The sequence below is a fragment of the Cellulomonas taurus genome (assembly GCF_012931845.1).
In the GTDB taxonomy this organism is placed as follows: Bacteria; Actinomycetota; Actinomycetes; order Actinomycetales; family Cellulomonadaceae; genus Cellulomonas; species Cellulomonas taurus.
The window spans coordinates 3,199,403-3,255,660 of sequence record NZ_CP051884.1; the positions used below are offsets into that span (position 1 = coordinate 3,199,403).

General features: G+C 71.3%; 53 protein-coding genes, 2 tRNA genes and 1 other RNA gene (2 of these 56 running past the window's edge). 25 read left to right on the forward strand and 31 right to left on the reverse strand.

Annotation, left to right across the window (positions count from 1 at the left end):
* A protein-coding gene (locus HGK68_RS14845) for a DNA polymerase III subunit gamma and tau (RefSeq protein ID WP_169166659.1) crosses the window boundary here: on the reverse strand, positions 1-1,471 show its beginning. The gene continues 1,928 nt to the left of window position 1, outside the view; 1,471 of the gene's 3,399 nt are visible here — the first part of the coding sequence; it begins with the start codon at positions 1,469-1,471; the stop codon falls past the left edge of the window.
* Between the two features lie 475 nt (positions 1,472-1,946).
* Here HGK68_RS14845 and HGK68_RS14850 point away from each other — a divergent pair, with 475 nt between their 5' ends.
* Genes HGK68_RS14850 through HGK68_RS14860 form a run of 3 tightly spaced genes read left to right on the forward strand, consistent with a single transcriptional unit; the run spans position 1,947 to position 4,548 of the window.
* Positions 1,947-2,846 carry a MetQ/NlpA family ABC transporter substrate-binding protein gene (locus HGK68_RS14850; protein ID WP_169166660.1) on the forward strand — a complete coding sequence of 300 codons (900 nt, stop codon included), beginning with the start codon at positions 1,947-1,949 and terminating at the stop codon, positions 2,844-2,846.
* Positions 2,847-2,851: 5 nt separating this feature from the next.
* A complete protein-coding gene (locus tag HGK68_RS14855) occupies positions 2,852-3,898 on the forward strand; it encodes a methionine ABC transporter ATP-binding protein (RefSeq protein ID WP_169166661.1) in 1,047 nt (348 codons plus the stop codon).
* A complete protein-coding gene (locus tag HGK68_RS14860; RefSeq protein ID WP_169166662.1) occupies positions 3,895-4,548 on the forward strand; it encodes a methionine ABC transporter permease in 654 nt (217 codons plus the stop codon). The genes HGK68_RS14855 and HGK68_RS14860 overlap by 4 nt, the downstream gene beginning before the upstream one ends.
* Before the next feature lie 165 nt (positions 4,549-4,713).
* On the opposite strand, the gene HGK68_RS14865 is transcribed toward HGK68_RS14860, so the two are convergent.
* The 6 genes from HGK68_RS14865 to ffs form a co-directional block, all read right to left on the reverse strand.
* Entirely contained in the window at positions 4,714-6,117 is a 1,404-nt protein-coding gene (locus HGK68_RS14865; RefSeq protein ID WP_169166663.1) for an FAD-binding oxidoreductase, read from the reverse strand.
* Positions 6,114-7,325, reverse strand: coding sequence for an alpha-hydroxy acid oxidase (locus HGK68_RS14870; RefSeq protein ID WP_169166664.1), 1,212 nt, complete (start codon positions 7,323-7,325; stop codon positions 6,114-6,116). The genes HGK68_RS14865 and HGK68_RS14870 overlap by 4 nt, the downstream gene beginning before the upstream one ends.
* 62 nt (positions 7,326-7,387) lie before the next feature.
* Positions 7,388-8,326, reverse strand: a complete 939-nt coding sequence (locus tag HGK68_RS14875; protein WP_169166665.1) for a serine/threonine-protein kinase — start codon at positions 8,324-8,326, stop codon at positions 7,388-7,390.
* Between the two features lie 64 nt (positions 8,327-8,390).
* A complete protein-coding gene (locus HGK68_RS14880; protein ID WP_169166666.1) occupies positions 8,391-9,767 on the reverse strand; it encodes an FtsX-like permease family protein in 1,377 nt (458 codons plus the stop codon).
* Complete coding sequence (locus tag HGK68_RS14885) at positions 9,764-10,516, reverse strand: ABC transporter ATP-binding protein (protein WP_169166667.1); 753 nt, start codon at positions 10,514-10,516, stop codon at positions 9,764-9,766. The genes HGK68_RS14880 and HGK68_RS14885 overlap by 4 nt, the downstream gene beginning before the upstream one ends.
* A gap of 104 nt (positions 10,517-10,620) precedes the next feature.
* Positions 10,621-10,717: signal recognition particle sRNA small type (gene ffs / locus HGK68_RS14890), an RNA gene on the reverse strand.
* Between the two features lie 148 nt (positions 10,718-10,865).
* Between ffs and HGK68_RS14895 the strand changes: the two genes are divergently transcribed.
* The 3 genes from HGK68_RS14895 (at position 10,866) to HGK68_RS14905 (ending at position 12,108) form a co-directional block, all read left to right on the forward strand.
* Positions 10,866-10,953, forward strand: a tRNA-Ser gene (locus HGK68_RS14895).
* Between the two features lie 157 nt (positions 10,954-11,110).
* Positions 11,111-11,410: a type II toxin-antitoxin system VapB family antitoxin gene (locus HGK68_RS14900; RefSeq protein ID WP_169166668.1), complete on the forward strand. Its 300-nt coding sequence runs from the start codon at positions 11,111-11,113 to the stop codon at positions 11,408-11,410.
* A complete protein-coding gene (locus tag HGK68_RS14905) occupies positions 11,410-12,108 on the forward strand; it encodes a LytR C-terminal domain-containing protein (RefSeq protein ID WP_169166669.1) in 699 nt (232 codons plus the stop codon). Before HGK68_RS14900 ends, HGK68_RS14905 begins: the two co-directional genes overlap by 1 nt.
* A gap of 27 nt (positions 12,109-12,135) precedes the next feature.
* On the opposite strand, the gene HGK68_RS14910 is transcribed toward HGK68_RS14905, so the two are convergent.
* Positions 12,136-13,446, reverse strand: a complete 1,311-nt coding sequence (locus tag HGK68_RS14910; protein WP_246260420.1) for a uracil-xanthine permease family protein — start codon at positions 13,444-13,446, stop codon at positions 12,136-12,138.
* Between the two features lie 189 nt (positions 13,447-13,635).
* Between HGK68_RS14910 and HGK68_RS14915 the strand changes: the two genes are divergently transcribed.
* Positions 13,636-14,862, forward strand: coding sequence for a glycosyltransferase 87 family protein (locus HGK68_RS14915; protein ID WP_169166670.1), 1,227 nt, complete (start codon positions 13,636-13,638; stop codon positions 14,860-14,862).
* Here the strand turns inward: HGK68_RS14915 and HGK68_RS14920 are convergent.
* Entirely contained in the window at positions 14,837-15,490 is a 654-nt protein-coding gene (locus HGK68_RS14920) for a magnetosome magnetite crystal formation protein family (RefSeq protein WP_169166671.1), read from the reverse strand. The genes HGK68_RS14915 and HGK68_RS14920 overlap by 26 nt on opposite strands.
* A 48-nt stretch (positions 15,491-15,538) precedes the next feature.
* Positions 15,539-16,483 (reverse strand): LLM class F420-dependent oxidoreductase, encoded by a 945-nt coding sequence (locus HGK68_RS14925; RefSeq protein ID WP_169166672.1) that lies wholly within the window; start codon positions 16,481-16,483, stop codon positions 15,539-15,541.
* A gap of 40 nt (positions 16,484-16,523) precedes the next feature.
* On the opposite strand from HGK68_RS14925, the gene HGK68_RS14930 reads away from it, so the two are divergent.
* Genes HGK68_RS14930 through HGK68_RS14940 form a run of 3 tightly spaced genes read left to right on the forward strand, consistent with a single transcriptional unit; the run spans position 16,524 to position 17,879 of the window.
* The gene (locus HGK68_RS14930) at positions 16,524-16,703 is read left to right on the forward strand and encodes a hypothetical protein (protein WP_169166673.1); all 180 of its coding nucleotides are present in this window, start codon (positions 16,524-16,526) and stop codon (positions 16,701-16,703) included.
* 31 nt (positions 16,704-16,734) lie between these two features.
* Positions 16,735-17,394, forward strand: coding sequence for a DUF1684 domain-containing protein (locus HGK68_RS14935; protein WP_169166674.1), 660 nt, complete (start codon positions 16,735-16,737; stop codon positions 17,392-17,394).
* Between the two features lie 35 nt (positions 17,395-17,429).
* Positions 17,430-17,879 (forward strand): GNAT family N-acetyltransferase, encoded by a 450-nt coding sequence (locus tag HGK68_RS14940; RefSeq protein ID WP_169166675.1) that lies wholly within the window; start codon positions 17,430-17,432, stop codon positions 17,877-17,879.
* Between the two features lie 88 nt (positions 17,880-17,967).
* On the opposite strand, the gene HGK68_RS14945 is transcribed toward HGK68_RS14940, so the two are convergent.
* The 3 genes from HGK68_RS14945 to HGK68_RS14955 all read right to left on the reverse strand — a co-directional run bounded on the left by HGK68_RS14945 (position 17,968) and on the right by HGK68_RS14955 (position 21,402).
* The gene (locus HGK68_RS14945; RefSeq protein ID WP_169166676.1) at positions 17,968-18,894 is read right to left on the reverse strand and encodes an Fpg/Nei family DNA glycosylase; all 927 of its coding nucleotides are present in this window, start codon (positions 18,892-18,894) and stop codon (positions 17,968-17,970) included.
* 105 nt (positions 18,895-18,999) lie between these two features.
* Positions 19,000-21,126: a hypothetical protein gene (locus HGK68_RS14950; protein ID WP_169166677.1), complete on the reverse strand. Its 2,127-nt coding sequence runs from the start codon at positions 21,124-21,126 to the stop codon at positions 19,000-19,002.
* A gap of 186 nt (positions 21,127-21,312) precedes the next feature.
* Positions 21,313-21,402: transfer RNA gene (locus HGK68_RS14955), tRNA-Ser, on the reverse strand.
* Positions 21,403-21,505: 103 nt separating this feature from the next.
* Between HGK68_RS14955 and HGK68_RS14960 the strand changes: the two genes are divergently transcribed.
* Positions 21,506-22,387: a Sir2 family NAD-dependent protein deacetylase gene (locus tag HGK68_RS14960; RefSeq protein WP_246260422.1), complete on the forward strand. Its 882-nt coding sequence runs from the start codon at positions 21,506-21,508 to the stop codon at positions 22,385-22,387.
* A 13-nt stretch (positions 22,388-22,400) separates the two neighbouring features.
* Here the strand turns inward: HGK68_RS14960 and HGK68_RS14965 are convergent, their stop codons facing one another.
* Positions 22,401-22,832 (reverse strand): nucleoside deaminase, encoded by a 432-nt coding sequence (locus tag HGK68_RS14965; RefSeq protein WP_169167160.1) that lies wholly within the window; start codon positions 22,830-22,832, stop codon positions 22,401-22,403.
* Between the two features lie 227 nt (positions 22,833-23,059).
* Between HGK68_RS14965 and upp the strand changes: the two genes are divergently transcribed.
* From upp to HGK68_RS14980, 3 genes are all read left to right on the forward strand, one after another.
* On the forward strand, positions 23,060-23,695 hold the full coding sequence (gene upp / locus HGK68_RS14970) for a uracil phosphoribosyltransferase (RefSeq protein ID WP_169166678.1): 636 nt from the start codon (positions 23,060-23,062) through the stop codon (positions 23,693-23,695).
* A 286-nt stretch (positions 23,696-23,981) separates the two neighbouring features.
* The gene (locus tag HGK68_RS14975; protein WP_169166679.1) at positions 23,982-24,293 is read left to right on the forward strand and encodes a hypothetical protein; all 312 of its coding nucleotides are present in this window, start codon (positions 23,982-23,984) and stop codon (positions 24,291-24,293) included.
* 46 nt (positions 24,294-24,339) lie between these two features.
* Positions 24,340-25,008 (forward strand): SDR family oxidoreductase, encoded by a 669-nt coding sequence (locus tag HGK68_RS14980; RefSeq protein ID WP_169166680.1) that lies wholly within the window; start codon positions 24,340-24,342, stop codon positions 25,006-25,008.
* An 83-nt stretch (positions 25,009-25,091) separates the two neighbouring features.
* On the opposite strand, the gene HGK68_RS14985 is transcribed toward HGK68_RS14980, so the two are convergent.
* Both HGK68_RS14985 and HGK68_RS14990 read right to left on the reverse strand, forming a co-directional pair.
* A complete protein-coding gene (locus HGK68_RS14985) occupies positions 25,092-25,391 on the reverse strand; it encodes a DUF1540 domain-containing protein (protein ID WP_169166681.1) in 300 nt (99 codons plus the stop codon).
* Positions 25,392-25,481: 90 nt separating this feature from the next.
* Complete coding sequence (locus HGK68_RS14990) at positions 25,482-26,750, reverse strand: YihY/virulence factor BrkB family protein (protein WP_169166682.1); 1,269 nt, start codon at positions 26,748-26,750, stop codon at positions 25,482-25,484.
* An 82-nt stretch (positions 26,751-26,832) separates the two neighbouring features.
* Here HGK68_RS14990 and HGK68_RS14995 point away from each other — a divergent pair, with 82 nt between their 5' ends.
* The gene (locus HGK68_RS14995) at positions 26,833-27,672 is read left to right on the forward strand and encodes a TolB family protein (protein ID WP_169166683.1); all 840 of its coding nucleotides are present in this window, start codon (positions 26,833-26,835) and stop codon (positions 27,670-27,672) included.
* A gap of 9 nt (positions 27,673-27,681) precedes the next feature.
* Here the strand turns inward: HGK68_RS14995 and HGK68_RS15000 are convergent.
* The 4 genes from HGK68_RS15000 to HGK68_RS15015 all read right to left on the reverse strand — a co-directional run bounded on the left by HGK68_RS15000 (position 27,682) and on the right by HGK68_RS15015 (position 31,712).
* A protein-coding gene (locus tag HGK68_RS15000) for an IS5 family transposase (RefSeq protein WP_206155763.1) occupies positions 27,682-28,624 on the reverse strand; the annotation gives its coding sequence in 2 pieces (ribosomal slippage) (positions 27,682-28,236 and positions 28,238-28,624; 942 coding nt in all).
* A gap of 41 nt (positions 28,625-28,665) precedes the next feature.
* The gene (locus tag HGK68_RS15005) at positions 28,666-29,013 is read right to left on the reverse strand and encodes a nuclear transport factor 2 family protein (RefSeq protein ID WP_169166684.1); all 348 of its coding nucleotides are present in this window, start codon (positions 29,011-29,013) and stop codon (positions 28,666-28,668) included.
* Between the two features lie 298 nt (positions 29,014-29,311).
* Positions 29,312-30,928 (reverse strand): methyl-accepting chemotaxis protein, encoded by a 1,617-nt coding sequence (locus HGK68_RS15010; protein ID WP_169166685.1) that lies wholly within the window; start codon positions 30,926-30,928, stop codon positions 29,312-29,314.
* A gap of 160 nt (positions 30,929-31,088) precedes the next feature.
* Entirely contained in the window at positions 31,089-31,712 is a 624-nt protein-coding gene (locus HGK68_RS15015; protein WP_169166686.1) for a GntR family transcriptional regulator, read from the reverse strand.
* 141 nt (positions 31,713-31,853) lie between these two features.
* Between HGK68_RS15015 and HGK68_RS15020 the strand changes: the two genes are divergently transcribed.
* Together HGK68_RS15020 and HGK68_RS15025 are read left to right on the forward strand one after the other, a co-directional pair.
* Positions 31,854-33,143, forward strand: a complete 1,290-nt coding sequence (locus tag HGK68_RS15020; protein ID WP_169166687.1) for an MFS transporter — start codon at positions 31,854-31,856, stop codon at positions 33,141-33,143.
* Positions 33,140-34,585 carry a carboxylesterase family protein gene (locus HGK68_RS15025; RefSeq protein ID WP_169166688.1) on the forward strand — a complete coding sequence of 482 codons (1,446 nt, stop codon included), beginning with the start codon at positions 33,140-33,142 and terminating at the stop codon, positions 34,583-34,585. Before HGK68_RS15020 ends, HGK68_RS15025 begins: the two co-directional genes overlap by 4 nt.
* A 70-nt stretch (positions 34,586-34,655) precedes the next feature.
* Here the strand turns inward: HGK68_RS15025 and nrdF are convergent, their stop codons facing one another.
* The 7 genes from nrdF to HGK68_RS15060 all read right to left on the reverse strand — a co-directional run bounded on the left by nrdF (position 34,656) and on the right by HGK68_RS15060 (position 42,144).
* On the reverse strand, positions 34,656-35,630 hold the full coding sequence (gene nrdF, locus HGK68_RS15030; RefSeq protein WP_169166689.1) for a class 1b ribonucleoside-diphosphate reductase subunit beta: 975 nt from the start codon (positions 35,628-35,630) through the stop codon (positions 34,656-34,658).
* A 56-nt stretch (positions 35,631-35,686) separates the two neighbouring features.
* Positions 35,687-37,768 carry a class 1b ribonucleoside-diphosphate reductase subunit alpha gene (gene nrdE / locus HGK68_RS15035; RefSeq protein WP_246260770.1) on the reverse strand — a complete coding sequence of 694 codons (2,082 nt, stop codon included), beginning with the start codon at positions 37,766-37,768 and terminating at the stop codon, positions 35,687-35,689.
* A gap of 62 nt (positions 37,769-37,830) precedes the next feature.
* Complete coding sequence (gene nrdI, locus HGK68_RS15040) at positions 37,831-38,244, reverse strand: class Ib ribonucleoside-diphosphate reductase assembly flavoprotein NrdI (RefSeq protein ID WP_169166691.1); 414 nt, start codon at positions 38,242-38,244, stop codon at positions 37,831-37,833.
* Between the two features lie 91 nt (positions 38,245-38,335).
* Entirely contained in the window at positions 38,336-38,581 is a 246-nt protein-coding gene (nrdH, locus tag HGK68_RS15045; protein ID WP_169166692.1) for a glutaredoxin-like protein NrdH, read from the reverse strand.
* A 441-nt stretch (positions 38,582-39,022) separates the two neighbouring features.
* On the reverse strand, positions 39,023-39,727 hold the full coding sequence (locus tag HGK68_RS15050; RefSeq protein ID WP_206155764.1) for an ATP-binding cassette domain-containing protein: 705 nt from the start codon (positions 39,725-39,727) through the stop codon (positions 39,023-39,025).
* Positions 39,724-41,781 (reverse strand): bacteriocin-associated integral membrane family protein, encoded by a 2,058-nt coding sequence (locus HGK68_RS15055; protein WP_169166693.1) that lies wholly within the window; start codon positions 41,779-41,781, stop codon positions 39,724-39,726. The genes HGK68_RS15050 and HGK68_RS15055 overlap by 4 nt, the downstream gene beginning before the upstream one ends.
* A 66-nt stretch (positions 41,782-41,847) precedes the next feature.
* Complete coding sequence (locus HGK68_RS15060; protein ID WP_169166694.1) at positions 41,848-42,144, reverse strand: lactococcin 972 family bacteriocin; 297 nt, start codon at positions 42,142-42,144, stop codon at positions 41,848-41,850.
* 278 nt (positions 42,145-42,422) lie between these two features.
* Between HGK68_RS15060 and HGK68_RS15065 the strand changes: the two genes are divergently transcribed.
* The 5 genes from HGK68_RS15065 to HGK68_RS15085 all read left to right on the forward strand — a co-directional run bounded on the left by HGK68_RS15065 (position 42,423) and on the right by HGK68_RS15085 (position 47,798).
* Positions 42,423-43,142, forward strand: coding sequence for a GntR family transcriptional regulator (locus HGK68_RS15065; protein WP_169166695.1), 720 nt, complete (start codon positions 42,423-42,425; stop codon positions 43,140-43,142).
* Entirely contained in the window at positions 43,139-44,905 is a 1,767-nt protein-coding gene (gene atzF / locus HGK68_RS15070) for an allophanate hydrolase (RefSeq protein WP_169166696.1), read from the forward strand. The genes HGK68_RS15065 and atzF overlap by 4 nt, the downstream gene beginning before the upstream one ends.
* 115 nt (positions 44,906-45,020) lie before the next feature.
* Entirely contained in the window at positions 45,021-45,998 is a 978-nt protein-coding gene (locus HGK68_RS15075; protein WP_206155765.1) for an ABC transporter substrate-binding protein, read from the forward strand.
* 68 nt (positions 45,999-46,066) lie between these two features.
* The gene (locus HGK68_RS15080) at positions 46,067-46,903 is read left to right on the forward strand and encodes an ABC transporter permease (RefSeq protein WP_169166698.1); all 837 of its coding nucleotides are present in this window, start codon (positions 46,067-46,069) and stop codon (positions 46,901-46,903) included.
* Between the two features lie 85 nt (positions 46,904-46,988).
* On the forward strand, positions 46,989-47,798 hold the full coding sequence (locus HGK68_RS15085; protein WP_169166699.1) for an ABC transporter ATP-binding protein: 810 nt from the start codon (positions 46,989-46,991) through the stop codon (positions 47,796-47,798).
* 31 nt (positions 47,799-47,829) lie between these two features.
* Here HGK68_RS15085 and HGK68_RS15090 read toward each other — a convergent pair whose 3' ends face one another.
* The 4 genes from HGK68_RS15090 to dnaK all read right to left on the reverse strand — a co-directional run bounded on the left by HGK68_RS15090 (position 47,830) and on the right by dnaK (position 51,883).
* Positions 47,830-48,264: a heat shock protein transcriptional repressor HspR gene (locus tag HGK68_RS15090; protein ID WP_169166700.1), complete on the reverse strand. Its 435-nt coding sequence runs from the start codon at positions 48,262-48,264 to the stop codon at positions 47,830-47,832.
* Between the two features lie 61 nt (positions 48,265-48,325).
* Complete coding sequence (locus HGK68_RS15095; RefSeq protein WP_169166701.1) at positions 48,326-49,333, reverse strand: DnaJ C-terminal domain-containing protein; 1,008 nt, start codon at positions 49,331-49,333, stop codon at positions 48,326-48,328.
* A 91-nt stretch (positions 49,334-49,424) separates the two neighbouring features.
* The gene (grpE, locus tag HGK68_RS15100; protein ID WP_169166702.1) at positions 49,425-50,027 is read right to left on the reverse strand and encodes a nucleotide exchange factor GrpE; all 603 of its coding nucleotides are present in this window, start codon (positions 50,025-50,027) and stop codon (positions 49,425-49,427) included.
* Entirely contained in the window at positions 50,024-51,883 is a 1,860-nt protein-coding gene (gene dnaK, locus HGK68_RS15105) for a molecular chaperone DnaK (protein ID WP_169166703.1), read from the reverse strand. Before dnaK ends, grpE begins: the two co-directional genes overlap by 4 nt.
* A gap of 414 nt (positions 51,884-52,297) precedes the next feature.
* On the opposite strand from dnaK, the gene HGK68_RS15110 reads away from it, so the two are divergent.
* The 3 genes in view from HGK68_RS15110 to HGK68_RS15120 are tightly spaced (at most 16 nt apart) and all read left to right on the forward strand, a layout consistent with a single transcriptional unit that may run on beyond the window.
* A complete protein-coding gene (locus HGK68_RS15110; protein ID WP_169166704.1) occupies positions 52,298-53,428 on the forward strand; it encodes a sensor histidine kinase in 1,131 nt (376 codons plus the stop codon).
* On the forward strand, positions 53,415-54,038 hold the full coding sequence (locus HGK68_RS15115) for a response regulator transcription factor (protein ID WP_169166705.1): 624 nt from the start codon (positions 53,415-53,417) through the stop codon (positions 54,036-54,038). Before HGK68_RS15110 ends, HGK68_RS15115 begins: the two co-directional genes overlap by 14 nt.
* A gap of 16 nt (positions 54,039-54,054) precedes the next feature.
* Positions 54,055-56,258: the 5' portion of a class III lanthionine synthetase LanKC N-terminal domain-containing protein gene (locus HGK68_RS15120; RefSeq protein ID WP_169166706.1), read on the forward strand. Its footprint extends 265 nt past the window's final position; only the first 2,204 of its 2,469 coding nucleotides appear in the window; its start codon is at positions 54,055-54,057; its stop codon lies off the right edge, out of view.

Below are 56,258 nucleotides of genomic sequence, written 5' to 3' on the forward strand. Positions count from 1 at the left end.
CCGGGCTCGCGGCCAGCCCCGCACTGTGGGGGGCCGTGGCGGTGCCGGCATCGTCGGCCGAGGCCGCGGGGCTGTCCTGCGGGCGGGCCGGGGCCGTCGTCGCAGGCTCCGGTGCGCGCACCGGCGTGCCCGCGTCCCCACGACCGGCGGCCGCCATCGCTGCGCGGGCCAGTGCGGCACCGCTCGCCGCCGTCTCCGGCGAGGCCCCGGCACCACCGTCGACGGGGGCGGTCACCACGGCCACCCGCTCCACGGGGGTCACCGGTGTCACCGGATTGGTCGCCACCGGCTGCGCGGGAGCACCACCACCGGTCACCCCGGTCCGCTCCAACCGGTCCACCCGCGCACCCAGTCCGGCCGCGGAGTCGTCCATCGCGGGCAGCAACAGGCGGGCCATCAGGAGTTCGAGGTGCAGCCGGGGCGAGGTCGCGCCGGACATCTCGGTGAGGGCGGCGTTCGCCAGGTCGGCGGAGCGGGACAGCTCGGAGGCACCGAGGTGCTGGGCCTGGGTCCGCATCCGGGTCAGCTGGTCGCCGGGGATGTCCCGCAGCACCGCGTCGGCCGCCTCGCCGGAGGCCTGCAACACGATCAGGTCGCGCAGGCGTTCCAGCAGGTCCTCGACGAACCGACGCGGCTCGTGACCGGTGGAGATGACCCGCTCGACCACCCGGAACGCACTCGCGCCGTCGCGGGCGGCGATGGCGTCGACCAGGTCGTCGAGCAGCGAGGCATGGGTGTACCCGAGCAGCGCGACGGCATCCTCGTAGACCAGTCCCTGTGGGCCGGAACCGGCGATCAGCTGGTCCAGCACCGACAGCGAGTCACGCACCGACCCGCCGCCGGCCCGGACGACCAGCGGCAGCACGCCCGACCCGGTGGCGATGCCCTCGGTGGCACAGATCTGGCCGAGGTAGTCGGTCATGATCTCCGGCGGCACCAGCCGGAACGGGTAGTGGTGGGTGCGGGACCGGATGGTGCCGATCACCTTGTCCGGCTCGGTGGTCGCGAAGATGAACTTCACGTGCTCCGGCGGCTCCTCGACGATCTTCAGCAGCGCGTTGAAGCCCTGCGGCGACACCATGTGCGCCTCGTCCAGGATGAACACCTTGTAGCGGTCGCGCGCCGGGGCGAAGGTGGCGCGTTCGCGCAGGTCACGAGCGTCGTCGACACCACCGTGGCTGGCGGCGTCGATCTCCACCACGTCCAGGCTGCCCGGGCCGCCGCGGGCCAGCTCGACGCAGGACGGGCAGACGCCGCACGGGGTGTCGGTCGGACCCTCGGCGCAGTTCAGGCAGCGGGCCAGGATGCGGGCACTGGTCGTCTTGCCGCAGCCGCGCGGTCCGGAGAACAGATAGGCGTGATTGATCTGCCCGCTGCGCAGGGCCTGGCGCAACGGCCCGGTGACGTGGTCCTGCCCGACGACCTCGGCGAAGGTCTCGGGCCGATAGCGGCGGTACAGGGCGGTCGTCACGCCGTGAACTGTAGTTGGCCCGACCGACACAGATCAGAGCGGTGGCGGAACCCGGTCGGGTACGAGACGGTAGCCACCCAGGGGGTGAGACAGTCATGACCGAGGGTCGAGATCGCTGTTATGGTCCAGGCCGTCCGCCCCCGCCTGGGACAGGAGTCGAGCACGTGAGCAGCTACATCGCCCCCCACAGCCGCACCACGGCTGGGTCGATGTGTGTCTGCATGTGCCGGAAGGGCGCCTGTCAGCGAATGTGCTGACGCTGCCACGCAGCACCCGGGCCCCGGTCCGACCGATCCCCGCCCCGCCGCCGACCTGCGGCCGGGCAGCCGCCCTGACCTGAACAGGGCAGCGGATCGCCGTCGCCGATCAGGGCCACTCGCCGGACCGCCGACCCGCGCCGTCCGACGACGCTCCACCCCGACCTCACCGGCGACCTCCGTGCCCAGCACCGCCGGTTCCCCTCAGGAAGGCCACCATGAAGCGCACCCTGACCGCCGCCCTCACCGCCGTCACCCTCGCGGTGCTGGCGGCCTGCTCCTCCGGTTCGCCGGAGGCAGTGCCGACCGAGGCGTCCACCGACGACCCGGTCACCGTGACCATCGGTGTCACCGACATCGACAAGGACTACTGGGACACCTTCACCGAGCTGGCGGCCGAGGAGGGCATCACCGTCGAGCTGAAGAACTTCACCGACTACCAGCAGCCCAACCCGGCGCTGAGCAACGGCCAGCTCGACCTGAACCAGTTCCAGCACCTGCTGTTCCTGGCGAACTACAACGTGAACTCCGACGACGACCTGGTCGCCATCGGCGGCACCGTGATCTACCAGCTCGGTCTCTACACCGAGAAGGGCTACGCCACCCCGGACGACATCCCGGACGGTGCCCAGATCGCGATCCCGAACGACGCCACCAACCAGGCACGTGCGCTGCTGGTGCTCCAGTCGGCCGGTCTGATCAGCCTCAAGGGCGGCGGCAACGCGCTGTCCACCCCGGCCGAGATCGACACCGACGCCTCCCGGGTGCAGGTCGTCCCGGTCGACGCGAACCAGACCTCGGTGCAGCTGCGCAGCCTGGACGCCGCGGTGATCAACAACAACTTCGCCGCCGACGCCAAGATCGACCCGACCTCGGCGATCTACTCCGACCTGGAGGACACCGACACCGCACGGCCGTACGTCAACGTCTTCGCCGCCCGGGCCGATGACGCGGACAACCCGCTGTTCGCGAAGCTGGTCGAGATCTACCACCGCCCCGAGGTGATCGACCAGGTGCTGGAGTCCAACAAGGGCACCGCGGTGGAGCAGGACCTGACCACCGAGGAGCTCTCGACCAGCCTGACCGAGCTGCAGGACCTGGTCCGGGACGCGGGCTGAGCGCCATGACGACCATGGTCTCCCTGCAGGACGTGACGAAGGTCTTCGCCGCGTCCTCCACCAAGGGTGACCCGGTGCACGCCGTCGACGGCGTCTCGCTCGACATCGAGCGGGGCGACGTCTTCGGCGTGATCGGGTGGTCCGGCGCCGGCAAGAGCACGCTGGTCCGCCTGATCAACGCCCTGGAACGTCCCACCTCCGGCCGGGTGGTCGTGGACGGTGTGGACCTGACCGAACTCTCCGAGCGTGGGCTGCGACCGGCCCGTGCCGGGATCGGTTTCATCTTCCAGCAGTTCAACCTGCTCCGGTCCCGGACCGTGGCCGGGAACGTCGGCTACCCGCTCAAGGTGGCCGGCTGGTCGCGGGAGAAGCGCGCCGCCCGGGTCGCCGAGCTGCTGGACTTCGTCGGCCTGTCCGACAAGGCTCGCCAGTACCCGGACCAGCTGTCCGGCGGGCAGAAGCAGCGCGTCGGCATCGCCCGGGCGCTGGCGACCAACCCCGCCCTGCTGCTCGCCGACGAGGCGACCAGCGCCCTCGACCCGGAGACCACCAAGGACGTCCTGGACCTGCTGCGCCGGGTCAACCAGGAGCTCGGCGTCACCATCGTGGTGATCACGCACGAGATGTCGGTGGTCTCCTACCTGTGCAACCGGGTCGCCGTGATGGAGCGGGGCAAGGTCGTCGAGGAGGGGTCGGTCTACGACGTCTTCGCCCGCCCCGCCCAGCCCATCACCCGTCGGTTCATCGGCTCGGCGCTGCACGACCGGCCCCGGCCCGACGTGGTGGAACGCCTGCGCGCCCGGCACCCGGGACGACTGGTCACGGTGGCGATCCGCGAGTCCGACCACGATCCCGGCATCTCGCTCACCGAACGGCTGCGGGCACACGACGTGGACGGCGCCGTGGTCTACGGCGGCATCACCGAGGTCGTCTCCCGGCCGCTCGGCTCGCTCACCTTCGCCCTCACCGGCGACGACCAGCGGATCGACGCCCTGCTCGCCGATCTGCGCGGCCACACCGAGGTCGTCGAACACCGGGAGGTGACCGCATGAGGGACGACCTGTGGCCGGTGCTGTGGACGGCGATCGGCGAGACCCTGCAGATGGCGATCGCCGCGCTGGTCATCGGCGGCATCGCCGGACTGCTGCTCGGCATCGCGCTGTACGTGACCCGGCCGGGCAACCTGCTGTCCAACCGCCCGGTGTTCTACGTGCTGAACGTCCTGGTGAACATCGTCCGGCCGATCCCGTTCATCATCTTCATCACCGCGATCCAGCCGTTGACCCTGGCGATCACCGGGACGTCGATCGGCATCGGCGCGGCGATCCCCGCGCTGGCGATCATGACCACCTTCGGCACCAGCCGGATCGTGGAGCAGAACCTGGTGGCGATGGACCCCGGTGTGATCGAGGCGGCCCGGGCGATGGGTGCCGGACCGCTGCGGATCATCGCCGGGGTGATCGTGCCGGAGACCCTAGGGCCGCTGATCCTCGGGTACACCTTCCTGTTCGTCGCGATCATCGACATGACCGCGATGGCCGGTGCGATCGGTGCCGGTGGACTCGGCGACTTCGCGCTGGTCTACGGCTACCAGCGCTACGCCCCGGAGGTCACCTGGACCGCGGTGGCCGTGATCGTGCTGCTGGTCCAGGTCGCGCAGTTCGCCGGCAACTGGCTGGCCCGCCGCGTCCTGCGCCGCTGACCCGCGGCCCCCAGGTCGGCAGCCCGCGCCCCAGGTCGGCAGTCCGCGCCCCAGGTCGGCAGCCCGCGCCCGAGGTCGGCAGCCCGCGCCCCAGGTCGGCAGTCCGCGCCCCAGGTCGGCAGTCCGCCGGACCGGAATTGGCCCGGACTGCCGACCTCGGCGCGGTCAGAGCTTCTTGCCCGGATTCAGGATGCCCAGCGGGTCGAGGACGTCCTTGATCCCGCGCTGGAGGTCCAGGACGCGGGGGCTGAGCTCACCGGGGAGGGCGCCGCGCTTCTCGACGCCGATCCCGTGCTCCCCGGTGACCGTGCCGCCGAGTTCGACCGCCAGGCCGAGGATCCGGGTGTGCGCGTCGTGGGCGGCGGCCACCTGGGCCGGGTCGGCGGGGTCGAAGGCGATCACCGGGTGCAGGTTGCCGTCCCCGACGTGACCGCCGGTGCCGATCGGCTGCCCGGTCTGCGCGGCGATCTCCGCGATCCGGTCCAGCAGCTCCGGCAGCCGGGTGCGGGGCACCGCCACGTCCTCGTTCACCGAGCCCCCGCGGATCGCGCGCATCGCCGGGTTCAGCGCCCGGCGAGCGGCCATCAGCTGGTGCAGCCGCTCCGGGTCGTGGGCGACGTCCACCGCGAGCGCCCCGTGCTGCTCGGCGATCCGGCGGTAGGCCTCCACGTCCGCCGACCCGGCGTCGCCGGGCACATCCGTGATCGCGATCAGCATCGCCTGCGCCCCCACCGGCAGCCCGGCGTCCGGGTCGTGGGCGGCCAGCGCTGCCAGCACCACCCCGTCCACGAACTCCAGTGTCGACGGCCGGTGCGGGCTGGCGATCACGGTGTTCGCCGCTTCCAGCGCGGCGGTGATCGAGTCGAAGGTCGCCGCCACACCACGGTCCGGCCCGGGGGCGGGCAGCAGACCCAGGGTCGCCTCGGTCACCACGCCCAGCGTGCCCTCCGAGCCGATCATCAGCCCGGTCAGGTCCAGCCCGGCCACCGCCTTCACGGTGCCCGGCGCGGTGCGGATCACCGTGCCGTCGGCCAGCACGACCTCCAGCGCCCGCACGAAGTCCCGGGTCACCCCGTACTTCACGCAGCGCATCCCGCCCGCGTTGGTGGCGATGTTGCCGCCGATGGTGCTGATCGCGTACGACGCCGGGTCCGGCGGGTAGAACAGTCCCTCCGCGGCGACCGCGTCCACCAGGTCCTTGGTGACCACACCCGGCTGCACCACCACGACCTGATCGACGTGGTCGATCCGGTGGATCGCCGTCATCCGCTCGGTGGACAGCAGGATCGCGCCCGGCACCGCGTTCGCCCCGCCCGCCAGTCCGGACAACATGCCCTGCGGGACCACCGGCACCCGGTGGGCGTGGGCGACCCGCAGCACGGCGGAGACCTGCGCGGTGTCGGCGGGTAGCACCAGGGCGAGCGGGTCGCCGGTCGGGGCGGTCGCCGAGCCGTCCTGCGCGCGGGCGGTCAGCCGCTCGCGGTCGGTGACGACGGCATCCTCGGGCAGGGCGGCGCGCAGGGCATCCAGGGCATCCAGGGCATCCAGGGCATCCAGGGCGGAGCTCATCGGGGCAACCTCACGTGATCGGGGGTCAGCTGGTCGACCGACTGCACGCCCAGCAGCCGGAGGGTGCGGGCGATCTCGGCGGTGAGGATCTGGCCGACCCGGTCGACCCCGCGCTCACCACCGGCCATCAGCCCGTACAGATAGGCGCGGCCGAGCATGACCGCCTTCGCCCCCAGCGCCAGCGCCGCGACGATGTCCGCGCCGGAACTGAAGCCGGTGTCGACGTAGACCTCGGCCCGGTCGCCCACCGCCGCGACCGTCTCCGGCACCAGGGTCAGCGGCACCGGTGCCCGGTCCAGCTGCCGACCACCGTGGTTCGACAGCACGACGGCATCCGCCCCGGCACCCACCACCCGCTCGGCGTCGGCGACCGTCTGCACGCCCTTGACGACCAGCGGCCCGTCCCAGTGCGACCGCACCCAGGCCAGGTCGTCCAGTTCGACCGTGGGGTCGAACATGTGCGAGGCCAGTTCCTCGATCGTGCCCTGCCAGGAGTCCAGGGTGGCGAACCGCAGCGGCTCGGTGGTCAGGAAGTTGATCCACCAGTTCGGGTGCAGTGCGCCGTCCAGGATCGTCTTCGCGGTGAGGGTCGGCGGGATGGAGAACCCGTTCCGGTTGTCCCGCAGCCGCGCGCCACCCACCGGCACGTCGACCGTGATCACCAGCGCCTCGTACCCGGCGGTCCGGGCGCGGTCCATCAGCTCCTCGGCCGCCGCCCGGTCCTTCCAGACGTACAGCCCGAACCAGTTCCGGCCCTCCGGCGCCGCCTCCGCCAGGCCCTCGATGGACGTGGTGCCCATCGTGGACAGCGTGTACGGGACCCCGGTGCGCGCCGCCGATCGGGCCACCGCCGGTTCGCCCTCGTGCTGCATCAGCCGGGTGAAACCGGTCGGCGCGTAGACGAACGGCGCCTCCGCCCGACGACCGAGCAGCGTGGTGCCCAGATCCACCGACCCCACATCGCGGAGCACACTCGGCTGGAACTCGACGTCGCGCAGCACCCGGCGGGCCTTGCGGATCGACACCTCGGCCTCCGCCGCGCCGTCCACGTAGTCGAAGATCGACCGGGGCGTCCGCGCACGACCGATCCGGCGCAGGTCCCGCACCGTGTACGCCCGGGACAGTCGTCTGGCCACCGGGTCCAGTTCCAGCGGACGCATCCGCAGCAGGGGTTTCAACTCGGACCAGGTCTGCAAGCGACGTGCCATCGCAGCACCGTAGCGCTGCCCGCCCGCCGGTCGGCGGCCCATCTCACCCCCGCACGGGCAGGTCAGAGCGCGCGCAGCTCCGCCTCGACCGCGGCGGCGGACGGCCTGGCGGTCGGTTCGAGGGCGGTCATCGCGGTCAGCAGCTTCCGCCACTCCGCGGGCAGGTGCTCCGGCATCGACGGCGCGTGCCGGGTGCGGGCGTAGGCCTGCTGGACCGGGGTGCCGGTGAACGCCCGCTCGCCGGACAGCGATTCCAGCAGCACCAGACCCAGCGCGTACACATCCGACGGCGGTGCCAGCGGCGCACCCATCGCCTGCTCCGGACTCAGGTACCCGGGGGTGCCACGGTGGTCCACGGTGCTGGCCGGGTGGTCGCGGGTGGACCGGGCGATCCCGAAGTCGGCGAGCCGGGCACGCGGGGCGGTCAGCGGATCACCCGGCTCGGCCTCCTCGTCCAGCACCCCCGGCGGCAGCAGGATGTTCGCCGGCTTCACATCCCGGTGCACCACCCCCGCCTCGTGCACGAAGGCCAGCGCCTCGGCGATGTCCGCGCCGATCTTCGCCACCAGCGGCACCGCCAGCGGACCGGGCTGCAACACCTGGGCGAGGGTGGATCCGGGCACCAGTTCCAGCACCAGGTAGTGCCGCCCGGCGGCCGGACCGTCCTCGACCTTCCCGGCGTCGAAGACCGCGACCAGACCCGGGTGGCTGAACCGTGCCATCAGCCGCATCTCGCGCTGCCGCCCGGCATGGGACTCACCCCGGCCACGGAAGATCTTCAGCGCGACCTCCCGACCGAGCAGGGTGTCGTGCCCCCGGTGCACGTCGGACATGCCGCCGCTGCCGAGCAACGGCCCGACCCGGTAGCGGTCACCGAGCAGACCACCCTCGGGCAGCGGCTCCGGCTGCACCGGGGCGGCGTCGCTCAGCCCGCCGTCGAGCAGCACGAGGCCCGCATCGACCGTGGCGGTCTGGGGCTCCTGCGGTTGGGCAGCGGTCACACGCGCCTCCTTCTGGACGCCCCCAGCATCCCCGCGCGGGCCGGGATCCGCGCGGCGAACCGGCTCAGTCCGGCCTGACCTGCGTCTCGGCCAACACCGAACGGAGCAACGGCCGGCTCGTCTCGGTCACGCCGAGCACCAGGAGGCAGCCACCGGTCAAGCAGCCGAACAGCAGGATCAGTCCGCTCGGGTCGCTCAGCCCCGCGAATCCGAACACCGGCGACATCATCACCAGCGCGGCGGCGGCCGAGCCGACCCCGACGAGCAGCATCGGCACCAGAATCTCCCGTCGGCGGACCCGGTCCAGCAGCTCCACCGGCGTCCCGGCCAACACCTGCAAGGCGTACTCACGACGACGATCCAGCACGGTCGCCGCCTGACCGATCCCCGCGGCGGCCGCTGCCACCAGGAACGCGATGACCAGGGTGAGCATCGCGCCCCGCATCAGATCGCCGGAGAAGGTCGCGGTCGAGGTCGGATCACCCGACACCATCTCCTGGTCGCCACCGGAGGAGGCCAGCAGCGGCACCACCGCCAGCGCCCCGGCGACGAACCCGGCCAGGCCCAGCCCGCCGACCACCCGCCAGGCCGCCCGCGGGTCGTCGACCAGCCGCCGGGCCGCCAGCAACTGTGCCGGCGTGCGCGCCATCTTCGCCTGCAACCGGCCGACCAGCCCCAACGCCCACGGGCCGATCAGGTTCATCGCCGCGAAACCCAGCGCCAGGGTGCCGAGCAGCACGATCGCCAACGCGACCAACGGCAGCCCGGAGATCAGCGTCGCCACCATGAACGACCCCATCGCCGCCACCGCGATCACCGCACGGACCGCCCGCAGCCCGGGCGGGGTCTGCCGCCGGGCCACCCCCAGCGGGGACACCACGACCCGGCGCAGCGACACCATGCCGCTGATGGCGGCCAGCACCGGCACCACCAGGATCGTCAGCAGCAGCACCCACGGCCCCACCCACAGCTCACCCATGCTGAGCGGCGAGCCCATGAACGGCACCCGACTCCACACCGGCAGCAGCGCCAGGTACCCGACCGATCCGATCAGCGCACCGAGCAGCCCCTGCCAGGCGGTCTCCAGCACCGTGAGCACCACCACCTCGCGGGGCGTGACCCCGAGCAGCCGGAGGGTCGCCAACCGCGCATCCCGGCGGGACACCCCGAGGCGTGCCGCCGAGCCGCCCAGGGTGAGCAGCGGCACGATCAGCAGCACCACCGCCACCCAGGCGAAGATCACGTAGGACTGCGCCAGCTCCTCCTGATACGCCCCCACCGGGTGGTCGCTGCGGCCGATGAACCCGAGCAGCCCGCCGATCACCGACAGGGTCAGCGCCGTGGTCACCGTGAAGGCCGCCACCGCGAGCGCCGTGGTCAGCCGGTCGTCCCGGCCACCCGCCCGGCGCAGTCGGGGTGCCAGAGCCAGGACCGCGTTCATGCCGCCCGCCGCACGTCGGCGACGACCCGACCGTCGCGGACCTCGATCCGCCGGTCGCACCAGGCCGCCACCTGGGCGTCGTGGGTGACGACCACCAGCGTGGCTCCCGCCAGACGGCAGGTCGAGGTCAGCACCCGCATCACGTCGTGGCCGGTGGCCTGGTCCAGCGCGCCGGTCGGCTCGTCGGCGAACACCACCTGCGGTCCGGTGATCAGCGCCCGGGCCACCGCGACCCGCTGCGCCTGCCCGCCGGACAGCTCGCCCGGTCGGCGATCCTCCATCCCGGCCAGCCCCAGCGACCCGAGCCACTGGGCGGCGAGGGCCATCGCCTCCTTGCGGGGCGTCCCGTTCAGCATCGGTGCCAGCGCCACGTTCTCCACCGCGGGCAGTTCGGACAGCAGCTGCCCGAACTGGAACACGAAGCCGAACCGCTGCCGGCGCAGCATCGACCGCTCCCGCTCGTTCATCGCCTGGACCTGGGCGCCCTCCAGCAGGACGGCCCCGCTGTCCGGCACCAGGATCCCGGCCAGGCAGTGCAGCAGCGTCGACTTCCCGGAACCCGACGGGCCCATCACGGCCACCGACTCCCCGGCGGCGACGTCGAGGTCCACCCCCGCGAGGGCCACGGTCGGCCCGAACCGCTTCATCAGCCCGCGGGCGGCGAGGCGGGGCCCGGCGGGCGGGCCGCCGGGGATCGGCTGGCTCGGCGCGGGGACCGGTGGCTGGGGCGAGGGGATCGACTGGCTCATGCCGTCCAGCTTCCCGATCGGCAGGGTGGCCCGTCGTCGCCCCGCAGTCGGGTCCTGGCGTGCGACCGGGGGCGGACCCACGCCGGCCCTGTGCACCCCGGGCATGACAGGACCCCCCGCACACCCGCCAGAGCTCACCTGCCCTTGCTGCCTTCCGGCCCTGGGGGGGTTCAGCGAGATGACGCCGCACGAGGGGTCTGGTTCCAGGGTAACGCAGATCCGGGGTGGCCCCGGACCCGGGGCCGGGTGCACCCAAGGGGTCCTCGACGACCGGGGCGTCGCGGGGACGTGCGGCAGGCCGTCCCGACCACCGCCCCGCGTCCTGTAAGCTGGTTCCCGCGTACTGCCAGGAGGATTCGCCTAGTGGCCTATGGCGCACGCTTGGAAAGCGTGTTGGGTGAAAGCCCTCGGGGGTTCGAATCCCCCATCCTCCGCCAGCGTGATGAAAGGCCCCCACCAGCGTGGGGGCCTTTCGCATGTGTCGGCCCCGCCCCGTCGGCGGACCGCCTGCACGCACAGTCGTTACCGTTCCGCCACCTTCACCCCGCGAGCCGGGTCCACGCGCGGCACCCGGCCTCACCTACACTCGCCGCTGTGATCTTCAAGGCTGTGGGCGAGGGGCGTCCGTACCCCGACCATGGTCTCGTCACGCCCAAGCAGTGGGCGGAGGTCGCGCCGCGCCAGGTCCGCCTGGACGAGCTCGTCACCACCAAGCGCACGCTGAACCTGGACAATCTGTTGTCCGAGGATTCGACGTTCTACGGCGACCTGTTCGCCCACGTGGTGCAGTTCCGCGGCACGCTCTACCTCGAGGACGGCCTGCACCGGGCGGTCCGAGCTGCTTTGCAACAGCGTCCTGTTCTGCACGCCCGCGTCCTGGTGATCGATGACTGATGAGCACTGACCGCCTTCCCGACCCCGCCCGCCAGCGTCGACGCCGGCACGTCCGCGAACGCCAGGCGGTGATCTTCGGCGTCATGCTCGGCGCGATGGCCGTCAGCGCGTTCGGGGCCGCCGCCGTCTACACCGGCAACCTGAGCCTGCCGTTCCTGTCGCACGCGATCTCCTCGCCGGCGCCGACCGGTCTGGCCGCGGCGAACTCGCCCTGCCCGCCGGAGGGTGCGCTGCCCGTGCCCTACGCCGAGGTCACGGTGAACGTCTTCAACGGCACGAACCGTCCGGGCCTGGCCGGCGAGACCTCGACCTCGCTGTCGGGGCGCGGCTTCGTGATCGGTGTCCAGGGCAATGCCAGCGACCGGGGCTACACCGGCAACGACAGCACCGCGGTGATCGAGTTCGGTTCGCAGGGCGCCGCACAGGCGTACACCGTGGCCGCGCAGTTCGACTCGCCGCGTCTGGTGCTGGACGACCGGCAGGACGCGAGCGTGGACGTCGTGGTCGGCACCGCGTACAACGCGCTGGTCGCCGCCGGCGACGTGGTGCTCACCGCAGCGCAGCCCTTCGCCAATCCGGAAGGCTGCATCCCGATGGATCAGGTCAAGCCGGTGGCCCAGCCGGTCGCCCCGGCCCCCGAGGAGGGCGCCGACGACCCGGCAGCCGATCCCGCTCAGGACCCGGCCGCCGAGGGCTGACGCACAGCCCCCGACGGCCGGACCGGCTCACCGCTCCAGTTCGGTCCCACCCGGGACCGAGGCGGGCGATGCCGGCTCCTGACCGGTGCCCCGCCACCGGGCCACCCCGCGCATCACGTGGTAGATGACGATCGCGGCCGCCGAGCCGAGCGCGATGCCCTCGAAGCTGGCGTCGCCGAGCACCCAGGTGAAGTTCGCGATGCCGATCACCAGCGCGACCGCCGCGGTGGTGAGGTTCACCGGGTCGGAGAAGTCGACCTTGTTCTGCACCCAGATCCGGGCACCGAGGATGCCGATCATCCCGTAGAGCATCGTGGTCGCCCCGCCGAGCACGCCCTGCGGGATGGTGTTGATCAGCGCACCGAACTTCGGCACCAGGCTCAGCACCAGCGCGGTCGCCGCCGCCACCCAGTACGCGGCGGTGGAGTACACCCGGGTCGCCGCCATCACGCCGATGTTCTCCGCGTACGTGGTCGTACCGGAGCCACCGCCGACACCCGCCACCGTGGTGGCCAGACCGTCAGCGAACAGCGCGCGCCCGGTCAGGTGATCGAGGTTCTGCCCGGTCATCGCGGCGACCGACTTCACGTGGCCGACGTTCTCCGCGACCAGCACGAACACCACCGGCAGGAACAGCCCGAGCAGCTTCGGCTCGAAGGTCGGCGTCACGAAGTCCGGCAGCCCGAACCAGGCGGCCTCACGCACCACCGCGAAGTCGACCTCGCCGCGCAGCACCGCGACCAGGTACCCGATCAGCACACCGACCAGGATCGACAGCCGCCCGAGCAGGCCGCGGAACAGCACCGACACCAGGATGATCGACGCCAGGGTGACCACCGCGGTGATCGGGAACAGCTGGAAGTTGTTCCACGCCGCCGGTGCCAGGTTCAGGCCGATCAGGGCCACGATGGTGCCGGTCACGATCGGCGGCATCACCAGGTCGATCCACCGCGCCCCGGCGAAGTGGACCACGGCGCCGATGACCGCCAGCAGCAGACCGGTGACCAGCACACCGCCGACCGCACCCGCCTGACCGGAACTGGCGGTCGCCGCGGTGATCGGCGCGATGAAGGCGAAGCTCGACCCGAGGTACGACGGCAGGCGGTTGCCGGTGATGAGCAGGAAGAGCGCGGTGCCGATCGCGCTGAACAGCAGGGTCGTCGCCGGGGAGAACCCGGTCAGCAGCGGCACCAGGAAGGTCGAACCGAACATCGCCACCACGTGCTGCATGCCGATGCCGATGGTGCGCGGCCAGCTCATCCGCTCGGCGGGGGCGACCACCTCACCGGATCCGATCCGGCGACCGTCGCCGTGCACTTGCCAGCCGAAGATGCTCACCGAGTCTGCCTCCTAGGCGGCCCGGATTCGGCCGGGCCCTGGTCGGGGTGACGGGCACTGGTGTGCCGTCGAGGCCGTGCGAGGCCCGGAAGGCAAGCCTAGCCGCCCGACGTACTCAGTCCGCGTAGGGTGTGCCCCGCCGTCCGCCACCCAGGGAGGTGTCCCATCCCCCGCGCCACACCGATGGCCGTGCTCCGGTCCCGTGGAGCATTGGTCGCCGCCTTCCTCGCCGTGCACCTGTGGATCGGCCTGCTGGGCACCGTGATCATCCCGACCCGGGCGTTCTGGGACGTCGACCTGTACCGCTGGTGGATGTGGCAGGGCCTGCACCAGGGCACCTGGCCGGTGTTCAGCGGCGACTGGGTCTACCCGGCCGGGGCGATCCTGCCGATGCTGCTGCCCGGGCTGGTCGACACCTGGGACACCCGCACCTACGCGGTGGCCTGGACCGTGCTGATCACGCTGCTGAACGCGGTCGCCGCCTGGACCCTGCTGCGGGTCACCGGTCGGCGGGCGATGCTCGGGATCTGGTGGTGGCTGGGCTTCATCCTGCTCCTCGGACCGGTGGCCGTCGGTCGGTTGGACGCCGTGGTCGCCCCCGTGGTCGTGACGGCGCTGGCACTGGCACTGCGCCGACCGGCGGTGGCCTCGGCACTGCTCACCGCCGGGGCCTGGATCAAGGTCGCGCCCGGTGCGCTGCTGCTGCCGCTGGTGATGATCGTGCGCCGACCCTGGCGGCAGCTGGTGCTGCCGGCCGCGGCGGTCTGCGTCGTCGTCGCCGGGATCGTCGCCGCCGGGGGCGGCCTGCCCCATCTGTTCAGCTTCCTCGGCGAGCAGGGTGATCGCGGCCTGCAACTGGAGTCGGTGTCCGCGACCGCGTGGGTGCTCCGCGGCCTGGTCGACGGCGGCGTCCGGATCTGGATGAACGACGCGATCATCACCTGGGAGATCGTCGGCCCGGGCACTCCGGCGATGGCTGCGGTGCTCGGCGTCCTGCTCCCGCTCGCCCTGGCCGCCGCCGCCGGACTGCTGCTGTGGGTGCGGGTACGCGCAGGCGACCGACTCGACCACGCCGCCTTCCTCGCCCGCGGCGCCCTGCTGATCGCCCTGGTGCTGATCGTCGCCAACAAGGTCGGATCGCCGCAGTTCATCGGGTGGCTGGCCGGGCCGGTGGTGGTCGGTCTGGCCAGGCCCGGGCGGGAGACCGTCCGGGCCTGGCGCACCGTTGCCGTCCTGGTGCTGGTGATCGCCGCGCTCACCCAGTGGGTGTTCCCGATCGCCTACGACGCGATCACCGCCGGGATCGTCGGGCCGTCGCTGCTGCTGGTCACCCGGAACGTGCTGCTGGTGGTGACCCTGGTCGTGGTGGTCCGGGACCTGCGCCGGATGGCTACCGGAAGATCGGCAGACCGGTGACGGCGACCCGCCGCCCCTGACTCGCCTGCACCCAGCCCACGATCGAGAACACGATGTGCACGACGCTGATCGCGAGCCAGCTCAGGATGATGAAGCCGAACGGCAGGAAGCCGTGGATCCGATCGGCGACGAACAGCGCACTGAAATGTCCGCCGACCAGCAGGACCGTCGCGATCAGGTAGGTCAGACCCCAGTTCGCCGCACGGTTGGCGTTCTCCCGCGCCGAGGGGACCTGCTGACGCGGGGTCCTGGCCGCCACGATCATCGTGATCGACGCAGCGAGCGAGCCGACGAACGGGATCGGGAACAGCGCGATCAGCCCCAGCGCCCAGGGCAGCGCGCCGGTCGAGGGCGCGGGCGGCACCGGGTAACCGAAGCCGGTGCCGGGCGGCGGGGCGTACCCCGGGGCCGACGGCGGGGCGTACCCCGGGGCCGACGGCGGGGCGTACCCCGGGGCCGGCGGCGGGGCGTAGCCCGATCCCGGCTGCGGGGCATAGCCGGGCCCCGGCGGTGGGTAGCCCGGTCCCTGCTGGGCGTAGCTCGGCCCCGGTGGCGGGTACCCCGGCCCGGGCGGCGGCTGATACCCCGGGATCGGCGGCTGCTGTCCGTCGTCGTCCGTCTCACTCATCGCCATGCCTCCTGTTCCCGTCTGTCCTCGCGGCTGGTCCTGCCGTCCTCAGCGCAGCTGCGGCATGACCTCGGAGGCCACCAGCTCCAGGTGATCCAGGTCGTGCAGGTCGAGGACCTGCAGGTACACCCGGGTCAGCCCTAGCTCGGCCAGCGACCCCAACCGGTCGACGATGGCGGTCGGCGTCCCGGCGATCCCCACCTCGCGGATCTCCAGCGGGTCCCGGCCGATCGCGGCGGCCCGACGGTCCACCTCGGCGTCGTCCCGCCCGGCTGCCAGCACCAGCGCCGAGGACATCACGATCGACTCCGGGTCGCGCCCGATCTCCCGGCAGGCGTCGCGCACCCCGTCCAGCTTCTCCCCGATCTGGTCCAGCGCCGGGAAGGACAGGTTGAACTCCGCGGCGAACCGGGCCGCGAGCGCGGGCGTCTTCTTCGGACCCAAACCGCCGACGATCACCGGGACGCCGGCCTTGCTCGGGTCGAGCGGTGACGTCTGCACCGGCTTGGGCAGCGCCGGGCTGTTCACCAGCGTGTAGTGCTCGCCCTCGTAGCTGAAGCGCTCGCCGACCGGCGTCCCCCACAGTCCGGTGATCACCTCCAGCTGCTCGGTCAACGGCCCGAAGCGCTTGGCCGGGAACGGAATGCCGTACGCGCTGTGCTCCTCGGCGTACCAGCCGGCACCCAGGCCCAGCTCCACCCGGCCACCCGACATCTGGTCGACCTGCGCCACCTGGATCGCCAGCACACCCGGGTGTCGGAAGGTCGCCGACGTGACCAGGGTGCCGAGCTTGATCCGGCTGGTCTCCCGCGCCAGACCGGCCAGCGTGGTCCAGGCGTCCGTCGGGCCGGGCAGCCCGTCGCCGCCCATCGTCAGGTAGTGGTCCGAGCGGAAGAACGCGTCGAATCCGAGGTCCTCGGTGGCCCGGGCGACGGTGAGCAGGTCGTCGTAGGTCGCACCCTGCTGCGGTTCGGTGAAGATCCTCAAGTCCATGCCACCGAGCTTGTCACGGGATCGGGGGTACGGTCGCCCGGTGCGCAGCCACATCCGCTGGTCGAGCCTCGCCGTCGTCGTCGGCGCCGGGCTGCTGACCCTGGTATGCCTCGGCGCCGCCCTGCGCGGCCGGTCGCTGGCCTGGCTCGGAGCGGTGATCTGCGCGGCGGTGCTGGTCCGTGAGCTGCGCGCCTTGCGGCGACTGGACCGCAACGGATGAATCCCGCCCCGCACCGTGACAGGCTGGGCGCATGGTGACTCCGCTCGGTCAGGCCCTCGACGCCCTCGCCGTGGCGGACTGGCGACGCCGTACCGCCCAGATGTACGCCCGGGTGCGGGACATCGCGGTCGACGACCCGGCAGCCGCGCACACGCACTGGATCGAGGCGCGCAACGAGCTGTTCGCCGACCACCGTGCATCGCCGCTGCGTCCGGCCGCCAAGGCGGTGTTCCTGGGCCTGGACGTGGCGCCCTACGACCCGGCGTACCGCTTCGAGCTGCGGGTGCGGTCCACCCTGCCGCAGCGGATGGAGGTCACCACCGGCACCGACGGGGTGGTGCCCTTCGACCGGGTCGGCAAGGTCGAGGTCGGGGAACTGGGCACACTCGCGGTCTGGGCACTGCGCACCTACGGCGGCGGGATCTTCCTGCCGGTCAAGGACGCCACCAGCAACAAGACCACCTACGGCGGCGGGCGCTACCTGCTGGACACCATCAAGGGTGCCGACCTGGGCCGGGCGGTCGACGGCGGCCTGATCCTCGACTTCAACTTCGCGTACAACCCGTCCTGCGCCTACGACCCGGCCTGGGCCTGCCCGCTGCCGAGTCGCGGCAACGTGCTCTCCGTCCCGCTCCCGGTCGGCGAGCAGAAGGTCGACCCGCGGTTGGTCGCCGACTTCGAGCTGGAGTGATCCGCTGCAGGAGGCGGTCGCTCTAAGCTGCTGCGGTGACCCTCCGCACCGTCGTCCGCCGCTCCGACCAGATCACCGCCGCCGAGCTCTACGCCGTCCTCCGGCTGCGGGTGGACGTGTTCGTCGTCGAACAGGAGTGCGCCTACCCCGAACTCGACGGGGTGGACATGCTCCCGGACACCCTGCACGTGTGGACCGAGGAGGACGGCGAGGTGTTCGGCTGCATCCGGGTGCTGCGGCACGGGTCGGACCGACCGGCGATCGGCCGGGTCGCCACCGCCCAGGCGGCGCGGGGCCGACGGGTCGCCGGTGGCCTGCTGGAACGCGGCATCGAGCTGTGCGGCCCGACCGCCACCATCGACCTGCACGCGCAGGAGCACCTGGAGCAGTGGTACGGCCGGTACGGCTTCGTGCGGGACGGCGCCACCCACGACGAGGACGGCATCCCGCATGTGCCGATGATCCGGGTGCCGGCCACCGCCTGAGGTCGCCGCTCGACACCGGCGGCCAGCACCGGTCCGCACGGCGACAGGTCCCACAGGCAACGCGTCCCGCAGACACCGCGTCTGTCGCTCAGCGCTGGCACACCGGGCAGAAGTACAGCTTCCGCCCGGCCATCTCCTCCACGACGACGTGGGTCCCGCACACCCGGCACGGTTCCCCGGCCCGCCCGTACACCCAGTGCCGCAGGGACGAGTCCACCAGGGCGGCGGCCCGCCCGTCGGCGTCCAGGTCCTCCCGGGTCAGCATCACCCCGGTGCGGATCCCGTCCTCCAGCAGCACGGCCCAGTCGTCCCAGATGGCCCGCACCGTCTCCGCGGGCACCCCGCGACCCGGGGTGTGCGGGTCGAGGCGGGCCCGGAACAGCAGCTCGGCACGGTAGATGTTCCCGATCCCGGCGACCACCGCCTGGTCCATCAGCAGCTGCCCGATCGCGGTCCGCTTCGCGGTGATCGTCCGGACCACCCGCGCCCCCGGGTCGCTGTCACCACCCTGCACATCCGCCTCGACCGCCGGGTCCGGCCCCAGCCGATCCAGCACCGCCGCCGCGGCCGCCTCGTCCAGCACCTCGCAGGCGGTGGGCCCGCGCAGATCCGCCACCGTCGCCTCGGTCGCCAACCGCACCCGGACCTGCCCGACCGGCTCGGGCGGGAAGTCGTCGGCGGCCAGCTCCGCCGCCAGCTCGCCCTCACCCATCCGGCGACGCACCCGGGGCGCCCCCATGCTCGCCGCCACCGACGACCCCTCGTCCAGCGGCGACACGGCGCCGAGGAAGTCCCAGGCGCCGTACAACCCGAGATGCACGCGCAGCACCAGGCCGCCGTCGAAGGTGAGGAACAGCTGCTTGCCGACCGCCGCCGAGCTCAGCAGCTCCCGGCCGTCGATCAATGCCGCCCCCGCCGCGAACCTGCCCTGCGGTGACGTCACCGCCGGTCGGTGCCCGACGAAGTCACGGGCGAACTGGCGGGCGATGCGGTGGACGGTGTGACCCTCGGGCATGGGCCCAGGCTAGGCCGGGCCACCCACGCGGGCCTGCCGCTCACCGGGCGGCGACGCAGAACGGCCCCTCCCCAGCGAGGGGAAGGGGCCGTTCGGTGGCGAAGGTCAGCGCGTGGCGCGGACCCGACGGGCAACGATCAGCAGCGCCCCACCGGCGAGCAGCAGGAGCCAGGCCCCCGCCATCAGCGGGCCGGTCTGCGACCCGGTGACCGCCAGCGTGTCGCCGACCGCCGGAGCGTCCGCGACGACCACGGGGGCGGCGGCGACCGGAGCAGCCGGAGCGACCGGGTTGACGACCGGGACCGCCACGGGGGTCTCCACCGGGACCGCGAGGGTCACCGAGAGGGTCGCCCAGCGGCCGGTGGTGCCACCGGTGGCGATCACGGTGTGGGTGCCCACCGGGGCACCGGCCGGGATCGTGGCCATCAGGCGGGCGACACCGTTGGCGTCGGCCACCGCGGTGCCCAGGAACATCGGCTCGGAGTGCAGGTAGAACGCGACGGTCTCACCGGGCTGGAAGCCCTTGGCCACCAGTTCCATCTGCTGCGCCGGGGCGGTGGCCGCCTTCGGCGTGTCCAGGACGGTGCCCACGGTCGGCGTCGAGCCCTCGCGGACCGGCTCACCGGCGATGGTCACGGTCACGGTGGTGGACGCGGCCTGGGTGATCTCGGTCGCGGGGACCTCGAGCACCAGGGTGTGCGTGCCGACCGACAGCACCGGCAGGGTCACGACGAATCCGCCGTCGTGGCCGACCTGGCCCTGGGCGAGGACGCTGCCGCCCTCACGCACGGTCCAGGAGTGCGGCAGGAAGCGTCCGGCGACGGTGGCCGAGAAGGAGGTGGTGCTCGCGACCAGGCCGTTGACGGCGTTCGGAGCGGTGACCATCGGCTTCACGCCCAGCACGGTGAGCGTCCCGGTGCCGGAGGCCGACACGTAGGCGCTGTTCTTGTGGGCGGCGATGCTGACCCGCGAGTACTGGATCGGGTCGGCGATGTAACTGGCCTTCACCCGGTAGACGCCCACCGGCACGTTGGTCGCGCTCACCTTGGCGACGCCACCGTCCAGGGCGACGGTCGACAGGTCGAGCGAGGGGCCACCGGCCTTCGGGGTCAGCGTGACCTTGACGTCACCGGTCGGCACCGGGCCGCCCTGCGGACCCGACACGGTGACCGGCACGACAGCCGTGTCACCGATGACGATCGTCGTGTTGGTGACGGACACGGTCGGCGTGGTGACCACGGTGCCGCCCCACCCGTACCGGATCCCCGGCTGGTAGTCGGCGTGCGTGCCGGTCACCTCGACCTGGATGTAACCACCCAGGTCCGCGACGGTCGGGGTGTACGACTGCTTGGTCCCCTTCTGCTCCCCGTTCACCAGCCAGCGGTAGCTGAACTGGGTGCCGGTGGGCCAACCGGACGGGCGTGCGGTGACCGTGGTGCCGAGCGTGACCTGGTCCTCGACCTGCCCGTCGATGGCGACCTGTCCGGTCGGCATCTCCGGCAGGATCACCTCGCCGTTGCCCTGGGTGGTGTTCGCGATCGACTGTCCACCGTTGTGCGGGGTGTACCCGTCGGCGGTGACGGTCCACGCCAGCTCGATCGACTTGCCGATGTCGGCGGTCTTCGGCAGGTACTCCCAGCCGTGGGCGACCAGCACGTCACCGACCCACCAGTCGAAGCTGTACTGGACGTTGGTCGGCGGGTTGCCCGACGGCAGCAGGTAGATCGTGGTGCCGACCGTCGCGGTGGTCATCCCGTCCTCGTCCACGATCAGACCGGTCGGCTCGAAGGAGATGTCGAAGGTCTGCTCGGGGTCCTCGGACTCGGAACCGCCGGACCCCTCGTCGGGCACGATCTCCACCGGCTGGCTGGGCTGCTCGTCGTCGTCCGGGATGATGACGGTGTCGGAGTCGGTGCTGTCGTTCGTGTCCGTGTCCTGCGGCGGGGTGGTGGTCCCACCCGCGTCGCCCTGCTCGACCGGAGTCTGCTCCACCGGCTGCTGCTCGACCGGCGTCTGCTCCACCGGCTGCTGCTGCTCGGGCTGCTGCTCCGCCGGCGACTGGTCGCCGGTGTTCGGGTCGGCCGGCTGGTCGACGACCTGCGTGGAGCTGGTCGTGTCGGTGCTGGTGGCGACGTCGGTGTCGGCCATCGCCGCACCCGCCGGGACCAGCATGGCCGCGATCACCGCGGCCGCTGTCAGCGCGATCGGACGCCTGGTGCGTCCCCGCTTCATGTCACGCATGGATGTACCCCCCATGGGCGGGGTCACCCCCGCGTGTCGGTCAGAACACCCCGCTCATCGGTCGGGAGCGGGTGAACCCCAGGGGTTTCGGGATGCGGGGCGATAACAGGGGTGCTATGACCCACGCCGACACGACGACGCCCCCACCGGGAACCGATGGGGGCGTCGTCGTCGTTCTGGCGGTAGCGGTGGGATTTGAACCCACGGTGGACTTTCACCCACACACGCTTTCGAGGCGTGCTCCTTAGGCCGCTCGGACACGCTACCTCGGTCGAACACTCTAGCCGACGATCGCCCCACCTCCGAACCACCCGCTCCGCCGTGAGCAAACGCACCCCGTCGACGGCCGGTCGCGGACGTACCGTGAGGCGTGATCTGGACCGCCCCCACCACCCCGCGCCCGCACCCCGCCGATCAGGATCAGGTGGTGGAGCTGCTGCGCGGCAAGCGGCTGGCGGCGCTGACCGGCGCGGGGGTCTCCACCGACTCCGGCATCCCGGACTACCGGGGCCCCGACTCGCCCCCGCGCACGCCGATGACCTACCAGCAGTTCGTCGGCGACGAGGCGTTCCGGCGGCACTACTGGGCGCGCAACCACGTCGGCTGGCGGTACATGCACCACACCGAGCCGAACGCCGGGCACCGGGCACTGGCGGCGATGGAGGCGCACGGCACCGTCCTGGGCGTGATCACCCAGAACGTCGACCTGCTGCACGAGGAGGCTGGCTCGCGCCGGGTGATCGACCTGCACGGACGCTACGACCGGGTGATCTGCCTGCGCTGCCACCGGGTGGTGTCCCGGGAGCAGATGGCCGAGCGCCTGGAGGCGTTGAACCCGGGTTTCATCGAGTCGATCGGCGCGGTGGAGGACGTGGAGATCGCCCCGGACGCGGATGCGGTGATCGAGCGCACCCAGCACTTCGTGGTCGCCGACTGCTGGCAGCCGGACCCGGAGGGTGGCCCCGGGCCGTGCGGCGGGATGCTGAAGCCGGAGATCGTGTACTTCGGGGAGACGGTGCCCGCGCCGCGGGTCGCCGACGCCTACGCGCTGGTCGACGAGGCGGAGGCGCTGCTGGTCGCCGGGTCGTCGCTGACGGTGCAGTCGGGGCTGCGGTTCGTGCGCCGGGCGGCTGCGGCGGAGAAGCCGATCGTGATCCTGAACCGCGGGGCGACCCGGGGTGACCCGCTGGCGACCCTGACCTGGGATGCCGGGGCGTCGGAGAGCCTGGCGCTGCTGGCCGAACGGCTCTGAGCGCCCACGAGCCCTAGCGCTGCGCCGCGAAGAACTCCCGCAGCACGGCGGCGCACTCGTCCTCGCGCACCCCGGCGACCACCTCGACCCGGTGGTTCGTCCGGGAGTCGCGCACCATGTCCCACTGGGAGCCGCACGCCCCGGCCTTCGGGTCCCAGGCACCGATCACCAGCCGTCGCACCCGCGCCAGCACGGTCGCCCCGGCGCACATCAGGCACGGTTCCAGGGTGACGACCAGGGTGCAGTCGTCCAGTCGCCAACGGCCGAGGGCAGTCGCGGCCGCTCGCAGGGCCAGCACCTCGGCGTGCGCGGTGGGGTCGGCATCCGCCTCCCGACGGTTGCGACCGGCGCCCACCACGGCACCGTCCGGCCCGAGCACAATGGCGCCGACCGGCACGTCACCGGTGGCGAGGCAGGCGGTGGCCTCGGTCAGGGCCAGGCCCATCGCGGTGAGGTCATCGGGCTGGGCGAACGCGGGGAGCTGCACTGCTCCATCGTCGCGCACGCCGGACGTGGAAGGGCGATGACGGCACCGGCAGGGGGGCGTTCGGAACCGTCATCGCCTGCCCCCAGGTTACTGATCAGTAGCGACACCGCCTGGGACCATCGGCCCGATCAGGATCAGCCGCCCGAAGCGGACAGGTCCCGGCCGCGGCACGGTAGGTTGGGGTCATGCGCCTGCACGTCGCCGACCACCCCCTCGTCGCTCACAAGCTGACGGTCCTGCGGAACAAGGACACCTCGTCCCCCACGTTCCGGAAGCTGGTCGACGAGCTGGTGACCCTGCTCGCCTACGAGGCGACCCGGGAGGTGCGGACCGCCCCGGTCGACATCCAGACCCCGGTCGCCCCCTTCACCGGCGTGAAGATCGCCGAGCCGTTGCCGCTGGTGGTGCCGATCCTGCGCGCCGGGCTCGGCATGCTCGACGGCATGACCCGGCTGATGCCCACCGCCGAGGTCGGCTTCCTGGGGATGCAGCGCGACGAGGAGACGCTCGACGTCGTCACCTACGCCAACCGCCTGCCCGACGACCTCACCGGTCGGCAGTGCTTCCTGATCGACCCGATGCTCGCCACCGGCGGCACCCTGGTCGCGGCGATCGACTACCTGTTCCAGCGCGGCGCACGGGACGTCACCGCTGTCTGCCTGCTGGCGGCCCCCGAGGGCCTCAAGGTGGTCGAGGAGGCAGTCGGCGACCGGGTGGACGTCAAGATCGTGGTCGCCGCGGTGGACGACCATCTGAACGAGAAGGCGTACATCGTCCCGGGTCTCGGCGACGCGGGCGACCGGCTGTACGGCGTGGTCTGACCGACCCGCCACATCTCATCCGCCGAGACGACCGGCGGTTTCCCCTTGGTGTCCGGCCGATCGCCTGAGAGCATCGACCCGTGGTCACCACCCCGCTCCGCATGACCGACGCCCATCCGGCGTCCTTCGTCATGCGCGGGTATCCGGGGTCGGTACGCCGTGCAGCACGGCGATCCGCGCGTTGTTGGCGCTGAGCTTCCCGCTCATCCCCCGCCTCACGCCCTTTCCGACCACCGCGCAGGCCGCCCCCTCGAGGCAGCGGCCGCCCCAGCACCCGGAGCCACCCATGGCACGTCGTCACCTCCCCACCGCCCGCCAGCCCGAGCAGTGGGAGCGCGCGCCGCAGCACCCGCCTGCCGATCACCCCAGTGCCCGCGCCGGGTTCGTGCTCTACGTCGGCCTGAACGGCGCGGACGGTGCGGGCCGGGCCGCCGAGCTGGCCGAGGTCGCCGAGGCGCTACGCGACCTGGCGCGCGATCTGCTGCCCACCGCCGAGTCGTACACCGCGCTGTCCCTGGTGCCGGACGCCCCCACCGACGACCTGCGGGACCGGTTGGCCCACCTCGCGCCGCTGCCGCAGGAGCCGGAGAGCGCCTAGTCACCGCCGACGGGCGGCGCGGGCCGGGCCGACCTACCGTGGCGGGATGCGCATCGCCATTGCTGGAGGACACGGACAGATCGCGCGGCGCCTCAGCCGCCTGCTCGCCGACCGGGGGGACTCGCCCGTCGCCCTGGTCCGCAATCCCGATCATGTCGCCGACGTGGAGGCCGATGGTGCCGCCGCCGTGGTGATCGACCTGGAGGACACCGACGCGGCCACCCTCGCCGGTCATCTGTCGGACGTCGACGTGGTGGTCTTCGCCGCGGGCGCCGGGCCGGGCAGCGGCAACGCGCGCAAGGACTCGGTGGACCGTGCGGCGGCTGGGTTGCTGGCCGAGGCGGCCGAGCAGGCAGGGGTGGAGCGCTACCTGCTGATCTCCTCGGTGGGTGCGGGGTCGGAGCCGCCGGAGGGCACCGACGAGACGTTTGTGGCGTACCTCCGCGCGAAGACCGCCGCCGAGGAGGAACTGCGCTCGCACGCCGGGTTGGCCTGGACCATCCTGCGGCCCGGCAGCCTCACCGACGACACCGGCACCGGGCACGTGCGGCTGGGTGCGGACATCCCGCGGGGCGAGGTGACCCGCGACGACGTGGCGGCGGTGCTGGTCGCGCTCGCCGACGAGCCGCGCACCGCTGGGCTCACGGTCGAGCTGTCCGAGGGCCCGACCCCGATCCCGGCCGCGGTCGCCGCGCTGCTGGAGACCGAGGACTGATCCCGGCCGCGGCGCCCTCCGCCGCGGACACGAACGGCCACCACCCGGCGAGGGGTGGTGGCCGTTCGACTGAGCTGGGGGGCTCAGGCCTTCGCGTAGGTCAGGCAGTCGGCGGTGTCGTGGCCGGCACCGATCCGGATCGACTCCGCGCCACACTCCAGCGAGGCGTTGTGGGTGCAGTCGACGCGCTGGCAGGCACCGACGTGCGAGACCACCCGGTCCAGTCCGCCCTTGATGTTCAGCGGGATGAACGTCGCGCACTGGGCGTCCGAGCCGGCGGCGCCGACCGTGATCGCCGCGGCACCGCAGGCGTGGTCGTGGTTGTAGGAACAGCCGGCCACCGAACACTCGGTGATGGCGGGAAGATCGGCGAGCGTGCTCATGGTTTCTCCCGTGGGACGTGGGGGCGTGACGGCTGACCCGATCGACGGTAGGCCCGCGCACGGTGGGGTGTATAGCAAGGAAGGCCTGGCTCACTGAGCGGAATTTGTGGCCTGACCTGCTGATTCGCTCGGAAAACTCGTCGGGCGCGTCTCCGCGTTGACCACGCCGCCGAGCAGCACCGTCATGCTGCACAGCCAGATCCACAGCGCCCCGGCCAGCACCAGGCCGAGCATCTGCGCCGCCGCCTGCACCATGATCCCGCTGCCCGCGTCCGCCCCCGGGGTCTGCGGCACGGCGACCCGGATGTAGAGGGTGTAGCCGCTGGACACCAGGAGCACCCCCAGCGCACCGATCACCGCGCCGGGCAGGCACTGTCGCCAGGTCACTCGCATTCGCGGCGCGTACCGGTAGAGCAGGGTGAGGAAGGCGATGGTGAGGGCGGCGACCGCGGGCCAGCGCAGCACATCCCACGCGGTGCGGAACGCCGCACCGAGTCCCCAGCGGTCGGCGAGCTCCGCCCCGGTGCCGAACAGCGGCCCGACCACCACCAGCAGCAGCAGCGCCACCACGGTCACGATCGCGCCGATGGTGAAGGCGAATCCGAGCAGGTACTGGGTGAGCCAGTTGCGCCGCGAGTCCACCCGGTAGGCGTCGTCCAGCGCCCGCACCGCGGCCCGGAACACCCGGCTCGCCAGGAACAGCGTCACGACCAGGGCCCCGACCGCGAATCCGCCCCGCTGCTCGTTCAGCAGGCTGTCCACCAGGGGGGCCAGCACGTCGGTGGCGAGCTGCTGCGCGAAGACCGTGGTCAGCCCGTCGACCACCTGCGCCCGCAGCTGGTCCACCTGGTCGTCGCCGATCAGCGGTCGCAGGTAGCCGAGGCTGGCACCGAGGGCGGTGGCGAGCGGCACCAGGGAGATCAGCGCGTAGTAGGTCATCTCCGCCGCCAGCCCGGTCACCCGGACCTCCCCCGCCCGCACCACCGACCGCACGGCGATGGCCAGGACGTTCCGGCCGCGCACGCGCACCGGGTGCCGTTCCGCGAGCGTGATCGCCCGCTGACCCCAGGTCGGTGACCCGGCCAGCCGCTCCCGGCGCCGGGCCAATGGTCCGCGCACCCGCCCGACCAGCGCACCGGCACCGAGCACCAGCAGCGCCGAGCCGCCCACGGTGATCGCCGCGCCCAGCACGGTGCGGCCGGTCCCCTCGCGCATCCCGGCCAGCAGCAGCGCGGTCGACCCGGCCAGCGTCCAGATGATGATGGTCGTGGCCGCGGTGGGCAGCCGGTCCCGCACCCACGCCGACCGACGTGCCAGCACCGAGAGCAGCAGGCCGAGCGTGAGCACCAACCCGGGCATGCGGCTCCCTCACTCGTCGGACGGTCGACGCCATTGTCCCGTGCCGGACGTCGACCGGCCCCCGCCGCGTAGCGTGAGCGGCATGCCCCGCGTGCTCCGGCCGTCCCAACGCTCCCAGGTGATGCTCGCCGATCCGCTCACCGACGCCGCTCCCCTGCTGCTGCTGGACACGGACATCGTGCTGCTCGAGGCCCCGAACTGGGCGGCGGACGACACCCTCTACCTCAACGGCGACGGTCTGCTCTGGCGGCTCAAGATCGACGACCCGCGACCGGAGCCGATCGACTTCGACGGCCTGCCACCGATCAACAACGACCACGTCCTGCACCCGGACGGCACACACATCCTGATGTCCGCCGACGACGGCCACATCTATCGCGGCGCACTCACCGGCGGCCCGGTGCGGCGACTGACCCCCGACGACGGGTCCTGGCGCTTCCTGCACGGCATCGCCCCGGAGGGCGACCGGCTCGCCTACGTCACCCTGACCGACTTCGACCAGCCCGGTCGCCTCGCGATCCTGCCCGAGGGCGGCGACCCGGTGGTCGTCCCGACCGGTGACGGTCACCTGGACGGCCCCGAGTGGACCCCGGACGGGCGGTGGATCGCGTTCAACCTCGCGGGCCAGCTGGCCCGGGTGCCGGACGGCGGTGGACCGGTGGAGCCGCTGTTGCGCAGCGACACCGTCGACTGGTTCCCGCACTACGCGCCCACCGGCTCCCTCGCGTCGTACCTGGTGTTCCCGACCGGGACCGTCGGGCATCCCGCCGACCTGGACGTGACGGTGCGGGTGGTCGACGTCGCCGACTGGGCCACCCCGGTCCGCGACTACCCGGTGTTCGGCGGCCAGGGCACGATCAACGTGAACAGCTGGTCCCCCGACGGCCGGCGGCTGGCGTTCGTGGCGTACCCGATCGGCTAGGCGTGTCTCCTAAACCCGTGACCACGTGATGCAGGCGGCCATGACGACTGCGGCGCGGTAGGTGATGGCGAGCTTGTCGTAGCGGGTGGCTAGAGCACGCCATTGCTTAAGCAGGGCGAAGGACCGTTCGACCACGTTGCGGCGTCTGAAGGACTCGGCATCGAACTTCGGCGGGCGTCCGCCCGCCGATCCGCGGCGCGCGCGGGCAGCGCTGGAGTCCTTCTTCTCCGGGATCACGACCTTGATCCCACGGGCACGCAGGTGGGCACGAATCGGGCCCGTGGCATAGGCGCGGTCGGCCAGGACCGCATCGGGCGTCGTGCGCGGTCGACCCGGTCCCAGGCGCGGGGCCCTGACGTCCGCCAAGACCTCGATCAACATCGCACCGTCGTTACGCTGTCCGCCGGTGACGACCGCGGCCAGCGGCCTGCCGCGTCCGTCCACAACATGGTGGATCTTCGTGCTCAGTCCGCCGCGAGACCTCCCGATGCCGTGACCGGCGGGTTCGCGGTGACCACCAAGCGGGCTGTGGACGAACTCCTCATTGAGCTCGGTGTGATTCGCCCGTGCCCCCTGTGTCCTGCTCCGGGCGGGTGGTGTTCGTCGCGTGCTGGTGGGCCCGAGCGATCGTGGCATCGACCGATACCGTCCAGTCGACCTCGCCGGCGGCGTCGGCCTCAGCGATCAACCGGGTCATGACTCGGTCCCAGGTCCCGTCCTCGGCGTAGCGGCGGTGTCGCTTCCAGGCCGTCTGCCAGGGGCCGAACTTCTCGCGAGGCAGGTCACGCCACGCGATCCCGGTGCGGTACCGGTAGGCGATGCCCTCGACCACTCGTCGACTGTCTCGGAACGGACGACCCTGACGACCTTCGTTCGAAGGCAGCAACGGCTCGATCCGAGCCCACTGCTTATCGGAGAACACCTGAGACCGCGAAGACGACGCCACCAGCAAAGCCTCTCCCACACGCGAGCGATCGTCGGGAGGCCGTGGCCCTAGGCGTCCGCCGAGCCTTCCCGATAGATCTTCGCCTTCTTGATCCGACCGGCCGCCAGGTCGAACACGGCGATCAGGGACGCACGCTTGGTCACATCGTCGTGGGTCCACATCTCGGTCATCTCAACAGCGACTGCCTCCCCATCGGCGATTGTCCTGACCAAGCTCAGACGCGGCCTGATCGAGCGCATTGCCCCCTCGAAGAACGAGCGAAGCTCACCAGCAGGCACCGCGTAGTCCCCGGTGACCCAGGTGGCGTCAGGTGCGAAGTCAGCCAGAAGACCGTCCGCGTCTCCCGCGTTGAAGGAGTCGATGTGTCGCTGAACGAGATCGCGCGTGGTGTCCACACCGCCACTATGGCGGACGACCACGGTCGGGCGTGGCCGAAAAGCTGGGGTCTCGGACGACGCAGCCTCGATGGTGCCTGCGACCGAAGCGGACGGCGACGTCGGCGAGCTCGCGAGCGACCGCGCTGCGCTTGATTGCGCGGCGAGGACGCGCCACGCCGCGCAGGCACACGGGTTATCGCTTACGCCTGGGGATCGTCCTCGACGACGGCACCACGTCGCCTTCCGTTTGGGAGACACGCCCTAGACGACGACGCCCCCACCGGAATCCCGGCAGGGGCGTCGCGGCGAGCACCCGTCAGTAGGTGAACGTGGCCACGGAGGTCCGCAGGTCCGCTGCCATGTGCGCGAGTTCGCTGACGGCGGCGGTGGTCTGGGAGAGGGCCTGGGTGGTGGAGTCCGCGGCGGCGGACACCCCGGTGATGGTGCCGGCGATCTCCCCGGCACTGGTGGCGGCGTCACCGACGTTGCGGCTCATCTCGGTGGTCGTCGCGGTCTGCTCCTCCACCGCCGAGGCGATCGTGAGCTGGTAGTCGTTGATCGAGCTGATGACACCGGAGATGTGCTCGATCGCCTCGACCGCACCCGTGGCATCGGTCTGGATCGTCGCCACCAGGCGACCGATGCTCTCGGTCGCCTGCGCCGTCTCCTGCGCCAGTTCCTTCACCTCGGAGGCGACGACCGCGAAGCCCTTGCCGGCCTCACCCGCCCGCGCGGCCTCGATCGTCGCGTTCAGGGCGAGCAGGTTGGTCTGCTCGGCGATCGTGGTGATGACGCGGACCACGTCCCCGATCTGCTGGCTCGACGTCCCCAGTTCGGAGACGGTGACGGTGGCGCTCTGGGCGGCGGTGACGGCCTCGGCCGCGACCCGGGCCGCCTCGTTCGCCGACTGGGAGATCTCGCGGATCGACGCGCTCATCTGCTCGGCGCCCGCCGCGACGGTCTGGACGTTCCCGGAGACCTGCACCGCTGCCGCCGAGACCACCCCAGCCTGCACCGAGGTCTCCTCCGCGCCCGCGCCGATCTGCTGCGCGCTGGCCGAGAGCTGTTCCGACGCCGAGGCGACCGAGTCCGAGGACCGCGCGACCGTGGCCATCACCTCGCCGAGCCTGCGGGTCGCCATGTCCAGGGCGGCGCCCATCCGACCGAGCTCGTCCTGCGAGGTCAGACCGGAGGTGTGGGTCAGGTCGCCCTCGGCGAGCCGTTCCGCCACCAGCTGCACCACGGCGGCGCTGCGGGCGATGCCGCGGGCGATGAACCACCCGAGCGCCAGAGCGAGCGCCGCTCCCACGGCGAGGAGCGCGATGGCGATGGCCCGCTGGTGGCCGTAGGCGGCAGAGGAGGCAGCGACCGCCTCCTGAGCGCGCTTGTTCTCGGTGTCCAGCAGGACCGAGATCTGGTCGGTCATCTGGTCGGTCAGCGGCACCGACTGCTGCTCGTTGGCCGCCAGCCATCCGGCGCTGTCCCCCGCCAGCGCGAACGGCGCGAGGACCTCACGCTGGACCTGCAGGTACTGCGCCACCGTGTCATTGAGGTCGGCCAGCGTGTCCTCACGCAGTGCGTCCAACGGCGTCGCCGCATAGCGGCTCTCGGCGGCATCGAACGCTGCCACCGCGTCCTCGAACCCGGCGAGCTCGTCCCGGGTGCTGTCCTCGTCCACGGCCAGGATCGCGTCCCGCGACGCGAGGCGGATGTCCTGCAGCGTCACCTGCATCTGCCCGGTGTAGAGGACCCCGAGCACGTTCTCCTCGTAGACCATTTCCGTGGTCCGGGCCGAGGTGGCCAGAGCCTGGAGCCCCACCAGGCCGACCACCACCGCGACGACGGTCGCGACCAGCACCGCGGCGAGGATCTTGACGCGGACGCTGAGGTCCCGCAGTCGTGAGGGAAGGGACGTCGAGCTCAGGACAGGCACAGTGCACTCCAGGGGGGTGTGAGGGATCCCCCCTCAGATCGACCCCCGTGCCCAGTGAGTGAGTGTTCAACCACCGCGGGTGTCGCCTGCTGGTCGCACCCGAGCGATCACGGTCTGCCGTCGCGCGGCAGGCGAGGGGCGAGGTGCCGATCAGTGCCGGTCAGTGCCGCTCGGACTGCGGCCGGAGGCGCCGCTCGGCACCGTCCAGATGCTGCACGAGGAGACGAGCGAGGGTGTCCGCGTCCCCCGCCGCGATCGCCTCGACCATCAGCCGATGCTCCTCGTCGGCCTGCTCCTTGCCCCCGAGGTCCTGGATGTTGCGCAGGGAGTACGGCTGCACGGCGGACAGCAGCGAAGACAAGATCGCCGCGGTCCGGGGACGCTCGGCCAGCGCGTGCAGGCGCTGGTGGAACGCGAAGTTCAGCGCCATCCAGGTCGGGACGTCCTGTTCGACCGTCATCTCCGCCGCGGCGTCCCGCAGCTGGGCGAGCGCGCGGGCGGTGACACCGTCGATGACCGGTCCGGCGATGGTCGGCTCGAGCGCCTTGCGCAGGCTGTAGAGCTCGGCCAGGTCGTCGTAGGACAGCACGCGGACCGTCGCCCCGCCGCCGCCACGGATCTCGACCAGACCGTTGGCCTCGAGCAGGCGAAGGGCCTCGCGGATCGGGTTGCGGCTGACCCCGAAGCGCCGGGCGAGGTCCTCCTGCACCAGTTGCTCGCCCTCGCCGAACTCTCCCTCACGGATGGCGCGACTGATGCGGTCCGCGATGACGTCGGGGGTCATCGCCCTCCTTCGGTGGCAGGGGTTGGCGCTGGTCAGCGTACTGCACGTGCCCCAGGATCACGCGGTTGTCCTCACTGTCCGCAGTGCGTACAGTGCCGGAGTCCGGCATCGTGGCCGGCTGATCCCCAGGGAGAATTCGACATGTTTCCTCGACCCCGGCTGCACTTCGCCTGGCTGGTGTTCCTCGCCGCGTGCGTCATCTCGTTCGTGGGCTTCGGGCTGACGCTGAACACCGCGAGCCTGTACTGGACGTCGGTGAGCGAGGAACTGGGGGTCTCCCTCGCTGACGTCTCGCTGATGAGCACGGTGTCCGGGTTCGCCGGGGCCGTCGCGCTCGGCGTCGCCTCGCCACTGTTCGAGCGGATCAACCTCAAGCTCTTCCTCACCGTGATGGTGGTGCTGACGGCCGGGGCGTACTTCCTGTCGGCGGCCGCCACGAGCATCACGGTGCTCTACGCGGCGAATCTCGTCCTGGGTGTCACCAAGGCGGTCGCGATCATGCTGTCCGTCCCGGTGCTGCTCGGGAACTGGTTCGAGAAGCACCTCGGACTGGTGACCGGCATCGCCGGAGCGATGACCGCGGTCGGTGGCGCCGTCTTCAGCCCGATCATCGGCAACCTCATCTCCGTCGACGGATGGCGGACCGCCTACGTCGTCACCGGCGTCATCGTGCTGGTCGCTCTGCTGCCGTTCACGCTCTTCGTCACCAAGCTGCGCCCGACCGGTGACCAGAAGCCCTACGGATTCGATGCCTCCGCCGCGGAGTCGGGTCCGATCGCGACCGTCGTCGGCGTGCCCGCCAAGCGCGCCTACCGCACACTCCCCTTCGTGTGCTTCGCGGTCGTCGGCCTCATCCTGCAGTTCGCCGGCTCACTGGTGCAGCACCTGCCGACCGCCTTCACGATGACCGGGCTCAGCCTGACCGCGGCGGCGTCCGTGTTCTCGGTGCTGCTGATCGGTGCCTCGGTCGGCAAGTTCGCCATCGGTGCCGCCCTGGACCAGCTGCGCCCGATGATCGCGATCGGGATCTTCACGGCCATCGCCCTGTTCGGGTGGGCAGGCATGTGGCTGTTCTCGACCGAGCTCCCGCTGTCGGTGGCGAGCTTCGCCGGGGGCATGGGCCAGGCGATCAACCTGGTCGGCGTGGTGGTGCTGGTCCGCAACGTCTTCGGGGCACTGGAGTACAGCAAGATCCTCGGCCCGCTGCTGATGATCGGGTCCCTCGCCAATGCCGCCGGGGTGTACGTGCACGGACTCATCCACGACGGCACCGGTGGCTACACCTGGTCCTTCGCCACCAATCTGGTGATCTTCGTCGTCGCCTTCGGCCTCCTGGCGGTCGCCGTGCGCAGCGGCCGCGGGCTCGCGCTGAGCGCCGACACCCCGGACAGCACACCCGAACCCCAGGAAGTCGAGGCAGCCACCCGATGACGGCTCAGCACCACCCCGGCGTTCCGGTGGAACACGACGGCAGCCGGGCCTGGCTCGGCATCCGCTACGCCCGCGCCCATCGCTTCGGCCCGCCCGAGCTGGTTCCCTTCGACCCCGACGGGGACTTCCGGACCTACGGCGCCGCGCCGTTCCAGGAGCCGCCGGCGATGCCGCCGCTGGGCGCCGAGCCGGCCGAGGACTGCCACTTCCTCAATGTCTGGGCACCCACCCGCCCGGAGAGCGACGCGCTGCCGGTGTACGTCTCGGTCTACGGCGGCGGGTTCGAGCACGGCTCCGGCTCGGGCTGGCCACAGGACGGCGGCCTGGTCGCCGGGACCGGCCGGGCGATCGTGGTGTCGCCCAACTACCGTGTCGGTGCGCTGGGCTTCCTCTCCTTGAGCCACCTCGGCGCGCCCTTCGAGGGCGCGAGCAACCTGGGCCTGCGCGACCTGGTCGCGGCGCTCACCTGGGTGCGACATCACATCGCGGCGTTCGGCGGTGACCCGGATCGCGTCACGGTGGTCGGGGAGAGCGCCGGTGGCTTCCTCGCCGCCGCCCTGCCCGCTGTCCGCGCCGCCGACGGCCTCTACCACCGCCTGTCCGTGCACTCGGCGGGCGCGTCCCGGATCCTGCCCGCCGAGCGTGCCCACGCCATGACGGACGCCTTCCTCCAGGTCACGCGCACCCAGGAGAACCCGGCGACGCTGCTCGACCTCAGCGCCGACCAGCTGGTCCAGGCGCAACACCACGTCGTCGCCACCGACATCGGGCTCCGCAACGGCCCGTCGCCCCAGGCGTTCGGCATCGTCGACGACAGCGCGGAGCCGGATGGGCTCCTGACGGGACACCCCGCCACGGCCTATGCCTCGGGCGACCATCGCCACGTCGACCTGCTCGTGTCCGCCACCGAACACGAGATCGCCCTGTTCCGCGAGGCGACCCTTGATGACTTCGACCCGGACCGTGACGAGGACATCGTCGCCGAGGTGGCCGGGTGGCATGTCCCGGAGCGTCGTGCCCGCGAGATCGTGGCGACCTACCGGGCAGCGATCGGCACGGCGGCACCCGGACTGCTGCGCGAGCGGCTCCTCACCGACTACATCTACCGGCTGCCGGCCGCCCGTCTCACCCAGAGCCATGCGGCAGCCGGTGGTCGCGCGCACCTGCTGCTGATCGGCGGGGTCGACGGCAGCCCGGCCGGTCATGCCTGCGACGCCGCCGGGCTCGTCGGTCGGCACCTGCCGGACTCGACACCCGCGGCACATGACCGCGACGACGCGATCGCCGGTCTCGTGCTCGACTTCGTCACCGGCGTCGAGCTCCCCTGGCCCGCGACCGGGGCCGACGCGCTCACCGCGGGATCGGTCGGGCAGCCCGAGATGGACGCGGCAGCCGTCTTCGCGCGGACGCTCCGGATCTGGGACGGCGTAACCCGCCCGTAGCCGACGCGCCGCAGACAACGACGCCCCCACCGGAATCCCGGCGGGGGCGTCGTGACGGTTCAGCGGTGACTCAGAAGTCCCAGTCCTCGTCCTCGGTGTTCACGGCCTTGCCGATCACGTAGGACGAACCCGACCCGGAGAAGAAGTCGTGGTTCTCGTCCGCGTTCGGGGACAGCGCGGACAGGATGGCCGGGTTGACGTCGGTCTCGTCCCGCGGGAACAGCGCCTCGTAGCCCAGGTTCATCAGGGCCTTGTTGGCGTTGTAGCGCAGGAACTTCTTGACGTCCTCGGTCAGGCCCAGGGGGTCGTAGAGGTCCTGGGTGTACTCGACCTCGTTGTCGTACAGCTCGAACAGCAGCTCGAAGGTGTAGTCCTTCAGCTCCTGCTTCTGCGCCGCCGACAGCTTCTCCAGCCCCTTCTGGAACTTGTAGCCGATGTAGTACCCGTGCACCGCCTCGTCCCGGATGATCAGGCGGATCAGGTCGGCGGTGTTCGTGAGCTTGGCCCGCGACGACCAGTACATCGGTGCGTAGAAGCCGCTGTAGAACAGGAAGGACTCCAGCATGGTGCTGGCGACCTTGCGCTTGAGCGGGTCGTCACCCCGGTAGTAGTTGAGGACGATCTCCGCCTTCTTCTGCAGGGCGGGGTTCTCCTCCGACCACCGGAACGCCTCGTCGATCTCCGGGGTGGAGATCAGGGTGGAGAAGATCGAGGAGTAGGAGCGGGCGTGCACCGACTCCATGAACGCGATGTTGGTGTACACCGCCTCCTCGTGCGGGGTGATGGCGTCCGGGATCAGGCTGACGGCACCGACGGTGCCCTGGATGGTGTCCAGCAGGGTCAGGCCGGTGAACACCCGGGTCGTCATCGTCTTCTCGACATCGGTCAGGGTCGCCCAGGACTGGATGTCGTTGGACAGCGGCACCTTCTCCGGCAGCCAGAAGTTCCCGGTGAGCCGGTCCCAGACCTCGAGGTCCTTGTCGTCCTCGAGCCGGTTCCAGTTGATCGCCTGGACCCGGTCGATCAACTTCAGCTTCTCCGCCATCACTGCTTCCTCATTCTCGTCTCATCCGCCCTGCTGCTGATCCATTGTGGCTGTGCTCAGAGCATGCAGGACACGCAGCCCTCGACCTCGGTGCCCTCGAGCGCGAGCTGCCGCAGCCGGATGTAGTACAGCGTCTTGATGCCCTTGCGCCAGGCGTAGATCTGCGCGCGGTTGATGTCGCGGGTGGTGGCGGTGTCCTTGAAGAACAGCGTCAGCGACAGGCCCTGGTCGACGTGCTGGGTGGCCGCCGCGTAGGTGTCGATGATCTTCTCGTAGCCGATCTCGTACGCGTCCTGGTAGTACTCCAGGTTGTCGTTGGTCATGAACGGCGCGGGGTAGTACACCCGGCCGATCTTGCCCTCCTTGCGGATCTCGACCTTGGACACGATCGGGTGGATCGAGGAGGTCGAGTTGTTGATGTAGGAGATCGACCCGGTCGGCGGGACCGCCTGCAGGTTCTGGTTGTACAGACCGTGGGTCTTGACCGACTCGGCCAGCTCACGCCACTCGTCCTGCGTCGGGATGTGCACGTTCGCCTCGGCGAACAGCTGGCGCACCCGCTCGGTGGCCGGCTCCCAGGTCTGGGAGATGTACTTCTCGAAGTACTCGCCGCTGGCGTAGGTCGAGTCCTCGAAGCCGAGGAACGACTGCCCGCGCTCGATCGCCAGCTTGTTCGACGCCCGGATGGCGTGGAAGGCGACCGTGTAGAAGTAGATGTTGGTGAAGTCGATGCCCTCGTCGGAGCCGTAGTAGACCCGCTCGCGGGCCAGGTACCCGTGCAGGTTCATCTGGCCCAGGCCGATCGCGTGCCCGCCGTTGTTGGCGCGCTTGATCGACGGCACCGACTCGATGGAGGTCTGGTCAGAGACGGCGGTGAGCGCCCGGATCGCGACCTCGACGCTCTGGCCGAAGTCCGGCGAATCCATCGAGAGCGCGATGTTCATCGACCCGAGGTTGCAGGAGATGTCCCGGCCGACGTGCTCGTAGGACAGGTCCTCGTTGAAGGTCGACGGGGTCGACACCTGGAGGATCTCCGAGCACAGGTTCGAGTGGGTGATCTTGCCCTTGATCGGGTTGGCCTTGTTCGCCGTGTCCTCGAACAGGATGTACGGGTAGCCCGACTCGAACTGGATCTCGGCGAGGGTCTGGAAGAAGTCGCGCGCCTTGATCTTCTTCTTGCGGATCTGGCCGTTGTCGACCATCGCGTAGTACTCGTCCGACACGTTGATGTCGGCGAAGGGCTTGCCGTACACCCGCTCGACGTCGTAGGGCGAGAACAGGTACATGTCCTCGTTCTTCTTCGCCAGCTCGAAGGTGATGTCCGGGATCACGACGCCCAGGGACAGGGTCTTGATCCGGATCTTCTCGTCCGCGTTCTCCCGCTTGGTGTCGAGGAACCGCATGATGTCCGGGTGGTGGGCGTGCAGGTACACGGCGCCGGCACCCTGACGCGCACCGAGCTGGTTCGCGTAGGAGAAGGAGTCCTCGAGCAGCTTCATCACCGGGATGACGCCGGAGGACTGGTTCTCGATGTGCTTGATCGGCGCGCCGTGCTCACGGATGTTCGACAGCAGCAGCGCCACGCCGCCGCCACGCTTGGACAGCTGCAGGGCGGAGTTGATGCCGCGGGCGATCGACTCCATGTTGTCCTCGATCCGCAGCAGGAAGCAGGACACGGGCTCGCCGCGCTGCGCCTTGCCGAGGTTGAGGAAGGTCGGGGTCGCCGGCTGGAACCGGCCGGAGATGATCTCGTCCACGAGCTGGGAGGCGAAGGCCTCGTTCCCGGCGGCGAGGGTCAGGGCGACCATGCACACCCGGTCCTCGAACCGCTCCAGGTAGCGCTTACCGTCGAAGGTCTTCAGCGTGTACGAGGTGTAGTACTTGAACGCGCCGAGGAAGGTCTGGAACCGGAACTTGTGTGCGTAGGCCTGCTTGAACAGCGCCTTGACGAACTCCGGGGAGTACTGGGCCAGGACGGCCGGGTCGTAGTACTTGTTCTCGACCAGGTAGTCCAGCTTCTCCTTCAGGTTGTGGAAGAAGACGGTGTTCTGGTTGACGTGCTGCAGGAAGTACTGCCGCGCCGCCTCACGGTCCTTGTCGAACTGGATCTCCCCGTCCTTGCCATACAGGTTCAGCATGGCGTTCAGGGAGTGGTAGTCCTGGTCCAAGGCGATGGTGCCGAGCACCCCGGTCGCGTCGGTCAGGCCGTCAGTGACTGTCGCTGCCAAAATCGTCCCCATCCCTCTCGGACGCGCTGGACGTCCTCGGTCGTTCCCATGAGCTCGAATGCGTACAGGTACGGGACCTGGCATTTCGCAGCGATGATGTCTCCGGCGATGCAGTAGGCACTGCCGAAGTTGGTGTTCCCGGCCGCGATCACGCCGCGGATCAGGGAACGGTTCGCCTCGTCGTTGAGGAACTTCACTACCTGCCTCGGGACCGCCCCGCCCTCGTTGCCGCCGCCGTAGGTCGGGACCACCAGCACATAGGGGTCCACGACGTTCAGGAAGGGATCGGAGGGGCGCAGCGGGATCCGCTCGGCCTCGATGTCCAGCTTGTCCACGAATCGGCGGGTGTTCTCCGAGACGCTGGAGAAGTAGACCAGGGAGCTCATCGCTCGATCCCCTTCACCCGGTGGTGGACGGCTGGGAACAGCTATCGGGCCGCCCGTGGAGGGACGGGCGACCCGATGTCTGTGATGGTCGTCAGGCGACGACGGTGGCCGACTGCTCGGCGAGCGCCTTGATCTGGTCGGGGCGGTAGCCGGACCAGTGGTGGCCGTCGGCGACGACCACCGGGGCCTGCAGGTGGCCGAGCGACATGACGTAGTCGCGGGCGTCCGCGTCCTCGGTGATGTCGACGACCTCATACGGCAGACCGGCCTTGTCCAGCGCGCGGTAGGTCGCGTTGCATTGGACGCACGACGGCTTGCTGTAGACGGTGATGGTCATCGCGTTCTCCCCGATTCTCTGCGGTGCTTGTTCTGCGTGCTCCGCACCCGAGGGTGGGTCGGCACTGCTGCTGTCTGCGTCGCCTGCACTGGTCTTCCGCGAGGTCCGACCGTGCCCTCGTGGGGCTGGTGCCGGACTCTCGGGCCTTGTGCCGAGCAACGGATTGGAACACTACACCTAGTGGTGCCACCCGCCAGCGAGCACTACGGGTGGTGTTACACGCGTGTCGTTCGCCTCGTCCCCATGTCATCCACAGGCTATCCCCGACCACTGACAGCCACTCCCTCTGAAACACCAGGCAGGCGGCGGTTCATCCACAGGGTGAGGGCGGTCTGGGGACAACCCGTGCACACGCGCGGACGTGGCCTGCGCCTCAGAAGTCGGTCGGCGTGTCGAGCCCGGGTCGGCGTGTCGTCGGGGCGTACCGGAACGTCGACCCGGTCAAGCCGGTCGAGTGGCAGTCGGGTGCGCGCCGAGCGCGACGGACGCCGCGCATCGACCGGCGACCCGATCGCTGTGCGTCGCGATCAGCACGATCGCGCCGTCCTGGGCCTGTTCCGCCAGGACCTCCAGCACGAGGTCCGCATTGTCCTGGTCGAGCGCCGAGGTCGGCTCATCCGCCACGACCAGCCTGGGTGCTTTGAGGATCAGTCGCGCCAAGGCCACCCGCTGCTGCTCGCCTCCCGAGAGGGTGTAGACCCGCTCCTTCTCGGCACCGGTGAGCCCGACCCGCTCCAGCGCATGCGCCATCCGCGACGCGCGGTCGCCCCGACGGACCGCCTGCGCACGCAGCGGCACCGCGAGGTTGTCCCGCACCGACCAGGTCTCGACCAGCCCGTAGTTCTGGAACAGGAATCCCACCGTGTCCCGGAAGAAGAGCCGGGCACGGGCCGGTCTCGTCCCCGCTCCGAACGTCCTCGTCCCGATCGAGATCGTGCCCCGGTCCCACGGCTCCAACAGGCCGAGGCAGTTCAGAAGAGTCGTCTTGCCCGAACCGGATGGCCCGGTCACCGACGTCATCGTTCCCGCACCCGCCCGGAAGGACAGCCCAGACCACAGCACCCTGGTGCCGTACGACTTGGTCAGCTCCGAGACGACAAGCTCGACGTCCATCCGCGTTCCCTCTCGTCGTCCGCCGCCGGTCATCGCTTGATGTAGTCGGCGCGGAATCGGTTCTCGGTCACCGCGATCACCACGGCCGCCACGGCGACCTGGATCGCGATCAGCCCCAGAGCGAGCAGGCCATCGCGCGCTCGGAACGCGATACCGCCGCCGACCAGGGCGATGCCCACGCCGAGCACGGACAACCCGATCACCGCGCCGAGGTAGTTCCGGTGTCGCTCCGGGAATCGTGCGCCGTGGAGGAGCTGGACGAACATCGCCCGGGTCTGACGATCGCAATAGACCGTCGCCATCACGACGCTGGAGATCAGCAGGACCGCGCCGCCGATACCGAGACTCACCGCATCCATCCTGAGCTGGCGACGGGCGATCATCTCCGACGTGGCCACCGCGTCGGCGGCGTTGTCGATGCCCTGGAATGCCTCGGCGATCCCGGCGGCATCGAGTGCCGCGCGAAGGTCGTCGGGGTCGGTGAACAGGACGTCGTCCATCGAGACGGCGGACAGGTACTCGAAGGGCGCGATCAACCCGGACTCGGCGGAGACGACCACCAGCACCGGATCGCGGAGGAATGACCGGTCCTGCTGATCGACGGGGAGGTACTCGGTCCCGTTGTAGAGGAAGTCGGACTGCGGGGATGCACTCCGCACCACCCTGCCCACCGGGTCACAGCCGACCGTCCCTGTCGGTCGACCGAGCGTGCACATCTCCTCGAAGTAGTCCGTGTACCTGGCTGCGAGGTCGTCGGCGTCACCCGGGTACGACGCCGGAACGATCACGGTGAAGGCATTGGCCGACGGGGATTCCACGACGATGCGCGACCCCTGCTCGTCCCGAACGGACTGCCGCCGCAGGTACTCGTCGTTGACGATCACCGATGCCGACTCCTCCGGCCCGTAGTCCGCCGTCGATCCCCCGTCGGTGTACCCGGCGTCCTCGGCGTCCTGGTGTCTGACCAGGACGACCTGGCCGCGTGCTTCCAGGTCGGCGATGACCGTCGCCAGAGCCGGTGCGGTGGCCATGTCGTCCTCGTGCGTCCCGGTGACCGAGAGTCGCAGGGCGTACAGCGGCCCCTCTGCTGCCCAGGCCTCGGCGACGGCGAGGTTGTCCGCCACGCGGGAGATCCTGGTCATCCCGGCCGCCGTGGTCGCGATGAGGATCGCGAGCGCCACCACCTGGACCACCGCGGCCACACCGGCGACCCGCCACGACGCCCGATCGCCCTGGATCACCGCGCGCGGGTCGGCCCGGCCGAGCACCAGCGCACTGACCGCCACGAGCGCGATGACGATCAGGTACAGCGTGACGAGGGCAAGAGCGACCACCCTGCCGAACCTCACTGCCTGCGCGAACCGATTGACGATGCCGAGCACCGGCGCGCCGACGATCAGCAGCACCACACCGCCGACGCCGAAGGTCCGCGTCACCGCGGTCACCGTGCGCAGAAAGATCCTGGCCCTTCCGAATCCGTGCAGTGCGAGCAGCACGGGAACCTTCCGCTCCTGCGCCATCGTGGACAGGATCGCCACCGCGAGCGCCAGCACCGTCATGACCATCGCGCCCGCGAGATTGCCCTGCGCCACTCCGTAGAGCAGCAGGCCGAGAGCCGGTGTGGTGTCGTCACGCACGACCAGTCCGCCAGCGGTCAAGCGCTCGAGCAGGTCGTCGATGTCTCCTGCGGACAGATCCGTGACGTATCGGCCACGCAGATCCTCGGTGGTGATGTCATCGGCGAGCAACACCCGGGTGGTCAGCACCTCGGCGTCGAAGGTGGGGTAGTCACGACCGCCCCGGTCGGCGAACTGCTGCGGGTCACCGACGAAGGCATAGAGCACGCGGGCCTGCGCCGTGTCGTCCGGATCCGGCTGCACCTTGTCGATCGTGCAGCCGATGTCCCCGGCTGCGACGGCGATGAGGTCGAGAGCCTCCGCCTTGGTCGCCGTATCGACCCGCTCGACCACGAAGGCGCTCCGGGTACCGGACGGCTGGGCCTCGTCGACGGCGAGGAAGACCTGGAAGGCAGCCACGACGGTGACGACCATCGACATCCACACCGCGAAGCGGGCGGTCCTGTGCATGCAACGCTCCCCTGGGCGGGCGCGTTCGCGGGCGAGAGCGTCCGACCCTCGCCCGCGAACGTGCGGTTAGTACGTACCCCAGTAGCAGGCGTTGCTGTTCAGCGACCGACCGACAGCGGCATCGGCGAGGTAACCAGCGGGCTTGCTCACCGTCTGGCGGCCCTTGCCGACTGCGGTGGCGTAGTGGCCGACGCCGTTGTGGTTGTACTGCGACCGCACGGTGCCCCAGTTCGGCACCCCGGACTGGCTGCAGGTGAAGGTGCCGCCCCCGGCTCCTCCGGCCAGCGCGGCGGTGCCGACTCCACCGAGTGCCAGCCCGATGCCGAGGGCACCGACCACAGCGGCCTTCTTCAGCTTCTTCATGGACGACTCTCCCCTCCGTGCACCGCTCCACACGCGCAACCGAGGGTCGAGTGCGTGAGGGTGCCACGAGCGAGGGGCCACATCGCTCGGGATGCGGCGGCTGAGCCCCGTTCTGACGGGCAGGGACGCTAGCGAAACGGCTCGTCCGAGTTCCATCTCCGGATCACGATGTGAGATCGCGCAACGTGGACCGCCCCCAGACGGCGGACATGACGTGTCACGCACTCGCAACGTGACCAGCGACCGGCCGAAACACGTACACGGTTCTGTATACATCCATGAGTACAGACCACGTCCCGGCGGTGCCGGAGAGTGCACCTTCCCGGCGCGACCGGGTCTACGCCACCATCCGCGACGAGCTGATGAACGGCGGCTTCTCGCCCTACGAGCGCCTCACCGAGGAGCGGTTGGCCGAGCGCCACGGCGTCTCGCGCACCCCGGTCCGGGAGGCGCTGGCCCGACTGCAGTCGGACGGCATCGTGGTCAAGCGCGAGGGCGGGCTCTACCTGTATGTGCCGAGCTTCCGCGAGCTCACCGACCTGTACGAACTGCGGATCACCCTCGAACTGCGCGGCCTCACCCGGGCATTGGAGGACCCCACGGTGCGGCACGACCGCCCGCGTCTGGAGGCGGAGCTGGACCACTGGTACGGCCTGCGCGACCACCGCCCGGCGCCGGATGCCGGCTTCGTGGCCCACGACGAGCAGTTCCACACCACCTTGCTGGACGCATCGGGCAATCCCGCGCTCACCGGCGCGCTGGCCCAGGCCAATCGACGGATCCGCTCCGTGCGGATGTACGACTACCTCACCGAGGACCGGATGACCGCCACCATCACCGAACACATCGAGATCGCCGAGCTCGTGGTCCGCGACCGGCTCCCCGAGGCGCTGGAGGCGTTGCGCGAGCACGTCGGGGCGTCCCGGGAGGTCGTCATGCACCGTGCGGCGGCCGCACTGGAGATGACCCGCAACCTCGCCGGGCAGGTGACCCGATGAGCGCCCGCGACCGGGTGGCCCGCGCCTACGTGACCCTGGCGACGGTGGACCGGCCCGAGGTGTGGACCCTGGTCCGGCCGCAGGCGGAGCTGGCGGCCGAGGCAGAGGCCGTCGACGCCCGGGTGGCAGCCGGTGAGTCGCTGCCCCTGGCCGGGACGGTGCTGGCGGTCAAGGACAACATCGATGTCGCGGGCCTGCCGACCACCGGGGCCCACCCGGCCCATCAGCAGGTCGCCGAGCGGTCGGCCACCGTCGTGGAACTGTTGCTGGCTGCCGGGGCGCTCGTCCTGGGCAAGACCAACATGGACCAGTTCGCCACCGGGCTGACCGGCAGCCGCAGCCCCTACGGCGCGGTGGCCAGCGCCGTGGACCCCGAGCGGGTGTCCGGCGGTTCGTCCTCCGGGTCCGCGGCGGCGGTGTCCGCCGGGATCGTCGACTTCGCGCTGGCCACCGACACGGCGGGATCGGGTCGGGTGCCGGCCGCCTTCAACCGGATCGTCGGGATCAAGCCCACCCTCGGCCTGGTCCCCAAGGACGGGGTGATCCCGGCCAGCACCTCCTACGACTGCGTGACCGTGCTGGCCCCGGATCTCGGCCTGGCCCGGCGGGCGCTGCGGGTGATGATCGCGCCCAGCGCCCTCGATCCCTCGTCGCGCAGCTGGCCCGCCGACGTCCGGTTGGCGGCACCGCCGCAGCCCGTGGTGGCGGTTCCCCGTGCGGCCGACCTGGCGGTGGTGCACCCGGCGATCCGCGAGCGCATCGACGCCGCCGTCGCCACCCTGGTCGCCCGGGGAGCGCGGCTGCGGGAGATCGACCTGACCCCGTTCCTGGACGCCGCCCGCCTGCTCTACGAGGGCGGGCTGGTGGCCGAGCGCTACGCCGCCTACGGCGAGTACCTGGCGACGCACCCCGAGGGTGCCGACCCGACCGTCGCCGGGATCGCGGCCGCGGCGGGGACGGTCACGGCGACCGCGTACCTGCGCGACCGGGACGAGGTGGCCCGGCTGCGCACGATCGCCCTGGCCTCACTCGACGGGTGCGACGCACTGGTGCTGCCCACCGCGCCGGAGCACCCGACCCTGGCGGAGGTCGCCGCCGAGCCGCTGACCACCAACGCCCGGCTCGGAGTGTTCACCAACTTCGTGAACCTCTTCGACCTGTGCGGGGTCGCGCTGCCGCTGGGGCCGACCGGCAGCGGTGAGGCCGGGCTGACGGTGCTGGCCCGGGCCTTCGACGACCAGGTCGCACTCGACCTGGCGGAACTGCTCGACGGCGACGTCCCGACCCCCGATGCCCCGCTCGCCGAGCCGGTGGTGCCGGGCGGGATCCCGGTGGCGGTGTTCGGTGCGCATCTGCGCGGCGAACCGCTGCACCACGAGCTGGTCGCCCTCGGCGCACGCTGGGTGGGACCACTCAGCACCGCGCCGGACTACCGGATGCTCGCCCTGCCCGGGTCGCCGATCGCCAAGCCCCTGGTGCACGCGGTCCCGACCGGGACCGGTGCGGCGCTGGTCGGCGAGGAATGGTCGCTCACCCCGCACGCCCTGGGCCGGCTGCTGGTGTCGATCCCGCCGCCGCTGGGCCTGGGACGGATCACCGCGGCCGACGGACGCAGCCTGATCGGATTCCTCGGCCAACCGGGGGCGGTCCCCGCACCGGGTGCCCCGGCCGGGCCGGTCGACATCACCGAGCACCACGGCTGGCGGGCAGCGCTCGCCGCCGGAGCCGTCCCCGAACCGGCCGGCGCCGGGGCCACCGCCTGACCCCCCAGCGGACCCCTTCCGCCGACGGGCCCTCCGCACCACACCCTTCCCGCCCTGCACCCCGCCCGACCCACCCCGCGTGCACCCTCCGCACGCCGACAGAGAAGAGACCCCCGTGCGCCTCATCCGCCCCCTGGCCATCGCGTCGGCCGCCCTGGTCGTCGCACTCAGCGCGTGCAGCCCCGACTCCGCCGGCGGTTCGTCCGAGGCCGACGGCACCACCGTGGTCACCGTCGGCACCCTCAAGGGCCAGCCGCACCTCTACCACCCGTTCCTCTACCAGGACCTCGCGCCGGAGGGCGTCGAGTTCGAGGTGGTGCAGTTCGACACCTCCCCCGACATCAAGAACGCCGTGGTCAGCGGCAACATCGACTTCGGGGTGGCCGGCGTGCCGTCGGCGATCTCCGGCAGCGCGGCGGGCCAGGACGTGGTGGTCGTCGCCGCGGCAGCCGACGGCGGGTCCGGGATCATCGGCCGCGAGGGTCTGACCGGCATCGAGTCGCTCGCCGGGACCACGGTCGGCTACCCGCAGGGGTCCTCGCAGGAGATCCTGCTCCGGCTCACCCTGGAGCAGGCCGGGCTGGACGCCGACCAGGACGTCGAGCTGGTCAACCTGCCGTTCTCCGACATGGCCGGCGCCCTGGAGGCCGGGCGGATCGACGCCTTCGCCAGCGCGGAGCTCGGCCCGTCCACCGCCCTGCAGGCCGGAGCTGTCGAGGTCGCCTCGCCCTACGAGACTCCGGTCGGCCGGGTGAACATCGGTCTCTACACCACCGGTGACCTGATCGAGAGCGACCCGGAGCTGGTGCAGAAGGTGGTCGACACCCACGTGCGGGCCACCGAGCAGATGGCCGCCGACACCCAGGCCTGGGCGGACGGTGTGGTCGCGGAGTTCGGCATCGACCAGGCGGTGGTCGACACCGCGGTGCAGAACATCTGGCCGCGCTGGGAGATCGACGACGACTACACCGCCCAGGTCGGCGCGCTGATCGAGCAGATGACCGCCCTGAAGCAGATCGACGGCGAGGTGGACGTCGACACCCTGATCGACCGCACGTTCGTCGACGCCACCCAGGCCGGCAGCGGTTCCTGAGCCCGATCGGTGGCCCGGGCCCACGACCGGCCCGGGCCACCGCCCCCCGAACCTTCCGAGGAGGAGCCATGAGCGGCACCACCGCCAGCCCCGCCCGTCGTCGCCGCCCCGGCGTCACCACCCTGCTGCTCGCCCTGCCGGTCCCGGCGCTGCTCCTCGTGCTCTGGACCGTCGGGGTGCAGCAGGCGTGGGAACTGCCGTTCGGGATCAAGATGGGCTTCCTGCCCACCCCGCTCGAGGTCGGACGCCGCCTGATCGACCTCGCGGTCGGGGGGATCGTCGACGACGCGTTCAGCGGCACCCTGCTCGCCCACCTGTGGGCCTCCACCCAGCGGGTGCTGGCGGGCTTCGGCCTCGCGGTGCTGCTGGCGGTGCCGCTCGGCATCGTGATGGGCCGCTTCTCGCTCGCGTTCCGGATGCTCGACCCCACGGTCAACCTGGCCCGGCCGGTGCCGGTCACCGCCTGGGCGCCGTTGACCCTGCTGATCATCGGGTACGGCGACGGATCGGCGATCTTCCTGGTGTTCCTCGCCGCGTTCTTCCCGGTGCTGCTGAACACCATCGCCGGGGTGCGGCAGGTGCCGGTCCGGCTGATCGAGGCGGCCGCCATGCTCGGCACCCGCCCGGCGCAGGTGCTCTACAAGGTCGTGCTGCCCGCCTCGATGCGGTCGATCGCCAGCGGCCTGCGGATCGCGCTCGGGCTGGCGTGGGTGATCCTCGTCGTCGGCGAGACGGTCGGGATCAGCACCGGACTGGGCGCGATGATCACCCAGGCCCGGGACCAGTCGAAGACCGACCTGATCGTCGCCGGGATGGTCGTGATCGGCCTGTGCGGCTTCGTCGCCGACCGGCTGCTCAGCGGCGCCCTCACCCTCGCGACCCGCCGCCGCCCGACGCTCACCTGAGCCGCCGTCCCACCCGGACCCCGGCTGCGCCACCGCCACCCCGCACGCACCGCACCCATCCGTCCCCACCCGAGAGGAGCCGGTCATGCCGCACATCGGCGCCGTCCGCCCCCGCCAGCCCGCCGACGTCCGGATCGCCGGTCTCGGCAAGCAGTACCCGAGCCGGTCCGGCACCCCGGTCGCCGCGATGGCCGACGTCGATCTGACGATCCCGGCCGGGGAGTTCGTCTGCGTGGTCGGCGCCTCCGGCTGCGGCAAGAGCACCCTGCTGCGCATCCTGGCCGGCTTCGAGGAGGCCACCGCCGGCACCGTCGAGGTCGCCGGGATGCCGGTCACCGGACCCGACCCGGAGCGCGGCGTGGTGTTCCAGGACTACGGCCTGTTCCCCTGGCTCACCGTCCGGGAGAACATCGCCTACGGCCCCCGGCAGGCCCGGTTGCAGGGCTCGGTGGTCCGCGAGCGCACCGACCGCTTCCTGGACGCCGTCGGCCTGACCCGGTTCGCCGACCGCTTCCCGAGCGAGCTCTCCGGCGGGATGCAGCAGCGGGTGGCGATCGCCCGGGTGTTGGCCAACGACCCGTCGCTGCTGCTGATGGACGAGCCCTTCGGTGCGCTGGACGCCCTCACCCGGTCGTCCCTGCAGGGCGAACTGTCCCGGATCCACCGCGAGACCGGGACGACGGTCGTGTTCATCACGCACTCGATCGAGGAAGCAGTGTTCCTGGCCGACCGGGTGGTGGTGATGGCCGGCGGCGCCGCACACGGGGTGCCCGGACACATCCGGGAGCAGATCCGGATCGACCTCGGGCCGGACCGCGACGTCACCGCGGTCGAGTTCAACGCGCTCAAGCGGCGGATCTCGGCCCTGGTGCACGAGGAGGTCGTCCCGGCCTGAGCGCCGGGTCGCCTCCGGGTGCAGCCTCTTCTCAGCGCCCGATCGGTCGCCAGAGCACGATCGCCCGGTCGTCCCGGTCCGAGGCGGGGGCCCGGTCGGCCATGGCCCGGCGGCGACGGCTGCGACCGATCGCCACCACGTCGCCGGACGGGTGCGCGGTGAACACCCGACGACCGGGCTCGGCCAGTCCGCGCAGGTAGTCGACCTGTGCCGACAGCCGCTCGACCTCGTGCTCGAGGTCGAGGATCCGCTTGATCCCGGCCAGGTTGATGCCCTCCTCCTGGGAGAGCCGCTGCACCTCGCGCAAGGTCGCGATGTCGCGCAGCGAGTACCGGCGACCACGGCCCCGGGTGCGGGCGGGCGAGACCAGGCCGAGCCGGTCGTACTGACGCAGGGTCTGCGGGTGCATGCCCGCGAGTTCGGCTGCCACCGAGATCACGTACACCTGGGCGTTCTCCGCCGGCATCCGCTTCCCCTCCTTCACAGCGTGGGCCGCGGGGCACCGACTGGATGCCCCGCGGCCGGTGTCACTTGCCTGCCTGCGCGATCAGTTCGGCGCGGGGGTCCTGGCCCGCGGTCGCGGCCCGGAACGCCTCGACCGCGTCCTTGGCGGCGCCGTCCAACCGCTGCGGGACGACGACCTGGGTCGTGACCAGCAGGTCGCCGACACCGCTGGAGGTCGTGATCCCCTTGCCCTTGATCCGCAGCGTGCGACCCGACGGGGTCCCGGCCGGGATCTTCATCGTGACGGTGCCACCGTCCAGGGTCGGCACCTGCACCTGCGCGCCGAGTGCCGCCTCGTCGAAGGTGACCGGCAGCGTCACCCGCAGGTTCTGGCCGTCCAGCGTGAACACCGGGTGCGGCGTGACCTTGACCGTGACCTCCAGGTCACCGGCGGGGCCACCGCCCTCGCCCGGGCGGCCCTTGCCGCGCAGCCGGATCTTCTGCCCGTCGCGCACCCCGGCGGGGATCCGCGCCTTGACGGTGCGACCCTCCACCCCGAGCGTCACGGTGGAACCCTCGACCGCCTGGCGGAACGGCAGGGTGGTCACCGCCGACAGGTCGGTGCCGCGTCGACCCCGGGTCTGGCCGCCGAAGCCGCCACCCCCGCCGCCGAACAGTCCCCCGAGGATGTCCTCGAAGCCGCCGGCGCTCTGGCCCCCAGCACCGCCGGTGCCGAACCGCACCCGCGAGCCTCCCGGGGCACCGGCGCCGCCGCCGAACATGCCGCCGAACAGGTCCTCGAACCCGGCCCCGCCGGCCGACCCGCCCGCGCCGCCCGCCTGGAAGCGGGCGCCTCCGGTCATGGCGCGCAGCTGGTCGTACTGCTGCCGCTGCTCCGGGTCGGAGAGCACCGCGTAGGCCTCGCCGACCTCCTTGAACTTCGCCTCGGCCGATGCGTCCCCCGGGTTGTGGTCCGGGTGCATGGTGCGGGCGAGCTTGCGGTACGCCTTCTTGATGGTCGCGGCGTCAGCGTCCTTGGAGACGCCGAGCACGGCGTAGAAGTCCTTCTCCAACCAGTCCTGTCCACTCATGGCGCCTCCTCCCGTGGAGTCTGGGACCCGGACGCCGGGGTCACCGCGTGCGCGGTGGACCCCGACGGCCGGATCACGGTGTCGGTCCCGGTCACTCCGGGTCGACCACGGCCACCCGGGCGGCGCGGATGATCCGCTCGCCCATCCGGTAGCCGGGCTGCAGCACCTGCTGCACGGTCGGCTCGGTGACCTCGGCCGAGTGTCCGTGCATCAGCGCCTCGTGCACCGTGGGGTCGAAGCTCTCCCCCGCGGCGCCGTAACGCTCGATGCCGAACCTGCCCAGCGTGGCCTCCAGCTTCTCCGCGATCGACGCGAACGGACCGGTGAGGTCGCCGTGCTGCCGGGCGAGCTCGATGTCGTCCAGCACGCTGATCAGCGCCTCTGCGACCGACGCCACCCCACCGTCACGGGCGGCGGCGTTGTCGGTCTTGGACCGCTTCACGTACGCGGAGTACTGCTGCTCGAGGTTGTAGTAGTCGGCGTTCCGGCGCTGGAGCTCGTCCAGTCGCTCGGCCGCCAGCTTCTCGGCCTCGGCCAGCGCGTCCGCGGTCGGCTCGGCACCACCGTTGACGGCTGCCTCGGCCTCGGCCAGCACCTGCTCCTCGGGAGTCGGCTCGCGCAGCTCGCCCGTCTCCGGGTCGATGCGGCGCTTGTCGGTGAAACGCGAGGTCTCCTCCGGGTGCTCCTCGGTCACTTCTTCTCACCCTCGTCGTCGACGATCTCGGCGTCCACCACGTCGTCGTCGGCGGCGGAGGCCGGAGCCTCGTCACCGGCGGGCTGCTGGGCGGCGTCGCTCTGGTTCTGGGCGTACAGCGCCTCGCCGATCTTCTGGCTGGCGGTGACCAGGGCCGACTGCTTGGCGGTGACCTCGGCCAGGTCCTCGCCCTCCAGGGCCTTCTTCAGGTCGTCGAGCGCGGAGCGGACCTCGGTCTTGACGTCGTCGCCGAGCTTGTCGTCGTTGTCGGTGAGCAGCTTCTCCGTGGAGTAGACCAGCTGCTCGGCGGAGTTGCGGGTCTCCGCCTCCTCACGACGCTTCTTGTCCTCGGAGGCGTGCGCCTCGGCCTCCTTGACCATGCGGTCGATCTCGTCCTTCGGCAGACCGGAGCCGCCGGAGATGGTCATCGACTGCTCCTTGCCGGTGCCGCGGTCCTTGGCGGAGACGTGCACGATGCCGTTGGCGTCGATGTCGAAGGTGACCTCGATCTGCGGCATGCCGCGCGGCGCCGGGGCGATGCCGGTCAGCTCGAAGGTGCCCAGCGGCTTGTTGTCCCGGGCGAACTCGCGCTCACCCTGGAACACCTGGATCAGCACGGACGGCTGGTTGTCCTCCGCGGTGGAGAAGATCTCGCTGCGCTTGGTCGGGATGGCGGTGTTCCGCTCGATCAGCTTGGTCATCACCCCGCCCTTGGTCTCGATGCCCAGGGACAGCGGGGTGACGTCGATCAGCAGGACGTCCTTGCGGTCACCCTTGATGACACCGGCCTGCAGCGCGGCACCCACGGCCACGACCTCGTCCGGGTTCACACCCTTGTTCGGCTCGCGGCCACCGGTCAGCTCACGCACGACCTCGGTCACGGCGGGCATCCGGGTGGAGCCACCGACCAGCACGACGTGGTCGATGTCGGCCAGCTTGATGCCGGCGTCGCGGATCACGGCGTTGAACGGCGCCTTGGTGCGCTCGATCAGGTCCTTGGTCATCTCCTGGAACTGCGCCCGGGTGAGCTTCTCGTCCAGGTGGATCGGACCGTTCTCGCTCATCGACAGGTACTGCAGGCTGATGTTGGTGCTGGTCGCGGACGACAGCTCCTTCTTCGCCTGCTCGGCCGCCTCGCGGAGCCGCTGCAGCGCGATCTTGTCCTTGGACAGGTCGACACCGCTGGAGTTCTTCACCTGCGACACCAGCCACTCGACGATCCGGTTGTCCCAGTCGTCGCCGCCGAGGCGGTTGTCACCGGAGGTCGCACGCACCTCGATCGTGGAGAAGTCGTCGTCCTTGCCCACCTCGAGCAGGGAGACGTCGAAGGTGCCACCACCCAGGTCGAAGACCAGGATGAGCTCGTCCTCCTTGCCCTTCTCCAGGCCGTAGGCCAGCGCGGCGGCGGTCGGCTCGTTCACGATCCGCAGCACGTTGAGGCCGGCGATCTGACCGGCGTCCTTGGTGGCCTGACGCTCGGCGTCGTTGAAGTACGCCGGAACCGTGATCACCGCGTCGGTGACCGGCTCGCCCAGGTACTCCTCGGCGTCGCGCTTGAGCTTGCCCAGCACCCGCGCGCTGATCTCCTGCGGGGTGTACTTCTTGCCGTCGATCTCCTCGGTGGTCCAGTCGGTGCCCATGTGCCGCTTGACCGAGGTGATGGTCCGGTCGACGTTGGTCACCGCCTGACGCTTGGCGACCTCGCCGACCAGCACCTCGCCGGTCTTGGAGAACGCCACGACCGAGGGAGTGGTGCGGGAGCCCTCGGCGTTGGCGATGACCGTGGGCTCGCCACCCTCGAGGACCGCGACCACGGAGTTGGTGGTACCGAGGTCGATGCCGACTGCACGTGCCATGTCTGATGCCTTCCTTCGTCCTGTTGTCCAGGTCTGCGCGTCTGAATCGGCGACGTGGTGTCGCCTTGAGTCGTCTGCACTCAAGTCTGCGCCTGCCCTCCGCGGTTGGCAACTCCAGGCGGGCGAACTTGAGTCCATCCGGCTCAACCCGGCCGACGCTGAGCTTGTTCCCGAGCGACCGGATCCGCGCGGCGGCGGCCGGCAGTGACCCCGACTCGGATCGCGCCCGCACGGACTCACACCACTCGGGCCACAGGAAATACCCTGTGACCTGCAAAAGAACATCCTCGGTGGTCGACCTCGGTGAAATGTCCGAAAACTCTTTCACGGGACTTTCGACAGCCGACCGTGAACAGTTGTAATGTGCGCCGTGACGCGCGAGCGCGCTGTCGTCGCCGAGGGGGAGGAGGCACGTTGTCCTTCCCTGCGCTGATCGGACGCGGCGCCCACACTGCTCGGCTGCTCGCCTGGGGCGTGCTGGCCTTCCTCTTCCTCCAGGTCTCGATCTCCATGCTGTTCCAGGTCGACGGCGACCTGAACGCGGCGTCCCGGGTGACCGGGATCGTGGTGCACACGGTGGCGACCGCCGCCTTCATCGTGGTGCAGCAGGGAGCGATCGCCGGCACCGGCCGCGGCCGCGCCTGGCCACGCTGGACCGTCGTCCTGCTCGCCCCGATCGGGTTGTTCGCGGCCCAGGAATGGGCCACCCTCGCGCTCGCATTCGCGACGATGTTCCTCGACTTCCCGCGCCGGACCGCCTGGGTGCTGGCCCTGGCCGAGACCGCTCTGACCGTGCTGGCGATGGTGGTCTTCGACGCCAACACCGAGGCGACCTGGGGCATCCCGGTGTTCTCCTGGCTGTTGGCCGGGGTGCTGGTGGTCCTGGTCCGGCTCACCGTCGAGCTGACCGACCTGCAGGTGGCGCGCGAGCAGATCGCCCGGATGGTGGCCGACGAGGAACGCCAACGGATCTCCCGGGAACTGCACGACATCATCGGCCGGACGATGGTCGCGATGTCGGTGCGCACCCAGGCGGCGCTGCAGTTGGTCGACCGGGACCCGGACCGCTGCCGGGCCCAGCTGGAGGCCATCGCCACCGTCGCCCAGGACGGGCAGGAGCACCTGCGCTCCCTGGTGCGCGGCGACCGGATCGTGGGGGTGCAGAGCGAGGTGTCGGCCGCCACCGACCTGTTCACCACGCTGGGCATCCAGTGCGACGTGGTGACCGAGGTGGAGGTGCCGGCCCATGCGCAGACCATGCTGGCGAAGGTGCTGCGCGAGGCCGTGACCAACATGCTCAAGCACAGCCGCCCGCGCGCGGTGACGATCACGATCAGCCGGATCGGCGACCAGGTCTCCCTGTGCGCCGTCAACGACGGCGTCCGCACCCGACGGCCGGCCGGCGGCACCGGACTGAGCACCCTGGCGACCGCACTCGCCGGACTGGGCGGTTCGCTGACCTCCACCGTGCGGGACGGCCGATTCGTCGTCGATGCCCGTGTGCCCGTCGTCCCGATCGAGGAGCTCCACGATGTCCACGCCTGACTCGCGCATCCGGATCGTCGTGGTCGACGACGCCGACGTGATCGCGGCCGCCGTCACCACGCTGCTGTCCACGGTGGACGCCTTCGACGTGGTGGGCACCGCCAGCCGCGGCGAGCAGGCACTGACCGTGATCGACGAGCTCCAGCCGGACCTGGCGGTGGTCGACGTGGACATGCCGGAGATGGACGGCATCGAGCTCACCCGCCGGATCGTGGCCGCCCATCCCGGGTGCCGGGTGCTGCTGCTCACCTCGCTGGAAGGCAGTGGCTACCTGCACCGCGCGCTGAACGCGGGTGCCAGCGGCTACGCGCTCAAGACCTCCACCGCCGACCGACTGTTCGACGCCATCCGCACGGTGGCGGCCGGGGGCGTGGTGGTCGACCCGGAGATGGCCACCGCCGCGCTCCGGTTGGGGCCCAGCCCGCTGACCCAACGCGAGGCCGATGTGCTGCGCCGGTACGGCACCGGTATGCCCACCCCGAATGTCGCCGCCGAGCTGTGCCTGTCCAAGGGAACGGTGCGCAACTACCTGTCCAGCGCGATGACCAAACTCGATGCGGAGAACCGCACCGAGGCCTACCTCACGGCCACCCGACACGGCTGGCTCTGACCCTCCGGAGCCGACGGTGGACACCCGGTACTGGGCATTCCTCGGTGAGTCACCCTTCTTCGACCCGCCCGGCCCCGGGACCGACGACCTGTGCCCCGCCCCGGCCGACACCCCCGCCGGATGGACCGTCGACACCTCGGGGCCCTGGGTCCGCTACCGGTCGCCGCGACCGCTGCCCGGCGCGGGATGGAAGGTGCATGTCAGCGTCGTGCCCGACCGGGCCCGGGACGTCATCCCCCGGGTGGTGGCGATCTGCGTCGACCTCGGACTCAGCGTCAAGACGCTGCGCAGCACCCACCTGGTCCAGCGGATGCAGAGCAAGTACGCCCCGGTGGCCCACTGCGCGAAGACGGTCACCGTCTACCCCCGGGACGCCCGGGACTGCGAGCTGCTGATCGACGCACTCGACGCGGCACTCCGGGACGAGCCCCGCGCGCTGGTCCCCGGCGAACTCCCGATTGCCGGATTGCCGGTCTCCGTCCGGTACGGCGCCTACGTCGAGACCTGGACCACCGGCGCGGACGGCCGACCGACGCCGGGGGTGCGCACCGGCACCGGCATCCAGGCCGATCGCCGGGGCGGTGCCGGGTCTGGGTCCGGGTCCGGGTCCGGGTGCGACGCCGAACCGGAGGTGATCGCCCGGCACCGACGCCGCGCCGAGGCCGACGCCGGAGCTGGTCTGCCGCTCTCCGCGCCGGTGCTGGTGAGCCGGACGGGCTGCGGGGCGCTCTACCGGGCCGTCTGGCGCGACGGCAGCCGGGTGATCGTCAAGGAGGCTCGGCACCACAGCGGCTACGAGCCCGACGGTTCCACCGCCGTCACGCGGCTGCGGCACGAGCACCGGGTGCTGCGCCGACTGGCCGGGTCCGGCGTCGCCCCCGAGGTGGTGGAGTACCTGAGCCAGGGCGGCAGCGACTTCCTGGTGATGACCGACCTCGGTGACCGCTCCCTGCTGCAGGCGATCTCCAGCGATCATCCGCTGGGCGTCCCCGGTGCCGACCCGGCCGCCCTGCACCGGTACGCCCGGTGGTGCGACCGGGTGCTGGCCCGGATCACGGGGCTGGTCGAGCGGATGCACCGGCACGGCGTGGTGCATCGCGACCTGCACCCGGGGAACGTGGTGGTCGGGACGGACACGGTCGGACTGATCGACTTCGAGTCGGCGGCGATCGACGGGACCGCAGTCACCCACGACGTCCGCAATCCGGTCTTCGCCGCCGGGTCCGACCCGCAGGACCTCAGTCCGGAGGTCGACCGGACAGCGATCACCCGGCTCGCCCTGCTGGCCCGGAACCCCGCCGCCGTGCTGCTGTCCCACCGGCCGGACCTCGCGTCGACCCTCGCCGATGAGGCAGCGCTGGCGCCGACCGCCGCACCCGCCCCGGAACCGGGTCCCGAGGCACCCGATCTCGACCCGCTGGTCGACGGCATCGTCGCCTCCGCGGCACCGGGACGCAGCGACCGACTGTTCCCCGGTGACATCGCCCAGTTCGCCGCCCCCGGGGTCGGGGTCGGCCTGCTGCACGGGGCGTGCGGGGTCCTGCTCGCTCTGCGAGCGGTGGGCAGGCCGGAAATCCGCCCGGAATGGCGCTCGTGGCTGGCCGACCGGGTGGAGGAGGCGGGGGGCTGGCCTCGCGGACTGGCCGACGGTGCGGACGGGATCGCGATGTCCCTCGCCCTCCTGGACGAACCGTCCTGGGCCGCCCGGGTCTGCGAGCGCGCGCTGGCGCACCCGGCCGCCACGACCGCGCCCTGGTGGGGAGCGGGGCGGGCCGGAATGGCGGTGGCGACGGCGGAACTGACCCGGTCCGGCATCCCGCAGGACCCGGCGGCGCTCGACGCACATCTGGCCGCGGTGCAGGCGGCGGTCGACGCCCCGGACACCCCCGCCGGACACCGGCCGGGGCTGATCGCCGGATGGTCGGGGGTCGCCCTGGCCCTGCTCCGGGTCGCCGAACTCAGCGGTCCGCGCCGCGCCGGCCGGTGCCGGGAGCTCGCGGTGGCCGCCGTGCGCCGCGAGGTCCCCGCGGTGGTCCCGGTCGGCGCCGGGATCCTGCTGCGCGACCGGGCCGGCCTCATGCCGCACCTGGGCATCGGCACCGCCGCCTTCGGCTGCGCGATCCACGCGCTCGGCGACGCGGCACCACCCGATCTGCGCCGCTGGTCCGCCGAGGCGGTGGAGACGTTGCGGGTGCCCCTGGTCCTGAGCGGCGGGCTGCT

Coding starts and splice junctions, on each gene's coding strand:
- HGK68_RS14850 (WP_169166660.1), top strand. CDS start 1,947: ATGAAGCGCACCCTGACCGCCGCCCTCACCGCCGTCACCCTCGCGGTG.
- HGK68_RS14855 (WP_169166661.1), top strand. CDS start 2,852: ATGACGACCATGGTCTCCCTGCAGGACGTGACGAAGGTCTTCGCCGCG.
- HGK68_RS14860 (WP_169166662.1), top strand. CDS start 3,895: ATGAGGGACGACCTGTGGCCGGTGCTGTGGACGGCGATCGGCGAGACC.
- HGK68_RS14865 (WP_169166663.1), bottom strand. CDS start 6,117: ATGAGCTCCGCCCTGGATGCCCTGGATGCCCTGGATGCCCTGGATGCC.
- HGK68_RS14870 (WP_169166664.1), bottom strand. CDS start 7,325: ATGGCACGTCGCTTGCAGACCTGGTCCGAGTTGAAACCCCTGCTGCGG.
- HGK68_RS14880 (WP_169166666.1), bottom strand. CDS start 9,767: ATGAACGCGGTCCTGGCTCTGGCACCCCGACTGCGCCGGGCGGGTGGC.
- HGK68_RS14885 (WP_169166667.1), bottom strand. CDS start 10,516: ATGAGCCAGTCGATCCCCTCGCCCCAGCCACCGGTCCCCGCGCCGAGC.
- HGK68_RS14905 (WP_169166669.1), top strand. CDS start 11,410: ATGAGCACTGACCGCCTTCCCGACCCCGCCCGCCAGCGTCGACGCCGG.
- HGK68_RS14920 (WP_169166671.1), bottom strand. CDS start 15,490: ATGAGTGAGACGGACGACGACGGACAGCAGCCGCCGATCCCGGGGTAT.
- HGK68_RS14925 (WP_169166672.1), bottom strand. CDS start 16,483: ATGGACTTGAGGATCTTCACCGAACCGCAGCAGGGTGCGACCTACGAC.
- HGK68_RS14935 (WP_169166674.1), top strand. CDS start 16,735: ATGGTGACTCCGCTCGGTCAGGCCCTCGACGCCCTCGCCGTGGCGGAC.
- HGK68_RS14945 (WP_169166676.1), bottom strand. CDS start 18,894: ATGCCCGAGGGTCACACCGTCCACCGCATCGCCCGCCAGTTCGCCCGT.
- HGK68_RS14950 (WP_169166677.1), bottom strand. CDS start 21,126: ATGAAGCGGGGACGCACCAGGCGTCCGATCGCGCTGACAGCGGCCGCG.
- HGK68_RS14965 (WP_169167160.1), bottom strand. CDS start 22,832: ATGGGCCTGGCCCTGACCGAGGCCACCGCCTGCCTCGCCACCGGTGAC.
- upp (WP_169166678.1), top strand. CDS start 23,060: ATGCGCCTGCACGTCGCCGACCACCCCCTCGTCGCTCACAAGCTGACG.
- HGK68_RS14975 (WP_169166679.1), top strand. CDS start 23,982: ATGGCACGTCGTCACCTCCCCACCGCCCGCCAGCCCGAGCAGTGGGAG.
- HGK68_RS14980 (WP_169166680.1), top strand. CDS start 24,340: ATGCGCATCGCCATTGCTGGAGGACACGGACAGATCGCGCGGCGCCTC.
- HGK68_RS14985 (WP_169166681.1), bottom strand. CDS start 25,391: ATGAGCACGCTCGCCGATCTTCCCGCCATCACCGAGTGTTCGGTGGCC.
- HGK68_RS14990 (WP_169166682.1), bottom strand. CDS start 26,750: ATGCCCGGGTTGGTGCTCACGCTCGGCCTGCTGCTCTCGGTGCTGGCA.
- HGK68_RS14995 (WP_169166683.1), top strand. CDS start 26,833: ATGCCCCGCGTGCTCCGGCCGTCCCAACGCTCCCAGGTGATGCTCGCC.
- HGK68_RS15015 (WP_169166686.1), bottom strand. CDS start 31,712: ATGACCCCCGACGTCATCGCGGACCGCATCAGTCGCGCCATCCGTGAG.
- HGK68_RS15020 (WP_169166687.1), top strand. CDS start 31,854: ATGTTTCCTCGACCCCGGCTGCACTTCGCCTGGCTGGTGTTCCTCGCC.
- HGK68_RS15025 (WP_169166688.1), top strand. CDS start 33,140: ATGACGGCTCAGCACCACCCCGGCGTTCCGGTGGAACACGACGGCAGC.
- nrdF (WP_169166689.1), bottom strand. CDS start 35,630: ATGGCGGAGAAGCTGAAGTTGATCGACCGGGTCCAGGCGATCAACTGG.
- nrdE (WP_246260770.1), bottom strand. CDS start 37,768: ATGCTGAACCTGTATGGCAAGGACGGGGAGATCCAGTTCGACAAGGAC.
- nrdI (WP_169166691.1), bottom strand. CDS start 38,244: ATGAGCTCCCTGGTCTACTTCTCCAGCGTCTCGGAGAACACCCGCCGA.
- nrdH (WP_169166692.1), bottom strand. CDS start 38,581: ATGACCATCACCGTCTACAGCAAGCCGTCGTGCGTCCAATGCAACGCG.
- HGK68_RS15050 (WP_206155764.1), bottom strand. CDS start 39,727: ATGACCGGCGGCGGACGACGAGAGGGAACGCGGATGGACGTCGAGCTT.
- HGK68_RS15055 (WP_169166693.1), bottom strand. CDS start 41,781: ATGCACAGGACCGCCCGCTTCGCGGTGTGGATGTCGATGGTCGTCACC.
- HGK68_RS15060 (WP_169166694.1), bottom strand. CDS start 42,144: ATGAAGAAGCTGAAGAAGGCCGCTGTGGTCGGTGCCCTCGGCATCGGG.
- HGK68_RS15065 (WP_169166695.1), top strand. CDS start 42,423: ATGAGTACAGACCACGTCCCGGCGGTGCCGGAGAGTGCACCTTCCCGG.
- atzF (WP_169166696.1), top strand. CDS start 43,139: ATGAGCGCCCGCGACCGGGTGGCCCGCGCCTACGTGACCCTGGCGACG.
- HGK68_RS15080 (WP_169166698.1), top strand. CDS start 46,067: ATGAGCGGCACCACCGCCAGCCCCGCCCGTCGTCGCCGCCCCGGCGTC.
- HGK68_RS15085 (WP_169166699.1), top strand. CDS start 46,989: ATGCCGCACATCGGCGCCGTCCGCCCCCGCCAGCCCGCCGACGTCCGG.
- HGK68_RS15090 (WP_169166700.1), bottom strand. CDS start 48,264: ATGCCGGCGGAGAACGCCCAGGTGTACGTGATCTCGGTGGCAGCCGAA.
- HGK68_RS15095 (WP_169166701.1), bottom strand. CDS start 49,333: ATGAGTGGACAGGACTGGTTGGAGAAGGACTTCTACGCCGTGCTCGGC.
- dnaK (WP_169166703.1), bottom strand. CDS start 51,883: ATGGCACGTGCAGTCGGCATCGACCTCGGTACCACCAACTCCGTGGTC.
- HGK68_RS15115 (WP_169166705.1), top strand. CDS start 53,415: ATGTCCACGCCTGACTCGCGCATCCGGATCGTCGTGGTCGACGACGCC.